The 57,671-nt window shown below is 71.6% G+C and carries 49 protein-coding genes; 24 read left to right on the forward strand and 25 right to left on the reverse strand.

From position 1 onward, the window contains the following. Positions 1–118 precede the first annotated feature (118 nt). Genes RH864_RS00005 through RH864_RS00015 form a run of 3 tightly spaced genes read right to left on the reverse strand, consistent with a single transcriptional unit; the run spans position 119 to position 2,303 of the window. Positions 119–1,054, reverse strand: coding sequence for an ABC transporter permease (locus RH864_RS00005; RefSeq protein WP_310515457.1), 936 nt, complete (start codon positions 1,052–1,054; stop codon positions 119–121). Continuing rightward, positions 1,051–1,902 carry a molybdate ABC transporter substrate-binding protein gene (gene modA / locus RH864_RS00010; protein WP_310515458.1) on the reverse strand — a complete coding sequence of 284 codons (852 nt, stop codon included), beginning with the start codon at positions 1,900–1,902 and terminating at the stop codon, positions 1,051–1,053. Before modA ends, RH864_RS00005 begins: the two co-directional genes overlap by 4 nt. Then, positions 1,899–2,303 (reverse strand): TOBE domain-containing protein, encoded by a 405-nt coding sequence (locus tag RH864_RS00015; protein WP_310515459.1) that lies wholly within the window; start codon positions 2,301–2,303, stop codon positions 1,899–1,901. The genes modA and RH864_RS00015 overlap by 4 nt, the downstream gene beginning before the upstream one ends. 314 nt (positions 2,304–2,617) lie before the next feature. Here RH864_RS00015 and RH864_RS00020 point away from each other — a divergent pair, with 314 nt between their 5' ends. Next, positions 2,618–3,946, forward strand: a complete 1,329-nt coding sequence (locus RH864_RS00020) for a ThiF family adenylyltransferase (RefSeq protein ID WP_310515460.1) — start codon at positions 2,618–2,620, stop codon at positions 3,944–3,946. Between the two features lie 87 nt (positions 3,947–4,033). On the opposite strand, the gene RH864_RS00025 is transcribed toward RH864_RS00020, so the two are convergent. After that, entirely contained in the window at positions 4,034–4,549 is a 516-nt protein-coding gene (locus RH864_RS00025) for a MogA/MoaB family molybdenum cofactor biosynthesis protein (protein ID WP_310515461.1), read from the reverse strand. A 29-nt stretch (positions 4,550–4,578) separates the two neighbouring features. Here RH864_RS00025 and RH864_RS00030 point away from each other — a divergent pair, with 29 nt between their 5' ends. Next, the gene (locus RH864_RS00030; RefSeq protein ID WP_310515462.1) at positions 4,579–4,971 is read left to right on the forward strand and encodes an META domain-containing protein; all 393 of its coding nucleotides are present in this window, start codon (positions 4,579–4,581) and stop codon (positions 4,969–4,971) included. Positions 4,972–5,004: 33 nt separating this feature from the next. Here the strand turns inward: RH864_RS00030 and RH864_RS00035 are convergent, their stop codons facing one another. After that, positions 5,005–5,469: an SRPBCC domain-containing protein gene (locus RH864_RS00035; protein WP_310515463.1), complete on the reverse strand. Its 465-nt coding sequence runs from the start codon at positions 5,467–5,469 to the stop codon at positions 5,005–5,007. A 102-nt stretch (positions 5,470–5,571) separates the two neighbouring features. Here RH864_RS00035 and RH864_RS00040 point away from each other — a divergent pair, with 102 nt between their 5' ends. After that, on the forward strand, positions 5,572–6,525 hold the full coding sequence (locus tag RH864_RS00040; protein WP_310515464.1) for a helix-turn-helix domain-containing protein: 954 nt from the start codon (positions 5,572–5,574) through the stop codon (positions 6,523–6,525). Continuing rightward, positions 6,522–7,364 (forward strand): aminoglycoside phosphotransferase family protein, encoded by an 843-nt coding sequence (locus RH864_RS00045; protein ID WP_310515465.1) that lies wholly within the window; start codon positions 6,522–6,524, stop codon positions 7,362–7,364. Before RH864_RS00040 ends, RH864_RS00045 begins: the two co-directional genes overlap by 4 nt. Positions 7,365–7,490: 126 nt before the next feature. On the opposite strand, the gene RH864_RS00050 is transcribed toward RH864_RS00045, so the two are convergent. Beyond that, on the reverse strand, positions 7,491–8,381 hold the full coding sequence (locus RH864_RS00050) for a phosphatase PAP2 family protein (RefSeq protein WP_310515466.1): 891 nt from the start codon (positions 8,379–8,381) through the stop codon (positions 7,491–7,493). A gap of 241 nt (positions 8,382–8,622) precedes the next feature. Between RH864_RS00050 and RH864_RS00055 the strand changes: the two genes are divergently transcribed. The 3 genes from RH864_RS00055 (at position 8,623) to RH864_RS00065 (ending at position 11,581) form a co-directional block, all read left to right on the forward strand. Further along, the gene (locus RH864_RS00055; protein WP_310515467.1) at positions 8,623–9,687 is read left to right on the forward strand and encodes a fatty acid desaturase family protein; all 1,065 of its coding nucleotides are present in this window, start codon (positions 8,623–8,625) and stop codon (positions 9,685–9,687) included. Between the two features lie 146 nt (positions 9,688–9,833). Beyond that, positions 9,834–10,037, forward strand: coding sequence for a cold-shock protein (locus tag RH864_RS00060; RefSeq protein WP_310515468.1), 204 nt, complete (start codon positions 9,834–9,836; stop codon positions 10,035–10,037). A gap of 587 nt (positions 10,038–10,624) precedes the next feature. Next, positions 10,625–11,581 (forward strand): hypothetical protein, encoded by a 957-nt coding sequence (locus RH864_RS00065; protein WP_310515469.1) that lies wholly within the window; start codon positions 10,625–10,627, stop codon positions 11,579–11,581. Positions 11,582–11,735: 154 nt separating this feature from the next. On the opposite strand, the gene RH864_RS00070 is transcribed toward RH864_RS00065, so the two are convergent. The 3 genes from RH864_RS00070 to RH864_RS00080 all read right to left on the reverse strand — a co-directional run bounded on the left by RH864_RS00070 (position 11,736) and on the right by RH864_RS00080 (position 17,355). Then, on the reverse strand, positions 11,736–13,016 hold the full coding sequence (locus RH864_RS00070; RefSeq protein WP_310515997.1) for a multidrug effflux MFS transporter: 1,281 nt from the start codon (positions 13,014–13,016) through the stop codon (positions 11,736–11,738). 268 nt (positions 13,017–13,284) lie between these two features. Further along, positions 13,285–16,083, reverse strand: a complete 2,799-nt coding sequence (locus RH864_RS00075; protein ID WP_310515470.1) for an RHS repeat domain-containing protein — start codon at positions 16,081–16,083, stop codon at positions 13,285–13,287. Between the two features lie 93 nt (positions 16,084–16,176). Continuing rightward, positions 16,177–17,355, reverse strand: a complete 1,179-nt coding sequence (locus RH864_RS00080; protein WP_310515471.1) for an ROK family transcriptional regulator — start codon at positions 17,353–17,355, stop codon at positions 16,177–16,179. A 150-nt stretch (positions 17,356–17,505) separates the two neighbouring features. Here RH864_RS00080 and xylA point away from each other — a divergent pair, with 150 nt between their 5' ends. Further along, positions 17,506–18,696 carry a xylose isomerase gene (gene xylA, locus RH864_RS00085; protein WP_310515472.1) on the forward strand — a complete coding sequence of 397 codons (1,191 nt, stop codon included), beginning with the start codon at positions 17,506–17,508 and terminating at the stop codon, positions 18,694–18,696. 496 nt (positions 18,697–19,192) lie between these two features. After that, positions 19,193–20,605 carry a xylulokinase gene (gene xylB / locus RH864_RS00090; RefSeq protein WP_310515473.1) on the forward strand — a complete coding sequence of 471 codons (1,413 nt, stop codon included), beginning with the start codon at positions 19,193–19,195 and terminating at the stop codon, positions 20,603–20,605. A gap of 94 nt (positions 20,606–20,699) precedes the next feature. Here xylB and RH864_RS00095 read toward each other — a convergent pair whose 3' ends face one another. Both RH864_RS00095 and RH864_RS00100 read right to left on the reverse strand, forming a co-directional pair. Continuing rightward, entirely contained in the window at positions 20,700–21,812 is a 1,113-nt protein-coding gene (locus RH864_RS00095) for a glycerate kinase (protein ID WP_310515474.1), read from the reverse strand. A gap of 188 nt (positions 21,813–22,000) precedes the next feature. Then, positions 22,001–24,301: an RHS repeat domain-containing protein gene (locus RH864_RS00100; protein ID WP_310515475.1), complete on the reverse strand. Its 2,301-nt coding sequence runs from the start codon at positions 24,299–24,301 to the stop codon at positions 22,001–22,003. Positions 24,302–24,537: 236 nt separating this feature from the next. On the opposite strand from RH864_RS00100, the gene RH864_RS00105 reads away from it, so the two are divergent. Then, entirely contained in the window at positions 24,538–25,212 is a 675-nt protein-coding gene (locus tag RH864_RS00105) for a LacI family DNA-binding transcriptional regulator (RefSeq protein ID WP_310515476.1), read from the forward strand. A 38-nt stretch (positions 25,213–25,250) separates the two neighbouring features. On the opposite strand, the gene RH864_RS00110 is transcribed toward RH864_RS00105, so the two are convergent. Then, a complete protein-coding gene (locus RH864_RS00110; protein ID WP_310515477.1) occupies positions 25,251–26,078 on the reverse strand; it encodes a hypothetical protein in 828 nt (275 codons plus the stop codon). After that, complete coding sequence (locus tag RH864_RS00115) at positions 26,075–28,798, reverse strand: ATP-binding protein (RefSeq protein ID WP_310515478.1); 2,724 nt, start codon at positions 28,796–28,798, stop codon at positions 26,075–26,077. The genes RH864_RS00110 and RH864_RS00115 overlap by 4 nt, the downstream gene beginning before the upstream one ends. A gap of 66 nt (positions 28,799–28,864) precedes the next feature. On the opposite strand from RH864_RS00115, the gene RH864_RS00120 reads away from it, so the two are divergent. Both RH864_RS00120 and RH864_RS00125 read left to right on the forward strand, forming a co-directional pair. Further along, positions 28,865–30,880 carry an NAD(P)/FAD-dependent oxidoreductase gene (locus RH864_RS00120; protein WP_310515479.1) on the forward strand — a complete coding sequence of 672 codons (2,016 nt, stop codon included), beginning with the start codon at positions 28,865–28,867 and terminating at the stop codon, positions 30,878–30,880. Positions 30,881–30,967: 87 nt separating this feature from the next. Continuing rightward, entirely contained in the window at positions 30,968–32,317 is a 1,350-nt protein-coding gene (locus RH864_RS00125; protein ID WP_310515480.1) for a GNAT family N-acetyltransferase, read from the forward strand. A 412-nt stretch (positions 32,318–32,729) separates the two neighbouring features. Here RH864_RS00125 and RH864_RS00130 read toward each other — a convergent pair whose 3' ends face one another. Continuing rightward, positions 32,730–33,659, reverse strand: a complete 930-nt coding sequence (locus RH864_RS00130) for a DsbA family protein (protein WP_310515481.1) — start codon at positions 33,657–33,659, stop codon at positions 32,730–32,732. A 238-nt stretch (positions 33,660–33,897) separates the two neighbouring features. Here RH864_RS00130 and RH864_RS00135 point away from each other — a divergent pair, with 238 nt between their 5' ends. Both RH864_RS00135 and RH864_RS00140 read left to right on the forward strand, forming a co-directional pair. After that, entirely contained in the window at positions 33,898–34,998 is a 1,101-nt protein-coding gene (locus RH864_RS00135; RefSeq protein WP_310515482.1) for an ABC transporter ATP-binding protein, read from the forward strand. Positions 34,999–35,285: 287 nt separating this feature from the next. Continuing rightward, positions 35,286–36,599, forward strand: coding sequence for a DUF4032 domain-containing protein (locus RH864_RS00140; RefSeq protein ID WP_310515483.1), 1,314 nt, complete (start codon positions 35,286–35,288; stop codon positions 36,597–36,599). A 122-nt stretch (positions 36,600–36,721) separates the two neighbouring features. Here RH864_RS00140 and RH864_RS00145 read toward each other — a convergent pair whose 3' ends face one another. The 5 genes from RH864_RS00145 to RH864_RS00165 form a co-directional block, all read right to left on the reverse strand. Then, positions 36,722–37,201, reverse strand: a complete 480-nt coding sequence (locus RH864_RS00145) for a pyridoxamine 5'-phosphate oxidase family protein (protein WP_310515484.1) — start codon at positions 37,199–37,201, stop codon at positions 36,722–36,724. 116 nt (positions 37,202–37,317) lie between these two features. Then, positions 37,318–38,352 (reverse strand): 23S rRNA (guanosine(2251)-2'-O)-methyltransferase RlmB, encoded by a 1,035-nt coding sequence (gene rlmB / locus RH864_RS00150; protein WP_310515485.1) that lies wholly within the window; start codon positions 38,350–38,352, stop codon positions 37,318–37,320. After that, on the reverse strand, positions 38,349–39,761 hold the full coding sequence (cysS, locus tag RH864_RS00155; RefSeq protein ID WP_310515486.1) for a cysteine--tRNA ligase: 1,413 nt from the start codon (positions 39,759–39,761) through the stop codon (positions 38,349–38,351). Before cysS ends, rlmB begins: the two co-directional genes overlap by 4 nt. A 59-nt stretch (positions 39,762–39,820) precedes the next feature. Further along, complete coding sequence (gene ispD, locus RH864_RS00160) at positions 39,821–41,041, reverse strand: 2-C-methyl-D-erythritol 4-phosphate cytidylyltransferase (RefSeq protein ID WP_310515487.1); 1,221 nt, start codon at positions 41,039–41,041, stop codon at positions 39,821–39,823. Between the two features lie 151 nt (positions 41,042–41,192). Then, positions 41,193–41,675 carry a CarD family transcriptional regulator gene (locus RH864_RS00165; protein WP_127794095.1) on the reverse strand — a complete coding sequence of 161 codons (483 nt, stop codon included), beginning with the start codon at positions 41,673–41,675 and terminating at the stop codon, positions 41,193–41,195. 151 nt (positions 41,676–41,826) lie between these two features. Here RH864_RS00165 and RH864_RS00170 point away from each other — a divergent pair, with 151 nt between their 5' ends. Next, the gene (locus RH864_RS00170; protein WP_310515488.1) at positions 41,827–42,285 is read left to right on the forward strand and encodes a DNA modification methylase; all 459 of its coding nucleotides are present in this window, start codon (positions 41,827–41,829) and stop codon (positions 42,283–42,285) included. 89 nt (positions 42,286–42,374) lie between these two features. On the opposite strand, the gene RH864_RS00175 is transcribed toward RH864_RS00170, so the two are convergent. Both RH864_RS00175 and RH864_RS00180 read right to left on the reverse strand, forming a co-directional pair. Then, positions 42,375–43,061 (reverse strand): response regulator transcription factor, encoded by a 687-nt coding sequence (locus RH864_RS00175; protein ID WP_310515489.1) that lies wholly within the window; start codon positions 43,059–43,061, stop codon positions 42,375–42,377. Beyond that, the gene (locus tag RH864_RS00180; RefSeq protein ID WP_310515490.1) at positions 43,058–44,290 is read right to left on the reverse strand and encodes a sensor histidine kinase; all 1,233 of its coding nucleotides are present in this window, start codon (positions 44,288–44,290) and stop codon (positions 43,058–43,060) included. The genes RH864_RS00175 and RH864_RS00180 overlap by 4 nt, the downstream gene beginning before the upstream one ends. Before the next feature lie 184 nt (positions 44,291–44,474). Here RH864_RS00180 and phoU point away from each other — a divergent pair, with 184 nt between their 5' ends. Beyond that, positions 44,475–45,131 carry a phosphate signaling complex protein PhoU gene (phoU, locus tag RH864_RS00185; protein ID WP_310515491.1) on the forward strand — a complete coding sequence of 219 codons (657 nt, stop codon included), beginning with the start codon at positions 44,475–44,477 and terminating at the stop codon, positions 45,129–45,131. Positions 45,132–45,255: 124 nt separating this feature from the next. Here phoU and RH864_RS00190 read toward each other — a convergent pair whose 3' ends face one another. Further along, positions 45,256–46,002 carry a phosphoglyceromutase gene (locus RH864_RS00190; protein WP_310515492.1) on the reverse strand — a complete coding sequence of 249 codons (747 nt, stop codon included), beginning with the start codon at positions 46,000–46,002 and terminating at the stop codon, positions 45,256–45,258. Positions 46,003–46,034: 32 nt separating this feature from the next. Here RH864_RS00190 and RH864_RS00195 point away from each other — a divergent pair, with 32 nt between their 5' ends. After that, positions 46,035–46,856 (forward strand): class I SAM-dependent methyltransferase, encoded by an 822-nt coding sequence (locus RH864_RS00195; protein ID WP_310515493.1) that lies wholly within the window; start codon positions 46,035–46,037, stop codon positions 46,854–46,856. A 155-nt stretch (positions 46,857–47,011) separates the two neighbouring features. Here the strand turns inward: RH864_RS00195 and ygfZ are convergent, their stop codons facing one another. The 3 genes from ygfZ to RH864_RS00210 form a co-directional block, all read right to left on the reverse strand. Further along, entirely contained in the window at positions 47,012–48,166 is a 1,155-nt protein-coding gene (gene ygfZ / locus RH864_RS00200; RefSeq protein WP_310515494.1) for a CAF17-like 4Fe-4S cluster assembly/insertion protein YgfZ, read from the reverse strand. After that, positions 48,166–48,774 carry a nitrobindin family protein gene (locus RH864_RS00205; RefSeq protein WP_310515495.1) on the reverse strand — a complete coding sequence of 203 codons (609 nt, stop codon included), beginning with the start codon at positions 48,772–48,774 and terminating at the stop codon, positions 48,166–48,168. Before RH864_RS00205 ends, ygfZ begins: the two co-directional genes overlap by 1 nt. Positions 48,775–48,982: 208 nt before the next feature. Then, positions 48,983–49,288, reverse strand: a complete 306-nt coding sequence (locus RH864_RS00210; RefSeq protein WP_310515496.1) for a hypothetical protein — start codon at positions 49,286–49,288, stop codon at positions 48,983–48,985. A gap of 127 nt (positions 49,289–49,415) precedes the next feature. Here RH864_RS00210 and RH864_RS00215 point away from each other — a divergent pair, with 127 nt between their 5' ends. The 7 genes from RH864_RS00215 (at position 49,416) to pstB (ending at position 57,519) form a co-directional block, all read left to right on the forward strand. Further along, entirely contained in the window at positions 49,416–50,102 is a 687-nt protein-coding gene (locus RH864_RS00215) for a response regulator transcription factor (RefSeq protein WP_310515497.1), read from the forward strand. A gap of 46 nt (positions 50,103–50,148) precedes the next feature. Then, complete coding sequence (locus tag RH864_RS00220; protein WP_310515498.1) at positions 50,149–52,326, forward strand: RNA degradosome polyphosphate kinase; 2,178 nt, start codon at positions 50,149–50,151, stop codon at positions 52,324–52,326. After that, positions 52,323–53,270: an NUDIX hydrolase gene (locus tag RH864_RS00225; RefSeq protein WP_310515499.1), complete on the forward strand. Its 948-nt coding sequence runs from the start codon at positions 52,323–52,325 to the stop codon at positions 53,268–53,270. The genes RH864_RS00220 and RH864_RS00225 overlap by 4 nt, the downstream gene beginning before the upstream one ends. A gap of 210 nt (positions 53,271–53,480) precedes the next feature. Continuing rightward, on the forward strand, positions 53,481–54,575 hold the full coding sequence (locus tag RH864_RS00230; RefSeq protein ID WP_310515500.1) for a phosphate ABC transporter substrate-binding protein PstS: 1,095 nt from the start codon (positions 53,481–53,483) through the stop codon (positions 54,573–54,575). 101 nt (positions 54,576–54,676) lie between these two features. Further along, complete coding sequence (pstC, locus tag RH864_RS00235) at positions 54,677–55,615, forward strand: phosphate ABC transporter permease subunit PstC (RefSeq protein WP_310515501.1); 939 nt, start codon at positions 54,677–54,679, stop codon at positions 55,613–55,615. After that, a complete protein-coding gene (gene pstA, locus RH864_RS00240; protein ID WP_310515502.1) occupies positions 55,615–56,715 on the forward strand; it encodes a phosphate ABC transporter permease PstA in 1,101 nt (366 codons plus the stop codon). Before pstC ends, pstA begins: the two co-directional genes overlap by 1 nt. Before the next feature lie 24 nt (positions 56,716–56,739). Next, positions 56,740–57,519: a phosphate ABC transporter ATP-binding protein PstB gene (gene pstB, locus RH864_RS00245; protein WP_310515503.1), complete on the forward strand. Its 780-nt coding sequence runs from the start codon at positions 56,740–56,742 to the stop codon at positions 57,517–57,519. Positions 57,520–57,671: the final 152 nt, after the last annotated feature.

The raw sequence follows: 57,671 nt of genomic DNA on the forward strand, positions 1-57,671 counted from the left end.
GCCAGCCCGCCAGCCCCCGCACCGCCCGCCAGCCCGCCAGCCCCCGCACCGCCCGTCGGCCCGCCCTGTCCCGATGCCTGCCCTTGGTCGCGCACCGGCCCGCCCTCCTCCGCCCCGTTCACCGGCTCGCCCCCGGCCGCCAGCCGCGCAACAGCACGAGGATCGCCAGCGCCGCCGCGAGCAGCATGAGCGACAGTGCGACGGCTTCGCCCTGCGACACCCCTGAGCCGTTGAACGCGGTGTAGATCGCGAGCGGCATGGTGCGGGTCGTTCCGGCCGCGTTGCCCGCGAACAGTGCCGTCGCCCCGAACTCGCCCATCGCTCGTGCGAAGCAGAGCACGGTGCCGGCGATCAGGCCGGGCACCGCGAGCGGCAGCGTGATGCGGAAGAACACGGTGACCGGCCCGGCTCCGAGCGTCGCCGCGACGCGCTCCTCGGCGGTGCCGGACGCGCGAAGCGCGCCCTCCACCGCGAGCACGAGGAACGGCAGCGCCACGAAGCACTGCGCGAGCACGACGGCCGCGGTCGTGAACGGCAGGCGGATGCCCCAGGCGTCGAGCGTGCCGCCGAAGAGGCCCGTCCGGCCGAAGAGGGACAGCAGTGCGATGCCGCCGACCATGGGCGGCAGCACGAGCGGCACGGTCACCAGGGCGCGGAGCACGCTCGCGAGCCGGGCGGAGGCGCGGGCCAGCACGAGCGCGAGCGGGACGCCGAGCACGAGACAGATCGCGGTCGCCGCGGATGCGGTGAGCAGTGAGAGCCGGAGCGCGGCGAGCGCCTCGGGTGAGGTGAGATCGGCGGGCAGGGTCGCCCAGTCGACACGAGCGATGAGGCCGACGAGCGGCAGCACGAGGAGGGCGAGGGCGATGAGCGCCGGGATCCAGAGCGGCTTCGGGATCGATGCCGCGGGCCGGGTGCTCTCGGTCCGTGGCGTGGAGCGATCACCGGGTCTCGATACGCGGGCTCCTTCGTCGCGCGCTACTCGACCAGCGGGGGGCGCGCCCGGCCCGCCGGCCGCGGCCGGGCCGTCGTCGGGCGCGGGCTCACCAGTCATGGCGCGGAGAAGCCGAACTCGGCGAGCACCGCCTGACCTTCGGCGCCGAGCACGTACCGCACGAACGCGTCGGCCACCTCGGGGTCGGCTGCGGTGCCGACCGGGGCGATCGGGTAGCGGTTGACGACCGCGGGCACGGCCGACGTGTCGATCTCCTGGACCGCGCCACCGGCGCGCACGACGTCGCTCCGGTAGACGACGCCCGCGTCGGCCTCGCCGAGCTCGAGCTTGGTGAGCACTGCGGTGACGTTCTGCTCCTCGCTCACCGGGGTGACCTGCAGCCCGGCCGCGGTCAGCAGCTCGCCGGCCGCGCGGCCGCACGGCGCGTCGGGCACGCACGCGATGAACCGGATCTCCGGTCGCGCGATCCCCGCGAGGTCGACGACCCCCGCGGGATCGCCCGCGGGAACCGCGAGCACGGCGGCGTTCTGCGCGAACACCTGCGGCGCCGCGGCGAGCATCCCCTCGCCGTCGACGCTCGTCATGGAGACCTCGTCCGCCGTCGCGAACACGTCGGCCGGCGCACCCTCGATGATCTGCGTGGCGAGCACGGTCGACGAGTCGGCGACGATGGGGGCGACGTCGATCGCCGGATACACGGACTCGAACTGGGTCGCGAGCGCTTCGAACGCGTCGGTGAGCGACGCCGCGGCATAGACGGTCAATGTCGTCGTGGGCACGGCAGACTCCTCGGGCCCGGCATCGCCGTCGCCGTCCGCGCCGCCGCCGGCGGTGCATCCCGCGAGCGCGAGCGCCGCGATGGCGCCCAGGCCGGCCACCCGGCCGAGCCGGCGGCGGCGCGCGGGAGGTGCTCCGGCCGAGGCGGTGGAAGGGGCGGGCTGGTTCATCTGCGTCCTCCGGGGGTCTCCACGATCACGGTGGTGGCTTTCACGACGGCGACCGCGAGCGAGCCGACCTCGAGCGCGAGGTCGTCGAGGGCCTCGGCCGACATGAGGGAGACCACGCGGTGCGGGCCGGCCTGGATGTCGACCTGCGCCATGACGCCGTCGCGCTGCACGCGCGTGACGAGCCCGACGAACCGGTTGCGCGCGCTGCGCGCCACGTCCGACAGATCATCGGCGGCCTCCGCGAGCTCGACCGCGCGCCGTGCGGCGTCCGCCCCCTCGACGACGAGGCGTCCGTGCTCGTCGCGGGTCGCGGCGAGCGCGCCGGCGTCGATCCACCTGCGCACGGTGTCGTCGCTCACGCCGAGCAGGCGCGCGACCTCCGAGACCCGATGTTGCGGCACGATTCGCATCATATCGCCGCATCTGCGGATTGCGGAGCATCCGCCCCTCTCCGTCCGCCGCCCGGGATGCGCACTCGACGGGCCGCCCAGCACCCGCGCCACCCCGCCCCGCCCCGCCCCGCCCCGCCGCCTCCCCTCGCGCTCCGATTGCTAGCTCAGGAAGTCTTGGGCGACGCGCCCCGTCAACATCTCCGACACGCCGTCACGCCGGCTGCGCTTCCTGAGCAAGGAATCGGGGCGGACGAGACCGGCGAGCGCAATGCGGACGCGAACGGCGAACGGATGCCACGCACACGCGGGGTTACCGTTGAGACATGGGTCTTCCGCCGCTCGTCGAGCCCGTCGCCGCCCTGCCCGAGGGCGAGCGCGGCCGCACCGATCGGCAGCGGCGCCTGCCGGAGATCGGCGACCTGGGGCAGCGCCGCCTCGCCGCGGCGAGAGTCGTCGTGCTCGGGGCGGGTGGCCTCGGCGCTCCAGCGCTCACCTATCTCGCCGCGGCGGGCGTCGGCACGATCGGCATCGTCGACGACGACGTGGTCGAGCTGTCCAACCTGCACCGTCAGCCCGTGCACGGCGCCGCCGACCTCGGACGGCCCAAGGTCGATAGCGCGGCCGAGGCGGTGCACGCGCTCGCGCCCGACGCCGTCGTGCAGCGCCATGCCGTCCGCCTCGACCGAGGCAACGCCGCCGAGATCCTCGGGGGTTACGACCTCGTCGTCGACGGCACCGACACGTTCGAGACGCGGTATCTCGTCGACGACGTGTGCGCCGAGCTCGGACTGCCGTTGGTGTGGGCGACGGTGCTGCGGTTCGACGCGCAGCTCTCGGTGTTCTGGGCGGCGCCGCCTGCCGGCGAGCCGGTGCGCCTCCGCACGCTGTTCCCTGCGCCGCCCGCGCCGGGCGAGGTGCCGTCGTGCGCGGAAGCCGGCGTGCTCGGCGCACTCTGCGGGCAGGTCGGCGCGATGATGGCGCAGGAGGCGGTCAAGCTCATCACGGGCATCGGCGAACCGCTGCTCGGGCGCGTGCTCGTGATCGACGCGCTCCGCGCGCGCCAGCGCGAGGTGCCGCTGCGCGCGGCTCAGACAACGGCGACGGATGCCTCGGCGGAGGCCGTGACACCGGCGCCGGGTCTCGATCCGCGTCCTCCTTCGTCGGGCGCTCCTCGACCGACGGTGAGGGCCGGCATCACCGACCGCGGTACGAACGACGCCGGCGTGTCCGGCCCGCCGTCCAGCGTTCGCACGGACCCCACCACGGTCGAGTGGATCGAGGCCGATGCGCTTCGCGAGCGCCTGCGTCGGCGCGCTGCCGGCGACGACCGGTTCGTGCTCGTCGACGTGCGGGAGCCCGATGAACACGAAGCGGGTGCGATCTCGGGCTCGGTGCTCCTCCCGCTGGGCGAGGTCCTCCGTGACCCGGAGGGCGTCCGCGCCAACCTGACCGCCGCCACCTCGGCACCCGAGGCCGCCAACGCCTCCGGCGCGTCCGCCGACGCCCCGATCATCGTCCACTGCCGTACCGACCAGCGGTCCCGACGGGCCGCCCTCGCGCTCGCCCGGATCGGCGAGCCCGTGACCGTCCTCCGCGGCGGCTATCTCGCCTGGACGGACCTCACCACCGCCCCGCCCCCGCCGGTCGAGTAGCGAGCGAGGAACGAGCACGCGTATCGAGACCCACCGCACACCCCTCGCCCGCGAACCACATCGGCGCCGAGGCATCCGCCCTCGCTATCACTTGGAACCGTGATCGCCGCCGTCGAGCTGGGCGATGGCGTGCCGGGCGAGGCCCAGCACGAGCTCGAGGCCGTCGGCGGCGCCGCCGGGTGATCCGGGGAGGTTCACGATGAGCGCGCCGCCGGTCCCGGGCTGGTCGGCGACGCCCGCGATGCCGCGCGACAGCACCGCGGTCGGCACGCGCATCGCGCCCGCTCGACGAAGCGCCTCCGCGATGCCGGGCACCTCACGCGCGAGCACCGGCCGGGTGCCCTCGGGCGTGCGATCACGCGGGCCGATGCCGGTGCCTCCGCTCGTGAGCACGAGCCGCGCCCCAGCATCGATCTCGGCGCGGAGCGCCGCCTCGACCGAGTCGGCCCCGTCGGGCACCACGCCCGCGTCGCCCGCGTCGTACCCCTCGGCGCGCAGCCGCTCGACGAGGACGGGTCCGACGGCGTCGGCGCGCGTGCCCCGGGCGCTGCGGTCGGAGACGATCACGACGGCGGCACGGAACCTCGCCTGAGGGGGCTGCATGGGCCCAGCGTAAACGCTACGCTGCGAGCATGTCTGGGCTACGGAAGAACCTCGCCGGTGTCGTCCTCGCGTTCGCGGTCGTGGCCCTCGCCGGCTGCGCGGGCAGCAATGACGCGTCCGGCGGCAGCACGATCGATCCGGTCGGCACGTGGGGCGACCCGTCCGGCGAGTATCTGTCGCTCGCCGACGACGGCTCGCTCAGCGGCAGCGACGGATGCAACCGCATCACCGGCACTTGGAAAGTCGAGGCCGACCAGGTCCAGTTCGGCTCGATGGCCTCGACGAAGATGGCCTGCGAGGGCGTCGACGACTGGCTCTCCGAGGCGGATGCCGCGAGCATCTCGGACTCGACGATGACCGTGCTCGGCGCCGGGGGTGCGCAGATCGGCTCGCTCGAGAAGTCCTCCGACGACCCCGAGTGACGACGCGTCCCCCACGCCTCGGCCCGGCCGCGGTCAGGCCGGGAACGGCAGCGCGCGGCCGGTCTCGACGAAGGACTTGAAGCTCGACAGCACGTGCGGCCAGGTCGCCGCGGTCTCCGCCTGCGCGGGGTGACCCGGGCTCCACTGGTCATTCGTGAACGTGAGCCGGGTGAGGCCGTCGCCCGCCGGTTCGATCCGCCACGTCATGCGGCTCGTCAGCTCCGCGTGGTTCTCACGATAGGTCGGTCCCGGATGCTCCGTGAGCTGGAGCAGGCCCGGAGCATCCGCCTGCAGCACCTCGCCGTAGACATGCACGGTCTCGTCCCCATCCTGACCCGGGCCGACGTACTCGTACTGCGCGCCCGGGGTCAGCTCACCGCGCAGCACGCTGCCGAACATGACGGCCCGGCTCCCCTCCTCGCCGGTGATCGCCTCCCAGATCTGCTCGGGCGAGCCGGCGATGATGATGGTCATCTCGAAATCGGTGTCATCGGTCATGGGTCAGACGGTACGGATGCCTCGCGGCCGGCGTCTTGCACGAACGCGACATCGACCGCGAGCCCCCCGCGGCCGATCCGGCGGCCGAGGATACTGGGAGCGATGGACGACTTCTGGCGCTCCCGGGCGGGCGTGCCGCGCAGCCGCGGCGTGCTCGCGGCCCAGGCCGGCGACCCGGCGCTCTCCGCGGCGGGCCCCGGCGCGGTGCCGTCACCTGACGCCCCCATCAGGATGGTCCGGCTGCCGCCCTCCCACGCGCTGGCCGAGCTCGTGCGGCACTTCTGGATCCCGCGCTGGCGCCTGCCCGCGGACCGCCCGGTGACCCAGCGCGTGCTGGAATACCCGTCCACGAACCTCGTTATCGAGGGTGCCGGCGTCGCCGTGCACGGGCCGTCGATCGGCCTCGGCTCACGCACGCTCGCCGGCGAGGGCCGGGCGTTCGGCGTCCTCCTGCAACCCGGTGTGGCTCGGATGCTGCTCGGCATCGACAGCCGCGCGCTCGTCGGGCACGCGGTTCCGCTCGAGGCATCCGGCCCGCTCGGTGCTTCCGTCGAGCGCGAGGCATCCGGCCCGCTCGAGGCATCCGACCTTCGCACCATGCGCGAGACCGTGAGCGAATTCGTCGCCGAGGGCGATGACGCGCGCGCCGTCGCCGCCTTCGAGGCGTGGTTCGCCGGCCTGGGCCTCCGACCGTCGGCCGATGCCCGGCTCGTGCGCGAGCTCGTCGCGCGCGCCGAGGAGGATCGTGCACTCGTGCGGGTCGAGCAGCTCGCCGAGGTCGCCGGCGTGAGCGTGCGTCAGCTCGAACGCATCGTGCGCGAGCAGCTCGGCCTCACCCCGAGATGGCTCATCCGCCGATATCGCCTGCAGGAAGCGGGCGTGCGGCTCACGGCACGCGACCGGCCGTCGCTCGCCGAGCTCGCGACCGAGCTGGGGTACGCCGACCAGGCGCACTTCACGCGTGAGTTCTCCGCCGTGATCGGCGTGCCGCCGGGCCGGTACGTGCGTGAGGCCGCCGAAGCCGCGACGAGTTCGGGCGGGGAGGTTCCGGCGTGAGCGACCTCGGCCCCGTCTCCCCCGGCCACGCCGCCGACGCCGCGTGGCTGCGGCGCTGGCGGCTGCACCCCGACGGGGACCCCACGACGACGGCGTCCAGCCGGCTCATCCCGGTGACCACGCGAAGCGGGGCGCCCGCGATGCTGAAGATCGCGCACAGCGACGAGGAGGAGCGAGGCGTCGGCCTGCTCGTCGCGCTCGACGGTCACGGCGCCGCACGCGTGCTGCGGCACGACCGCGATGCCGCGTTGATCGAACGGGCCACCGGCGACCGGGATCTCGTCTCGCTGGTGCGCGACGGCGAGGACGACCAGGCGACGCGGATCATCTGCGACGCCGCGGCCCGCATCCACGGCGCCTCACGAGACGTGTTCGCCGCGGCCGCCCCGCTCGTGGACCTGCCGACGTGGTTCCAGCTGCTGTTCGAGCAGGCCGACGAGCTCGGCCCCGTGCATCGCCGGGGTGCCGAGCTCGCACAGGCCCTGCTCGACGACCCGCGCGAGCCGGTCGCGCTGCACGGCGACCTGCACCACGGCAACGTGCTCGACTTCGGCGAGCGCGGCTGGCTCGCGATCGACCCGAAGGGGCTCGTCGGCGAGGCGGGCTTCGACTACGCGAACCTTCTGTGCAATCCGTCGCACGAGCGTGCGCTCCAGCCCGGACGGCTCGAGCGCCAGTTCGGCGTGGTCGTCGAGGCATCCGGCCTGGAGCGTGACCGGCTGGCGGACTGGCTCGTCGCCTGGTGCGCGCTGTCGTCGACCTGGTTCACGCTCGACGACGATCCCGCGCACGCCGAGTCGGCCGCCGCGATCGGCGAGCTCGCGCTGCGGCTGCGCTGAGCGCGTCCCGCTGGTCGAGTAGCGAGCGAGGAACGAGCACGCCTATCGAGACCCGGTGAATGCGTGCCGACGCTGGCGTGCGAGGTCTCGATACGCTCGCTGGCGCTCGCACCTCGACCAACGGAGTCAGCGCGGGTGCGCCGGCGGCGTGATGTGCGCCTGCGCCCGGGCGGCGTTGAGCTTCGCGAGCCGCGCGGTCCAGGCGATGCGCTCGCGCTCGAGCGGCCCGGCGAACAGCGCCCAGACGAGCAGCGCGACGCCCGCGCCGATGAGGAGCCCGCCGACGGTGTCGGTGAACCAGTGCGCGCCGAGATACGTGCGGCTGATCGCCATGAGCACGGTGTACGCGGCACCCGCGATCCAGACCGCTGCGCGCGGCACGATGACGCCCAGCGCGACCGCGATGGTCGCCGCGTTCGCGACGTGCCCCGACGGGAACGATCCGAAGTCCGACACGACGATGATGTCCTCCGGCCGCGCGCGCCCGAACAGGTGCTTCAGCAGTTGCACGACGCCCGCGCTCGCGGCCGACGCGACGATGAAGTAGAGCGCACCCCACGGGCGGCGGCAGATGAGCAGCACGATCGCGACGCCGATCGGCACGATGAACACGCCCATCACGCCCCCGCCGAGCGCGTTCATGCCGTACGCGAACAGGTCGCCCACGGGCCCGCGCAGGGTCAGGACCTCCTCGGCCCACTCCTCGTCCATCTCGATCAGCTCGCCGATGCGCAGCACGATGATCCAGCCGAGCAGCGCCGCGATGACCAGCGACGAGCCCCCCGCGATGAGCGGCACCCGGCGGCGCATGACGCGCGCACGGCGCTCGGCCTGCGCGGGCGGCGGCGTCACGTCGACGCGCGGCGCCTCGACGTCGTCGTGCGCACCCGACGTGCCCTCGGCGGTCGCGTCGGTCGCATCGGTCGCGTTCATCCGCGGTGCGACGGATGCCTCGGTCGAGGCACCCGTCCCGCGCGGAGCATCCGTCGTCTGGTCGTCCTCGTGAGCGGGCGTCATCCGCCCACCGTACCGATCGACCGCGGCGCGCCGGCGCCGCTTGACAGCGGCATCTCGCGGAAGTGCATTCCCAGCTCGCGGACATGCTGGCCCCCTAGGGTTGGGGTCATCTTCAGCGGGCGATCGCCCGTGTGACACCGGCTGGGAAGTCGTCGACAGGCCGGATCACATCATCCCCTTCTCCACCGCCGGAGGCACCGGCACCCTGAGCACCACCGTCCCCACCGATCGACTCGGCGCCGTGCGCGCCACGAAGCCGCGAAGCGGCGGCCCGAACCCGACGCAGAGCTACACCGCGCTGTCGCGGGTCGTGCGTGAATCGGGTCTGCTGCGCCGAGCGCGCGGGTTCTACATCGCCCTGTTCTCAGTGCTCGTGCTCGCGCTCGCCGGCACGATCGCGGGCATGGTCCTGCTCGGCGACAGCTGGTTCCAGCTGCTCATGGCCGGCGCGCTGGGCGTCATCTTCACCCAGTTCGCGTTCCTCGCGCATGAGGCGTCGCACCGCGCGGTCTTCACCTCGGGGCCCGCGAACGACCGGGCCGGTCGCCTGCTCGCGACGTTCGTCGGGGTCAGCTACGCGTGGTGGATGAACAAGCACACGCGGCACCACGCCAACCCGAACCGGCTCGGCAAAGACCCCGACATCGAGTTCGACACGATCTCGTTCACCGAAGAGTCGGCCGAGAAGCAGCGCGGCGTGCTCGCGTGGATCACGCGCCGGCAGGGTTACCTGTTCTTCCCGCTGCTGCTGCTCGAGGGCGTGAACCTGCACGTGACGAGCATCCGCACGCTGTTCGCGAAGCGCCGCATCGAGGGCCGTGCGCTCGAGCTCTCGGTGATCGCGGCGCGCTTCGCGGTGTACCTGACGCTCGTGTTCTGGATCATGCCGTTCGGCATGGCGTGCGCGTTCCTCGGCGTACAGTTGGCCGTGTTCGGCGTGTACATGGGTGCGTCGTTCGCACCGAACCACAAGGGCATGCCGATCGTGCCAGCCGACGCGAAGCTCGACTTCTTCAGCAAGCAGGTGCTGACCTCGCGCAACATCTCGGGCGGGATCTGGGCGAACGCGGTCATGGGCGGCCTGAACTACCAGATCGAGCACCACCTGTTCCCGAGCATGGCGCGGCCGTATCTCGGCCGGGCCCGCCAGATCGTGCGCGAGCACTGCCGCACGACCGGCACGCCGTACACCGAGACGACGCTCGTGCGGTCCTACGGCATCGTGATCGCCTACCTCAACCGGGTCGGCCTCGCCGCCCGCGACCCGTTCGACTGCCCCATGGTCGAACGCTTCCGCCGGGTCTGACCGGCCGGACCGGCCACGGCCGGGCCGGCCACGGCCGGGCCGGCCACTCAATGACCACCCTCGCGCGGCACCCGCGTGAGGAGGGCGCGCGCATCGTGCGCGTGACGGGCCCGCATCGCGCGGACCGAAGAACAGAAGGAACAGATATGACTACCGGAACCGTCAAGTGGTTCAACGCCGATAAGGGCTTCGGCTTCATCGCCCCCGACGACGGCAGCGGCGACGTGTTCGCGCACTTCAGCGCGATCACCACGGGAGGCTTCCGCAGCCTCGAGGAGAACCAGCGCGTCGAGTTCGACGTCGAGCAGGGCCAGAAGGGCCTGCAGGCGGCGAACATCCGCCTCGTCTGAGGCATCCGACCCCCGCGGGGCCGCCGTCATCGCGGTGGCCCCGCGCAGCACGAAGGCCGGCCCATCGGGCCGGCCTTCGCCGTCCCCGCCTCGTCGTCCGCGCCCCGCCGATCCCGCGCCCCGCCGATCCCGCCCGGCCGATCCCGCCCCGCCGATCCGGCGCCCCGCCGATCGCTTGCTCAGGAAATCTCCGGCCGCCGCCGGCGCGTCCGCGCGTGGCGCGCCGTGCGCCGGCCCGATCTTCCTGAGCAAGGATGGCGCAGCTCGCGCCGGCGGACACCACGGGCTGAACGGATGCCTCGCACGATTCCGCCTCGGCACCGGTCGGTGCAGTCATGTGTCCGATCCCGACACGCATCCGTTCCGCTCCGTCGGATTCCTTGCTCAGGAATTCCGTCACGGCGGCCGGCGTGTCGGCGCCCGACACGCCGGCGCACGCGCTCACGATCCTGAGCACGGCACGCACGGCACGCACGGCACGCACGGCACGCGGCGGGCCGCCTCCACAGCCCGAAACGGATGCCTCGGAGTGCACACATGCACCGAAGGCCGGCGGCTTCCGGGCTCGGCGCCCAGATACTCGTTCGATGAACGACGACGTGCGATTCGTGATGGGCGTGGTCGGCGAGGTGGCACACATCGACCAACTGCGCCGCTACGGGCTCCCCGACCTGGTCTGGCGCGATGCGGTCCGGGCCGGTCGGCTCCGCCGACTTCGGCGCGGCTGGTACGCGTCGCCCGCCGCCGATCGTGACCAATGCCATGCGGTGCGTGTGCACGCCCGAATCGGCTGCGTCTCCGCGTTGGCGAGGTTCGGCGTGTGGTCGGGCGAGACCGACTCGCTCCACCTCCAGGTCGCCCGCAACGCCGCGCGGCTTCGCCCGGATACCGCACCAGACCGCAGCGACGCGGCTCCGGTCTGGCATCCGAAGGTCCCAGAGCGGCGCCGACGCGAGCTGCGTCTGTCGACGCGCTTCTCCCCCGTGATCCACTGGCGGGATGACGCCGATCCGGCCAACTCGCTGGACTGGCTGGTCTCGGCTCGATCCGCACTCGCCGAGGGCATCCGATGTCTCGACCGCGAGCATGCGCAAGCGGCCGTCGACTCCGCGATCGCCGAACGGGCCCTCGGTCGTCGCGAGGTCGAGCGCATCGTCGCGGGCGCGCCTCGGAGCACCGGCGTCCGCGTCGACGAGTTCTGCAACCTCCTGGAATCCGGCGCGGAGTCGCTGTTCGTCAGGCGGTTGCTTCAGGCCGGATACACCGTGCACCCGCAGTTCGAGCTGTCAAGGCACGGCCGCTTCGACGGGCTGATCGAGGGGTGTGTGCTGTACGAGATCGACGGCTGGGCACATCACCGGTCGCGGGAGTCCTTCTACGGGGACCGGGATCGCACCCTGGTCGCGCAATCATTCGGCGTGCCTGTGGTCCGGGTGACCGCCCAGCACGTCCTCCGAGACTGGCCGACGGTCGCGAGTGCGGTCGCGCGCACCGTCGCGGACGCTCGAACCTCGCGCTCGCGAGCGGTTGACAGACACCTCTGATGTTCCTTGCTCAGGAAGTTCGGCCGCCGCGGCGGCGTGTCGCGACGCGACACGCCGCCGTGCGCGACCCATTTCCTGAGCAAGGAACGAGCGCGGAGGGAAGCTCCGGCGACGAGCGCGCCGCGTGCGGATGCCTCGCGGCCCGCGCCGGCAGTCAGTCGCCGAGGGGCGGCACCGAGCGTGGACGCACGAGCGCCCACAGGGCGGTGATCGCGACGATCGAGGCGAGCACCTGCACGAAGGCCATGGGTACGGCGCTGCCGACGCCCAGCAGGCCGATGAGCGGCGAGATGAGGCCGGCGAGGCCGAAGTTCAGGGCGCCGAGGAGCGACGCGGCGGTGCCGGCCTCGGCGCCGTGGTGCGCGAGCGCGAGCACCTGCACGGCCGGGAACGAGAACCCGCACGCGAGGATGTAGAACCAGAGCGGGATCGCGGTGCCCCAGAACCCGGCGCCGGCCGTGTCGAGCGCCATGATCGTCGCGGCCATCGCGAGGTGCGTGAGGGTGGTCCCGGCGAGGATCCACTGCGGCGGCACGGGTCCGCGCATAAGCCGCGAGCTCGTCTGCACGCCGATGATGACGCCGATCGAGTTCACCGCGAACAGGATGCCGTACTCCTGCGCGCTGAACCCGTACAGGTCCTGGAACAGGAACGACGACGTCGAGAGGTAGCCGAACAGGCCGGTGAACGTCATCCCGCCGACGAGCGCGGCCCCGAGGTACACGCGGTCGCGGAACAGCGCGCGGTACCGGTCGCGGATGGTCGAGTGGCCGGCGACGTGCCGTTTCGACTCGGGCAGCGTCTCGACGATCAGCAGCGCGACCGCCACCACGACGACGACGCCGTACACGGCGAGCACCCAGAACACGCCGCGCCAGTCCATGATGCCGAGCAGCTGCGAGCCGATGACGGGCGCGAGCACGGGCGCGAGGCCGTTGACGAGCGCGAGGCGCGAGAGCATGCGCACGAGCGGCTTGCCGCCGAACAGGTCGCGCACCATGGCCATCGCGACCACGCCGCCCGCGGCCGCCCCGAAGCCCTGCAGCAGGCGGAACACCAGCAGCCAGGTGATGTCGGGCGCGAACACCGCGCCGACGGAGGCCGCGATGTGCAGGATCGTCGAGAGGATGAGCGGCAGCTTGCGGCCGACCTTGTCGCTCCACGGCCCGACGATGAGCTGGCCGAGCCCGAAGCCCAGCATGGTGCCCGTGAGCGTCAGCTGCACCGCGGACGCCGAGACGCCGAGGTCGTCCTGCAGGGCGGGGAACGCCGGCAGGTACAGGTCGATCGTGAACGGCCCAAGCGCGGTGAGTGCGCCGAGCACGATCACATACACGAGCCGCTGGCGTCGGGTGAGCGCGTCGCCCGGGTGCGAGACGACGACCGGCGTGGAGCGGGTGTCGTCGGGACGGATGATGGGAATGGAGCTGGTGATAGACACAAGGGTTCCTGGCGTGCGCGGACGGACTGCGGATGCGGCGCACGCCCTCGGACGCCGATGGAACGAAAACCGGCGACGCCTGGACTCGGCGTCGCCGTGGACCGAGCGCGGCGGGACGGGCCGCAAGTCTCGAATCGATTCGACTGTCGGCTAGTCTAGCGGCTCGGCCCGGCGGGCTCGCAAGTGGGGCAGCGAAAGCGAGCGGATGCCTCGGGGTTGGTCCTTCGCATCGAGCACCGTAGCATCGCAGTCGCCACCAGCCTCACTCGTATTGGTCGACGTCGCTGTCGACCGCCGGGGGCGGCGTCTCCACTTCGCCGTCCGCGTTCACGTACGTGCCGTCCCGCCTCAAGACGCGTCTGCTGTTCTCGACGAGCTTCTTGTTATTCGCGATGATGGGTGCGTAGTACTGGCCGTAGTTCCACTTCTTACTCATGTTTGTGGATGCCTCAGCAACCTTGATCAGGTTCGGAACGTAGGTATGCACGGTTCGCGCGACGTGCACGGCGGCTGGCGTTGGCTGCCCGATGCCGGCGAACTTCGCGATGATGGCGCCAATGTCCTCTGGGAGTCCGAACAGGTCCCAGAGCTCGGCCCACAATCCCTTCTTGGAAATGACCGGGGCCGGGTCGAGGGTCTTCCCCTCGAGCAACTTTCCGGCCACGCCTACGACCCGCTGGTAACTCTCATGAATAATGGAGTACGCATCCCTGGGCCCAGAACCCGCGAGGAACGTCTTGATGGAGCTGCCAACCACTTCCGCCTCCGCCAGCTTCTTCGTGGGGTCCGTGAAGGCGGCATGTTTGATCCGTGCGCGGTCGGAGTTCCCGACGCCATCGAGCAGCGGCTGTGGGCGGCTCGCCACCTTGGCCGACCGGTGCGCGATCTCCGCCGCGGTACCGAGGGCGGCGGCCGCGAGACCGACACCGAACGCGGTCCAGCCGAGCGCCTCGGCGACCTCATCCGACATGAAGTGATGCTCGACGCGGTTGACGACCTCCATGGTCGTGAATCCGACGTCCACCACCGTGGCGAAGATCGCGAACCCGAGCGCCGCGGCTGAGGTTCCCGCCGAGGTGACGAGGCCGACGAACGACAGGACGATGCCGAGCGCGGCGAGCCCGACGTAGAGCCAGTCCTTCTGAGCGGCGTGGCCCGTGGGATCGACGTGCATGATCGGGTTCGCGTCGGCGTAGGCGGCCTTGTTGTGGAACGGCAGCACGTCCATGGTCGAGAATCGCATGAGCTCGGGGTGGTACATGCGGGCCCGCAGGTACTGGTTTCCGGATTCGTCGGTGTACTCGCCCGCGAACTGGAACGGGTTCCGTGCGAGACCGTCTGCGCCCGCTCCCTCCGGCGGTGTCTGCGCGGTCACCCCGCCGTAATCGGCGTAGTCGTACCGGGCGGTCAAGGCGCCGGCGCCATCGGTGAGCTCGGTCACGCTCCCGTGCCGGTCGGTGGTGAAGTACTCGATCCGCGCCGACGCGCTCGCCTCGGTGCTGTTCGAGATCCGTGCATGCCGGATGCCGCCGAGCAGGTACGCGGCCGTCCCCGTGTTCGCGTCGTCGCCCGGATCGACGTGCACGTCGTTGATGAGCTGCTCGCCGTCCCAGTAGTACGTCTCGGTCCTGCCGAAGCGCTCGTCGAGCCGCGTCCGGCGTGACCCGTCGGGCCAGTACGACGTCCGCGTGACCTCGCCATCGGGCGTGATCTCCGCGTGCAGCCGATTCTCCGCGTCGTACCGGTACTCGACGCCGTGGACGTCGTGGATGAGCCGCCCGTACTCGTCAAACGTCGAGTGCTCACGCAGGGAACGTTGCGCTCCCACCGCGTCGAAGCTGATCGACTCGGTCGAGCTCGGGCGGGTCCAGCTCCGTGGCAACGCGTCGGGCGGGGTCGTCGGAGCGCCATGTTCGTCGGTGCCCGGATACTGCAACCGCTGCTCCTGGAGCACCTGCGCCCCTCCCGGCCCCGACACACGCAGCGCTCGCCGGACGAGCTGATGCAGCGCGTTGTATTCCGACTCGACCCGCGTCGCGCCATCAGAGAGCACGGTCGAATACCCGGCGCTGAGCACCTCATCCACCGCTGCCGGCCACCCCGTCGGCGCGCCCGCGACCTCCCACGTGCGCTCGCTCAACAGCTCGCCCGTCGACTGGTCGTACGTCTGCAGCCGTCCGACCCTCGAGACCGCGTCGATGCCCGCCGTCCACGTGATGGCGGTGCGCGCGCCCGAGTCTCCGCCGATGACCGAGACGAGCCCGTCATGCCTGTAGGCGATGCCGGTCCGAGCTCCGAGCGGATCGGTCACGGCCGCGATCGAGCCGTCATCGACCTCGATCACCCATTCGCCGCCGACGCCGCTCGCGGGATCGGCGGCCGTCACGTTCGCGCCCGGCCGAACCCGCACGACACGCGGGTCGGTCCAGTCCAGCTCCGTCACGATGCCCTCGGGGCCGATGGTCCGATCGAGTCGATGGGCGACGCCTGCGGCCCATTCCCACACCGTCCAGGCATCGCCCGCGTCGCGCCGCGCGACGGGGTCGCCGGCGGCGTTGAAGTAGGTCACGACTCCGCCCAGCTCGTGCAGCACGAACGCGAACTCGACCTCCCCCGACCTCGGAGTCGCGATCTTGCCCGCCTCCTGCATGAACACGACATCGTCGGTGTCGTACCCGCGAAGCCCGCTCGGCTGCGACGGATCCACCTCGAACGGCCGGCCCGAGGACGGTGAGACCCGAACGCCCCCGCGGACGTCGATCGAGGCCAGCCCGAGCGACCAGCGCGGCCCGAAACCGTACCGGTCGTCGGCGGGTGCGCGCGAGTCCCAGCGCAGCTGGAGCCCGCCGGCCGGCACATCGAACGCGAGCGCCCCGTCGCGCTCGTCGATCGACGCCTCGAGCGCGTCCCCGATGCCGAATCCGCCGACGACCGGGGCCGCGCCCTGCTCCGCCGAGCGCTCGGCCGACCACGAGGGCGTGAGCATGGCCGTCGCCACGAGCGCACCGGCGAGCACGCCGATCGTGGCGGCGCGCAGTGCGCCGAGGGTCGAGAAGGTCATCCTTCTAATATATCCGGCGGATGGCTCTCGAAGTCGCCGCTCAGTGGTCGCGTCGCCGGTCGACGAGCGGATGCCTCGGGCTCGGCCCGTGCGTCAGCGTGCCGTCGCGGCGATCGGGTCCGCGAGCAGCGCGGCGAACGCCGCCTCGGCCGCCCCGATCAGGAGGCGGTCCTCGCCGAGCGCGGCGACGCGCACCTCGACGGCCTCCGCCGCGGCCGGCATGGCCTGCGCCGCGATCGCCTCGCGGAGTGCGCCGAGGCCGTGCTCGGCGATCGTCGCGAGGAATCCGCCGAGGACGATCACCGACGGGTTGAGCACATTGACGGCGTTCGCGAGCGCGGTGGCGAGGATGCGGCGCTGGCGCGCGAGCTCGGCCGCGACCGCCGGCCGGTCGGCGGCCTCCGCGAGCGCGGCCGCGAGCGTGGGCTCGTCGGCCGGCCCGAGGCCCACGATCTCGAGCAGTCGCGCGCGGCTGACCTCGTCCTCGAGCACGCCCCCGGGGACGCGGCGGTCTGCGCTCGCGTCGATGCCCGGTCGGTTCTGGCCGAACTCGCCGGCGTACCCGTCCGCGCCGCCGACCGGACGGCCGTGCACGATCAGGCCTCCGCCGATGCCGCTCGCGCCGCCGTTGAGGTACACGAGGTCGTCGACGCCACGGCCGGCGCCGAACAGGTGCTCGGCGGTCGCGCCCAGTCCGGCGTCGTTGCCGACGAGGGCGGGGAGCCCGACGGCGTCTTCGACCAGGGCCCTGAGCGGAGCATCCGCCCATCTCAAGTGCGGAGCCACCCGCACGAGCCCGTCTGACGCGCGCACCAGGCCGGGCACCGCGAGCCCCACCGCGAACACCCGAGCCGCCGCGAGCTCGCGCCGCCGCCAGCGCGCGAGCGTGGCGGCGACCAGCTGCGCGGTCGCCTCGGGCGTGACGAGCCCGTCGGTCTCGACGCGCTCGCGGACCGCGACGCGCTGATCGAGCCCGACCGCGGCGATCGTGACCGCGTCGACCTCGGGGTTCACGGCGATGGTGAGCACGTCGGGCCGCGCGGCGACCACCGGGGAGGGTCGGCCCACACGGTTCGTGGGATCGGGCGCACGCTCGTCGACGAGCCCGAGGCCCACGAGCTCGGTCACGAGCGCGGCGACGGTCGAGCGATTGAGGCCCGTGGCCGCGGTGAGCTTCGCGCGCGACTGCGGGCCCTCGCGGTGCACGAGGCCGAGGATGCGCGAGAGGTTCCGCCGGCGCACGCCGTCGAACGTGTCGGCCCGATCAGTCACGCCCCCACTCTAGGTGCGCACGACGGCCCGCGGATGCGATAGGTTGTGTGTCACAACAATTCCGAGGCTCGCCTCGCGCGGCGTTCGCTCACGACGTTCGCCCGCGACGCTCGCCCGCGACGTTCACCGATGAACAGGAGCACCAGCACCATGCCCACCCCCACCCGCGACGACCGGTTCTCCTTCGGCCTCTGGACCGTCGGCTACACCGGCGCCGACCCGTTCGGCGGCCCGACCCGGCCGCAGCTCGACGTCGTGCACGCGGTCGACAAGCTCGACGAGCTCGGCGCGTACGGCCTCACCTTCCACGACGACGACCTGTTCGCGTTCGGCTCGACCGACGCCGAGCGGCAACGGCAGATCGACCGCCTGAAGGGCGCCCTCGAAGCGACCGGCATCGTCGTGCCCATGGTCACGACGAACCTGTTCAGCGCGCCCGTGTTCAAAGACGGCGGCTTCACGTCGAACGATCGCGCGGTGCGCCGGTTCGCGCTGCGCAAGGTGCTGCGCAACCTCGATCTCGCGGCCGAGCTCGGCGCGACGACGTTCGTCATGTGGGGCGGCCGCGAGGGTGCCGAGTACGACAGCGCGAAAGACGTCCGTGCAGCGCTCGAGCGCTACCGCGAAGCGGTGAACCTGCTCGGCGACTACGTCACCGACCGCGGGTACGGAATCCGGTTCGCGATCGAGCCGAAGCCGAACGAGCCGCGCGGCGACATCCTGCTGCCCACGCTCGGCCACGCGCTCGCGTTCATCGAGAGTCTCGAGCGGCCCGAGCTCGTCGGCGTGAACCCCGAGGTCGGTCACGAGCAGATGGCCGGGCTGAACTATGCGGCCGGGATCGCGCAGGCGCTGTACCACGGCAAGCTCTTCCACATCGATCTGAACGGCCAGCGCGGCATCAAATACGACCAGGACCTGGTGTTCGGCCACGGCGACCTGCACAACGCGTTCGCGACCGTCGACCTGCTCGAGCACGGCGGGCCGGGCGGCGTGCCGGCCTATGACGGCCCGCGGCACTTCGACTACAAGCCCAGCCGCACCGAGGATGAGACCGGCGTCTGGGACTCGGTGTCCGCGAACATGCGCACCTACCTGCTGTTGAAGGAGCGGGCCGAAGCGTTCCGCGCCGACCCGGAGGTGCAGGAGGCGCTGGCCGCGGCGCGCGTACCCGAGCTGTCGGTGCCGACGCTCGCCGGCGGCGAGACCTACGACGAGTTGCTCGCCGACCGGTCCGCGTTCGAGGAGTTCGACCCCGAGCCGTATTTCGGCGGGCACGGCTTCGGGTTCGTGCGACTCCAGCAGCTCGCGACCGAGCACCTGCTCGGTGCGCGCGGGTGACGCGCACGCGGGTGACGCGCACGCGGGTGACGCGCACGCGGGTGACGCGCGCGCGGGTGACGCGCACGCGGGTGACGCGCACACGGCTCAGGCGTGGGGTCGGGGCGCACGGCTGAGGCGTGGGTCGGGGCGCGCACGGCTCGGCGCGGGGGTCGAGGCGCACGGCTGACGCGCACGGCGAGCACCCGCGCCCCGGACGCACAGCTGACGCGTGTGGTCAGCACGTGCCGCTCCGGCGGCGGGCACCCGCGGCACGCAGCTAGGCTCATGTGTACTCCCGATCCCAGCTCAGGAACACCGCGACGGCACGCCGCCGCCGAGCAGACGACACACCGCCCGACGTCGCGAGATTCCTGAGCAAGGAGCCCCGGGGCTGGGGCACCCAGGCTGAGACACCCGGGCGACGGGCCGCGGTCGACCGGCGGGGTCGACGGGCCGGACTCGACGGCCCGCGGGCGACGAACCACAGCGGATTCGAACGATTGAAGGAGCATTCGTGACACTCGTGGCCGGGGTCGACTCGTCGACGCAGTCCTGCAAGGTCGTCATCCGCGATGCGGAGACCGGCGCGCTCGTGCGCAGCGGTCGCGCGTCGCATCCTGAGGGCACCGAGGTGCACCCCGATGCGTGGTGGGCCGCACTGCAAGAGGCGATCGCCGCGGCGGGCGGCCTCGCCGACGTGGCCGCGGTGTCGGTCGCGGGCCAGCAGCACGGCATGGTCGCGCTCGACGCCGAGGGCCGCGTGGTGCGGCCGGCGCTGCTCTGGAACGACACGCGTTCGGCGGAGGCCGCGCGCGACCTGACGGCCGAGGTCGGCGCCGACGAGTATGCGCGCCGCACGGGCGTCGTGCCGGTCGCATCGTTCACGGCCACGAAGCTCCGCTGGCTCGCCGATGCGGAGCCGGCGCACGCCGCGCAGACCGCGGCGGTCGCACTCCCCCACGACTGGCTGGCGTGGCGGCTTCGCGGGTTCGGCCCGGCGGGCGATGCGGATGCTCCGCTGGGTCCGGTGCTCGAGGCGCTCGCGACCGACCGGTCGGATGCCTCGGGCACGGCGTATTGGGGCGCTGACGGCTACGACCGTGAGCTCCTCGTGCGTGCGCTCGGGCATGACGCCGTCCTGCCGCGTGTCCTCGGCCCCGCCGAGGCCGCGGGCCGTACGCCCGGCGGCGCCGTGGTGGCTGCGGGCGCCGGCGACAATGCGGGCGCGGCGCTCGGGCTCGACGCGCGCCCGGGCGATGTCGTGGTGTCGATCGGCACGAGCGGCACGGTGTTCGCGGTCACGGAGCATCCGGTGGCCGACCCGAGCGGCACGGTCGCGGGGTTCGCGGACGCGACGGGCGCGTGGCTTCCGCTGATCGCGACGCTCAATGCGGCCCGGGTGCTCGACGCGACCGCTGAGCTGCTCGGCGTCGACCATGACGAGCTGGGGCGTCTGGCGCTCGAGGCCGAGCCCGGGGCATCCGGTCTGGTGCTCGTGCCGTATTTCGAGGGTGAGCGTACGCCGAATCTGCCCGACGCGAGCGCGTCGCTCACGGGCATGACCCTCGCGAGCACCACGCGCCCGAATCTGGCGCGCGCCGCGATCGAGGGGCTGCTGTGCAGCCTGGCCGACGGGCTCGATGCCGTGCGCGGGCAGGGCGTGGAGGCTCAGCGTGTGCTGCTCATCGGCGGTGCGGCCCGCAATCCGGCGGTGCGCCGGATCGCGGCGCAGGTCTTCGACGTGCCGGCCGCGGTGCCCGCGGCGGGCGAGTACGTGGCCGACGGCGCAGCGCGTCAGGCGGCGTGGGCGCTCACGGGCGCGCGGCCGCAGTGGCCCGTCGAGCTCGACGCCGAGCTCTCGCCCGAGCCCGTGCCCACGATCCGCGACGCGTACCGCGCCGCCGCACACCACCGCCCGCCCGCCTAGCCCTCGTGCGACGGGTTGGCGTCGATTTCTGCGGGTGTAGGGCGTGGTGCACCCACAAGAATTGACGACATCCGAGCCAGCTCGCGTGTCGGCGCTACTCGACCAACGGGACGGCGATCCGTGCGAGCACCCGGCCGGCTTCCTCGAGCCAACGGGCGGGGTCGGCCATGGCTTCGGCGCCGCCGCCGGCGAGGTCGCTGAGCGAGACGGATGCCACGTACGCCGCCGTCTCGGCCGTGATCGCGCCCGCGGCGAGCGCGACGGGCACGCCGGCTTCCCGGGCGATGCGGGCGACTTCCGTGGGCGCCTTGCCCGCCTCGGATTGCCCGTCGAACCGCCCCTCGCCCGTGATGACGAGATCGGCCCCCGCCACGGCGTCGGCGAGGCCGACCGCGTCGGCGACGAGCTTCGCACCCGCACCCATCTCGGCACCCCACGCCAGCAGCCCGAACCCGGCACCGCCCGCCGCTCCGGCGCCGGCTGCGCCGGCCAGCGGACCGCCTTCGGGCATGAGTCGCGCGAGCCGGGCGAGGTTCGTCTCGATGATGTCGACGGTCTCGGCGTCGGCGCCTTTCTGCGGCCCGAACACCGCCGCGGCGCCGTACTCGCCGAGCAGGGGGTTCGTCACGTCGCCGACGATGAGCACGCCGAGTGGCGGGCGCGTGCGGAGGTCGTCGAGCTGCACGTCGAGGAGGTCGGCGAGCCCGCGGTTGCCGTGGGCGATGGGGCCGCCCGAGGCATCCAGGAATCGTGCGCCGAGCACACTGAGCGCGCCGATGCCGCCGTCGCTCGACGCGCTGCCGCCGAGGCCGAGCAGCAGCCGGGTGACGCCCGCGTCGAGTGCGGCCGCGATCGCCTCGCCGAACCCGGCGGTGTGCGCGTCGAGCGGCCGCAGCGGGTCGACGAGCGCGAGCCCGCTCGTCGCCGCGAGCTCGACGACGCCGGTGCCGTCGGGCAGCCGCACCCAGGAGGTCTCGACCTCCGGAGCCCCGTCGACGGGGCCGCTGACCGTGACGACGAGGCGCTCCGCGCCCGGCACCGACGCCTCGAACGCGTCGAGCGTGCCCTCGCCGCCGTCGGCCATGGGCCGCAGCACGGTCTCGTCAGCGGGCCGCTCCGACGCCCAGCCCCGCGCGAGCGCCGCGGCCGCGTCGGCGGCATCGATCGTGCCCTTGAACGAGTCGGGCGCGATGACGATGCGGCTCATGTGTCGGTTCCTCGGGGTCGGGGCGGTCGGGCCTGCTCACGATACTGGCACTGATCGCGCCGCTCGGTGGCCGTTCCATCTTCCCGAGCTTCCCGAGCGCTGAGGCGGCGTCGGTCGGAACTCCGAGCATGGAACAGGCGCCGCACACTGGCGGAACGTCGACGTCGCGTTGCGCCGGAGCCGTTGACCTAATAGTCCTCACCGATGAAACGCTTGGGCTCGAACCTCTTCCCCGGGGTGAGCGCATTCCTCAGACTCGTCACAGCCTCGCTGATATCCGACAGGTCAAGTTGCTCATACTGATCCTCCGTTCCCCCCTCCGTCACGCGGCGGTTGATGACCTTTTCCAGGCGCTTCTGAGCCTTCTCCAGGTGGAACAGGGCATCGGTCTGGTACTTGACCAGCTTGTCGTCGACCCGGACCGCTTCGGCGAGTCCCTTCCCGCCCAATTCGAAGAAGTCGAAATTCGAGTACCGATCGGTAACACGTTGCGCGTGTTCGAGATTCTGGGCCGCGCTGTCGAGGTGCATCACGAGCTTCGTATCCAGCATCTGACCCGACATTCCGCGAAACCTCGTGGAGCTGACGTCTTCCAAGTGCTCCTGGCGTCGCAATATTTCGGAGTGCGTTGCGTTGAAGCTCTCAAGGTCCGCATTCCTGTCAACGGTCGGAGGCTCGGTGGTCGTCTCGTTGAGCGGGCTGTCGCCGTCGATCGATTTCCTCTGGTTGAGGTCAGCGCCGGCGACGTCTTCCGGGCCCGCGGGTTCCGGCTCGGGCTTCGCGACCGGCTTGCCGCCGCGTTTGGCGAGCTTGGCGAAACCGCCGCCGAAGCCGAGGACGACACTGGCGGCGAAGAAGCTCCACGACGCGATCTCCATGGCGTAGGGATCCGACCACTGCACTTCGCCGAACCCGCGGGCGACCTCGAAGCCGGCGAGCGTCGCATCGCCACCGGCGACCAGCCCGGAGACGACCCCGAGTGCGCCGAGCGAGACGCCACCACTCCAGACGAACATGGCGGCACCGAACGCGGCGGCCACGAACCCGGCGATGAGCGGCCCGAGGTGGCTCCAGTCCAGCTGTGCGGCTCGCCCGCTCGGGTCGATGTTCGTGACCGGGTTGAGGTCACCGAACGCATAGAGGTTTGCGAGCGGAGCGTCGTCCATCGTCAGGAATCGGGCCTGCATGGGGTTGTACGTGCGTGGCCCGAGCGGCTGCGTGCCGTCACGGAAGGTGTACTCGCCGGCGTACTGGAACGGGTTGTAGTCGAGCTCGCCGATGCCCTCGGGAAGCGTGCCGGGTTCTTCACCGGATGCGGCCGCCACGCCATAGTCGCTGTACGCGTACGAGGTGGTGACGCGGCCGGTCGCGTCAGTGAGGTCGGTGACGTTCCCATGCCGGTCGGTTCCGTAGTACGAGGTGGTCGAACGCGCTCCGTCGGCACGGATCGTTCGGGCCTGCCGGTTCGCGCCGATCAGGTAGCTCGCCATGCCGGTGCTGGCCGCCGAGGCGTGGGCCTCGTTGATCAGCCGGTCTCCATCCCAGTAGTAGCGGGTCGTGCCGGTCGCGGTCGCAAGTTCCTTCCGTGACCCGTCGGTCCAGTAGGAGGTCTCGACGCGCACGCCCTCAGGTGTGGTCTGTGCGACGAGCCGTCCAGCCGCGTCGTACTCGTACCGATCGCCGGTCACCGACGCGGTCTGATTTCCCTCGGCATCGAACTCCTGCGTGCGCCGTTCGCCGTCGGTGACGATCGCGGTCAGCTCACCAACCTCGGAATACTCGAACTGACGCGTCGTGGCGATCGCATCGGGGGTGTCGGGGGCAACGGTGACGGTCTCAGCCGCGAGATCGCCGATCGCGGTCGGAACGTAGTCGGCTCGGGTGAGCACCCGGCCCTCAGCCGAGTCGCCCTCACGAACGCTCGAACGCACCGGATTGCCCGCCGCATCGAAATACGTCGACACCCCGCCGAGCTCGTGCAACACGAACGCGTACGGCGTCTCCGCCGCCGAACCGTCCGCCCGCGCCGGAACCAGCGCACCCGGCTCCGCCTCCGCGAACACCACATCGGTTCCGGGATACCCGGCAAGACCCGACGACGACGACGCACTCATCTGATACGCCCCACCCGACGCCGTGTGCACCCACACCCCGCCGGTCACCCGCACCTTCGCCAGGCCGAACGACCACCCGTCACCCAACCGCACCGCGTCGGTGCCGGCCGCCCGCGAGTCCCACCCCAGCTGCAGCCCCCCGGCCGTGACCGTGAACCCGAACGCCCCGTCGAGCTCCCCGATCGAGGCCTCGAGCGCATCACCCAGCGCGAACGAGCCCAGCTGCACCTCCCCCACATCGCCGGGCGGCTCCGCCGCCCACGCCGGCGAGACCAGTCCGCCCACCAGACCGGCGCACAGGACCGCGCCGACCGCGAACGACCACCTCCCCCGCCTCGGCTCAGGTTCGAATCGACAATGATCGGCACGCAGCATCGCTGTACTCCAAACGTGAAAGGTGTGCACGCTAATATACTCATGTTCCGTGCCTGCGCCACCCCTTCGTCACATTCGATCCGCACCATGCTCAGATGGCCGCGACCGCGACGACGATCACCACCGCCCGGCCGACCTTGACGGCGGTGCCGAGCATCCCTCACGATACGATGAGACCGCCCGGCCCAACCCAGCCGCCCCGCCCGCCCAGGCGAATGCCGACCCGAGGAGGATCCATGAGTGAGATCACGCGCGCGGCACCGCCGACGCTGCACGACGTGGCGCGCGAGGCCGGCGTCTCGCTCGCGACGGCCTCGCGCTCGTTGAACGGCGGCAAGCGTCGCGTCAACGAGACCTACCGGCAACGGGTGCTCGAGGCGGCCGCGCGGCTGCGGTACTCACCCAATCTCTCGGCGCAGGCCATCGCGCGCGGCACGACGACCATGGTCGCGCTGATCGTCGACGATCTCGCGGACCCGTACTACTCGGCGATCGCGTCGGGCGTCCTCGCCGAGGCCGACCGCGAGCGGCTCATCGTCACGGTCGCCGCGACCGAGCACGACGCGGAGCACGAGCTCGACCTCGTGCGGCGGCTCCGCGGGCAGCGGCCCCGCGTGATCATCCTCGCTGAGGCACCGCCGACGGCCGGGCGGCCCGGCGCATCGCCCGACGATACCACCGGCGCCCCGGCCGACGATGCCCTGGCCGCAGAGCTCACGGCCTACGTGGCGGCCGGCGGCCGCGTCATCCGCATCAACCGCCCCGCACCCGGCCGCCAGCCCGCGGGCCCGGCGCTCCACGAGATCGGATGCCACGCCCTCCGCCTCGCCTTCGACCGCCCGGAGCGCGACCGCATCGTCGAGGTCTCGGCCGACGCCGACCTCGACGACCCCACCCCCGCAGGCCGCTGATCCTCCCCGCACGACCCGGCGCGCACGATCCCGCCCACTCACCCCGCCGCGCGGCGCCGCTCCTCCATGAGCCCGACGAACAGCCCGTACACCCCGGCCGAGGCCACGATGCCGATGACGAAGGCCCAGGCCGCCGGCCGGTCCCACGCGACGTCGGCGCCACGGATCACGAGGCCGAACAGCATCGCGGCGAGGCTCACGAGCTGGGCCTGGAACAGCCACCGGAACGACGACCAGCGCCGGTCGCGGAGCATCCAGACGTTGACGAAGCCGGGCAGGGTCAGCACCGCACCGACCACGCGCGCGGTGAGCGGCGTCACGTCCCACCCCCAGGTGCCGATGAGTAGCGCGGGTGCGACGAAGAGCACGAGCCCGGTGATGGCGGCAACCGCGCCGACGAGTGCGAGCCCGATGCGCCACCCCGCCGGAATCTCGACGTCGTCGCGTTCCGGCGAGCGCGGGTCGTGCCGCACGTTCAGGACGAGCGCGAGCAGGGTGAGCGGCGGCGTCAGCGCGTAGAGCGTCGCCCAGGTCAGAAACGACGGATGCCCCGGGTGGAAGCGGTCCCAGTGCAGCGCCGTCGCGGCGCCGAGGAGCGTCGCGAAGACCACGACCGCCGGGAACCCCCAGGCGACGCGGTGCCAGATCCGCTGCCGCACGACCTGGATGAAGAACCAGATGCCGCCCGCATACGCCGAACCGAGCAGGGTCGCCGTGAGGGGCGGCAGAATGGTCCACGCGAAGTGCACCTCGGTCTCGCCGGGCAGCCCGAGCAGCAGCACCGCCGCGACGACGAGGAACGGCAGGATCACCGCGCCGAGGATGCGCGTGAACGGCAGCAGGCGGTCGTCGCGCGCGACGCTCATGCCGGCTCCCCCGCGCCCGACGCGCCGGCCTCCGAGACATCGCCGCCCGAGGCATCCGTCGCTGGGGCGCCCATCGCACGCACCGCCCCCGAGGCATCCGTCATCGCGATCGCGACCTCCTCGGCGACCCGGAGCCCGCGCCCGGCACGCCGGGCCGCAGCGAACTCGGTCGCGAGCGGGCCCGTGGCGAACGGCTCGATGAACGGGCCGGTGAAGCTGAACGACGGCGCGTTGTACAGTCCGGTGCGTTCGCGCAGCACCTCGGCGGCGCCGAGCAGCTCCCCTGCCCGACGCACGTCGCCCGCCGCGGCGGCGACCGCGACGAGCCCCTCGAGCCCGTAGGCGACGCCCTCGTCGTGTCCGAGCCCGTGCGACAGCGCGAGGCTCCGCGAGAACTGCTCGGCCGCCGCGCCGACCTGGCCCTGCAGCACCTGGGCCCATCCGCGATGGTGCATGGCGATCGCGGCGCCGAGCTCATCGCCCTGCGTCGTCGCGACCTGCAGGCTCGCGTCGAAGTCGGCCTGCGCCGCCGGCAGTCGCTGTTGGAACAGGGCGACCCGGCCCATCGTGACCAGGGCCATGGCCTCGCCCCACTGATCGCCGGCCTCGCGGAACCGGTCCAGCGCGGTGTCGAGCGCACCGGCCGCGCGCTCGGCGTCGGGGCGCTCGGCTCCGAGCAGCGCGAGCGCGAGCGAGATGAGCGCGAGCGCCTCGCCCGACCGGTCGCCGGCCCGGTGGAACCGCTCGGCGCTCTCCTCGAGCCCCGGCACGACCCAGTCGTTCGGGTTCTGCCAGAAGCCGATCGCGCGCGTGAAGTACAGCGCCGTCGCGCGCGTGAGATCGTCGAGCGCGTCGCCCGCGGCGTCGAGCAGCTCGGTCATCCAGGCGTGCACTGCGCCGAGGTGCCCGTCGACCCACCAGTACACGTAGAGCGTCCACGCGAAGTGCGCGGCGTGCTCCCACTGATTCGTGTCGAGCAGGTGTCGCATCGCCGCGCGCAGGTCGTCGGCCTCCTCCGAGAGGCGTGCGACCCACGCCAGCTGTCGCGGCCCTTCGAGCTCGGCCTCGGCCTGCTCCCCCAGCGCGATGTACCAGCGCGCGTGCGCGTCGCGGAGCGCCCGCGCATCGGCCCGCGCGTCGAGCTGCTCGCGCGCGTACTCGCGCACCGTCGCGAGCATCGTGAACACGGCGCGGTCACCGTGCTCCTGCTGGTGCACGAGGCTGCCGTCGACGAGTGCGGCGAGGTCGTCGAGCAGGTCGCCGTCCTCGATGCCGCCCGCGATCGCCTCGATCGCCTCGAGCGGGAACGCGCCGGCGAACACCCCGAGCCGGGTGAGCAGCTCGACCGCGGACGCACTGAGCAGCTGCGTGCTCCACTCGATCGTGCGGCGCATGGTGCGCTGCCGTTCGGGCAGATCGCGCGGGCCGCCCGCGAGCAGCGGCAGCCGCCGTCCGAGCCGCTCGAGCAGGGCGGCGGGGGTGAGCACGCGGGCGCGCGCGGCCGCGAGCTCGATCGCGAGCGGCACCCCGTCGAGCGCGATGCAGATGCGTGCCACGTCGTCGGCGTTGTCGGCGGTGAGCTCGAAGTCGGGCGTGGCAGCGCGCACGCGTTCGACGAACAGCGCGACGGCCGGGTTGCGTGCGGCGTCGTCGAGGGCCGCGGTCGCGTCGCGTGCCGCAGCCGCACGCTCGGGATCGGGCAGCGGCAACGGGCCGACCTCGACGCCGTGCTCGCCGGAGACCCGCAACAGGATGCGGCTCGTCACGAGCGCGCTGACGCTCGGCACGTCGGCGAGCAGCGCCCGGAGCGCGGGTGCCGCGTCGACGACCTGTTCGAAGTTGTCGAGGAGGAGCAGCAGACGGCGGCCGCGCAGCGCCGTGCGGAGCTTGTCGTCGAGCCCACCGCCGCCCACGTCGCGCACGCCGATCGCCTCGGCGATCGCGCGCGGTACGAGCGCCGGATCGGTCACCGGCGCGAGATCGATGAACGCGACGCCGTCGGTGAAGCGTTCGTGCAGCACGCGCGCGGCCTCGATCGCGAGCCGGCTCTTGCCGATGCCGCCCGGCCCGGTCACGGTCACGAGGCGCGCATCGCCGCCGAGCAGCCCGGCCACGGTCTCGAGCTCGTGGGTGCGACCGAGGAGCGGCGTGAGCACGGCGGGAAGCGCGGCCTCGGCACGGAGTCCCGCGACCGCATCGGGTTCGGGTTCGGGTTCGGGTTCGCGGACGCCGGGGCCCGCGAGCGCGAACCGCTCGGCGAGCAGCGTGGTCAGATCGCTGCGCACGAGCTCGGCGAGGTCCTCGGGGGCCGCGAACGACACGTACGACGCGCCGTCGTCGTCGCGGATGCGGTGCAGCAGCTCGGCCAGCCGCGGCTCGCGCGGCGCGTCCGTCTCCTTCACGTAGACCAGCTTCGGCAGCTCGCGGGGCGCGAGCCGGTACTCGTCCTCGAGCCCGGAGATCTCCTCGCCGGGTGCGACCCAGCCGTAGCGTTCCCCGTAGAGCCCGACGAAGATGTCGGACTGCGCGAGATACGCGCGGTACAGGTCGCGGGGCGGATGCGGCCTCGCGCCGAGCTCGAACATCACGGGCGCGAGCCCGAGCTGCTCGATCGCGGCGCGCACGGCGCGTCGCTCGGGCGCCAGCTCCTTCAGCGTCGAGCTGACGAACACGCGGAGGCGCTGGTCGGGCGTCCTGATCGCACCCGCGACCGGGTTCATGAGGGAAAGTCTGGTTCTCCCGCGTCCGGCTGTCCAGAGCGGACCGGCGAGGCGTAGCCTGGCGGGGTGCGCGAAGCGCACGCGGCCGTCGAATCGGAGGCGGGCATGCCTGGGCATCACGCCGGAGACGCGCGGAGCACTCCGGTCATCCTCGTGGCGGCCTCAGGTGACGCCGGTCGCGCCGCGATCGCCGCGCTGCGCGCGCGGTACGCGGCGGACTACGAGATCGTCACCGCGGGCGGGCGGGCGGATGCCTCGGGCGGGCGCGTACCCTCTGCTGACGCGGCGGCGGATGCCTCGGCGGCGCCCGGCCCGTCAGGCGAGGCCCGACCCGGCCCGCGCGGCGATCGCGCGGACGTCGCAACGGCGAGCGGCCCGGCCGGCGACGCGGTGCTCGACGCGGAAGGGCGCGTCGCTGGCGACGCGGCCGGCGACCTCGGCGTCGCGCTCGACGCGACAGGCGACCTTGGCGTCGCTCGCGACGCGACAGGCGACCTTGGCGTCGCTCGCGACGCGACAGGCGACCTAGGTGTCGCACTCGACGCGCTCGAGGCCGGCCACCGCACGATCGCGCTCGTGCTCGTCGACACGGGCTCGGCGGGCGAAGGCGGCAGCCTCGCGGGCATGCGCGAACGCTGGCCCGACGCGCGCCGAGCGCTGCTCGTCGGCTGGGGCGGCTGGGCCGACGCCGCGACCGCGGGCGCCGTGCTCGAGCTCGCCGCACAGGGGCGCATCGACGGGTACGTCGTCGCCCCCGACAGCCCGCATGACGAGTCGTTCCACGCCGAGATCACCGGTTACCTGCGGGAATGGGCGGCCGCCTCGGCCGTGCACCCGGCACGCTTCGTCGTGATCGGCGACGACGGCGACCCCCGGCTGCACGCCATCCGCTCCAGGCTGGCCCGGCAGGGCACGCCCGCGCGCGTGCTCCACGCCGAGCAGGCCGAGGCCTCCGCGCTTCGCGCGACGGCCGCGCATCCGGAGGCATCCGTGCTGGTCGGCACCCCGGCGGGCGACGTGCTCGCCGACCCGACCGACGCCGACCTCGCGCGCGCGGCCGGCCTCACGACCGAGGTGCCCGCGCACGAGGTCGAGCTCACCGTGATCGGGGCCGGGCCGGCCGGCCTCGCTGCCGCCGTCTACGCCGCGAGCGAGGGACTCGACACGCTCGTGCTCGAGTCCGCGGCCGTCGGCGGGCAGGCGGGGTCGAGCTCGCTGATCCGCAACTACCTGGGGTTCCCCCGGGGCGTCTCGGGCGCCGACCTCGCGCTCCGCGCGTACCGGCAGGCGTGGATGTTCGGCGCGACGGTCGCGCACGCGCGACGCGCGACCGACATGCGCGTGACCGAGCACGGGTTCGAGGTCGAGGTCGACGGCGCGGAGCGCGTGCGCACGCGCAGCGTCGTCGTCGCAACGGGCGTGAGCTACCGCCGGCTGCGGGTGCCCGCGCTGCGGGCGTTCGTCGGGGCATCCGTCTTCTACGGCGTATCAGCCGTCGAGGCGCGCGCCCAGCGGGGCCGCGACGTGCTCGTCGTCGGCGGCGGCAACTCGGCCGGGCAGGCCGCGCTGCACCTCGCGAGGTTCGCGCGCTCGGTGTCGCTCGTGGTGCGCGGGCCGTCGCTCGCCGAGAGCATGTCGCAGTACCTGATCGACGAGCTCGCCGACGCGGGCGTCGGCCTGCGCACGCAGGCCCGCGTCGTGGACGCGCGCCCCTCGGCCGCGGGCGACCGGCTGGGCGCCGTCGTGCTCGAGCGCACCGACACCGCCGATCACGACGAGGTCCCCGCCGACTCGCTGTTCATCACGATCGGGGCACGCCCGCACACCGACTGGCTTCCGCCCGATGTGCTGCGCGATCAGTGGGGCTCGGTGATCACGGGCGCCGACGTGCTCGCCGAGGGCGGCCGGCGGGCCTGGCCGCACGCGCGGCCTCCTGAGCCGCTCGAGACCTCGGCGGGCGGATGCTTCGCGGTCGGCGACGTGCGGCGCGGCTCCGTGAAGCGTGTGGCCGCCGCCGTCGGCGAAGGCTCGGTCGTGGTCTCGTCGGTGCACCGGCACCTCGGGGAGACCGAGCTCGGGTAGCGCCCCCGGGTGGCCTGCGCGAAGCGGTCCGAGTGGTACCGCTGATGCGGCGGGCACACGTTCAGGCGCGCTCGCTACGCTGGTGCGGTGCCGTTCGATCTCCAGAAGCTGCCCGTCGATCGCCGCTCCGCCTCCGCACTCGAGAAGCGCGGTCTGACCTATCGCTCCGTCGACCCCGCCGACCGGGCCGAGCTCGACGCGTGGGTGCACGCCGACCAGCGCGGGTTCCACCACGCCCGGCCCACGGCCGGCGAGCTCGAGCACGAACGCGCGGTCTTCTCGGAGCGCCGGCTGCTCGGCGTCTACGACGCCACCGCCGCCGAACCCGAGATCCCGGTCGCGACGATCTCGGGGTGGCCCACCGGGCTCAGCGTGCCCGGCGACCGCAGCGTCGACGCGTGGGCCGTGAGCTCGGTCACCGTCGCACCCACGCACCGGCGACGCGGCATCGCCCGTGCCCTGCTCGAGGCCGAGCTCCGCGACGCGATCGAGGCGGGTGCCGCGCTCGCCGTCCTGACCGTGACCGAGGCGACGATCTACGGACGGTACGGCTTCGCCCCCGCGGCGCGCAGCGCGACCATGACCGTCGACCGCCGCCGGGCGCACTGGACCGGGCCCGACGCGCCGGGCCGGGTGCACCTCGTTGAGCCCGCGTCGCTTCGCGACCTCGCGCCGCAGCTCGTGCGTCGCGCCGTCGCCCGCACTCCCGGTGAGATCGACCGCTGGCCGGGCCTGCTCGACCGGGTGCTCGGACTCGTCGAACCCGACGCCGAACGGTCACGGCAGATCCGCGCCATCCGGTACGACGACGAGCACGGCGAGCCGCAGGGCTTCGCGACCTACCGCATCACGCGCGAACCCGACCGGCCGGGCGTGCTCGCGGTCGACTTCGTCGCCGCCGCGACCGACGACGCCGATCGCGCGCTCTGGCGCACGCTGATCGAGGTCGACTTCATCGACGAGGTGCGCGGCCTGCTGCGCTCGGTCGACGAACCGCTGCCCTGGCTGCTCGAAGACCGCCGCGCGGTGACCGTGAGCGACGTGGTCGATCACCTGTGGGTCCGTGTGCTCGACCCGGTCGCCGCGCTCCGCGCCCGCCGATACGGTGCCCCCGGCTCGCTCACGCTCGAGATCGACGACCCCCTCGGCCACGCCGGCGGAACCTACGAGCTCGAGGTCGCCGGCGACGGCCGCGCCGAGGTCAGCCGCGTCGACGAGGCGCCCGCCGACGCGAAGGCCGGCGCATCCCGCCGCCGACGCCGTGCCGGCGCGCTCCGGCTCGGCGTGCACGAGCTCGGCGCGATCTACCTCGGCGACGCACGCCCCTCGACGCTCGCGCGTGCGGGCCGCATCACCGAGACCGCGCGCGGCGCGGCCGCACTCGCCGACCGAATCTTCGCCACGTCGCGGGCCCCACAGCTCAGCATCTGGTTCTGACGCCGTCGCGGCACGCCCGAGGCATCCGCACCCGAGCCATCCGCCCGCCGAGCGATCCGCCCCACCTTCCCCGTCCTCGTTTCCCAGCTCAGGAACCCGCACGACACACGCCGCACCCCGGCCGTCGACACGCCGCGGTGGCGCCTCTCGTTCCTGAGCAAGGAGACGAAACGAGCCCACGCCGCGCCCGAGGCATCCGCCGGCGCCCGATCAGACCCGCCCTCCCACTGCCATCTCCGTGTTCAGGAAGATCGCGCACCCGGTCGGCGTGTCGCGCCGCGGCGCGCCGCACCCGCGCCGGTCTTTCCTGAGCAAGGAACCCGCCCGGCTCAGAAACACGCGGGCGCAGAACACGCGGGCGCAGAAAGGGAGGGGCACCCGAACGGGTGCCCCTCCCTTGTGTGCCGAACGCCTACGGGGCGGGAGTCGGCGTGGGCGTCGGCGTCGAGTCGTTCGACTCGAGCGAGCTCTCGCTCGCGGCCTGCGTCACGAACGCCTGGAACTCGCTGGCGTCGGTGAGCGACCCCGAGTACGACTTGCCGTTCACGAGCACGGTCGGCGTACCGCGCACGCTCTCGATCTCGGAGTTCGGGATGGGCCCGGCGAGCGCACGCGACGTGGCGTCCTGGACCCACGACTTGAAGCGCGTCTCGTCGATGCACGCATCGATCGCGCTGCCCGAGCTCACGCCGACCTCAGCCGCCAGCGCCTTCAGCTCCTGGTTCGAGAGCCCGGTCGAGCCCTCCGCGGGCTGGTTCTCGAAGAGCGCCGCGTTGTAGTCGAAGAACGACTCGGGCGACTGGTCGGCGACGCACGCGGCCGCATTCGCCGCGCGAAGCGAGTACTGCGTACCGGCCGACTTGTTCGACAGGATCGCGATGGGGTGCACCTCGACCGTCGCGGCCCCCGACTCGACGAGCGTCCGCAGCGTCTCGCCGTTGGTCGACTCGAAGTCGCCGCAGAACGGGCAGAGGTAGTCGACGTAGGTGACGATGTTCGCGACGTTACCGCTGTCGTCCTGCTCGGTCGGCACGGGGTCTTCGCCGGGCTGGAGCGCAGGGGTCTCGACCGCGGTGATGGCGCCGTCGGCGCCGGTGAGCACGATGCCGTCGCTGGCCATGTTGGCCGGGCCCGGGCCCGCGGGCTTCACGCTGTTGAAGATGAGCGCACCGATCAGCCCGGCGACCGCGACGACCGCGACGATGACCCCACCCTGAATCAGGACCTTCTTCCGGCGGTCCTTCTTCTTCTGCTGTTCGCGGAGGACCTTGGCCTTCTCCCTGGCCGCCTCTCTGCGGTCGTTACGGCTGGGGCGTGGCTGGTTGGATCCGCCGTTGCTCATCGATGGTCACTCCGGGGCTGTGCTCTTGGGGACTGCTGCTGTGTGGGGGGCGCGCGGGACAACGCGCGCGAACGCCCTAACGATAGGCGCGAACGCCCTAACGATAGTAGGTACGGTGTCTGGGAAACACCCAGGTGCTCCCCGCATGGCATACTGAGTGGGCGTCAACGGCGACGCGACTCATCCATTCACTACGGATCGTCCGGCACGTACCTGCCGGTGAAGGAGAAGCACAACCATGGCATCAGTCACGTTCGACAAGGCCACCCGCCTGTACCCCGGCGGCACCCGACCGGCCGTCGACCAGCTCGACCTCGAGATCGCCGACGGCGAGTTCCTCGTTCTCGTCGGCCCCTCCGGCTGTGGAAAGTCCACGTCGCTCCGCATGCTCGCGGGCCTCGAAGAGGTCAACGACGGCAACATCTTCATCGGCGACCGCAACGTCACCGACGTGCCGCCGAAGGACCGCGACATCGCCATGGTCTTCCAGAACTACGCGCTGTACCCGCACATGACGGTCGCCGAGAACATGGGCTTCGCGCTCAAGATCGCCGGCGTCAACAAGGACGAGCGCGCCGCGCGCGTGCTCGAGGCGGCGAAGCTCCTCGACCTCGAGCCCTACCTCAGCCGCAAGCCGAAGGCCCTCTCGGGTGGTCAGCGTCAGCGTGTGGCCATGGGTCGCGCCATCGTCCGGCAGCCGCAGGTGTTCCTCATGGACGAGCCGCTGTCGAACCTCGACGCGAAGCTCCGCGTGCAGACGCGTACGCAGATCGCATCGCTGCAGCGCCGCCTCGGCGTCACGACGGTCTACGTCACCCACGACCAGACCGAGGCGCTCACCATGGGCGACCGCATCGCGGTGCTGAAGGACGGCCTGCTGCAGCAGGTCGGCACGCCGCGTGACCTGTACGAGAAGCCGCAGAACGTGTTCGTCGCGGGCTTCATCGGCTCGCCGGCCATGAACCTGTTCCACGCCGACATCGCCGACGGCGGCATCAAGTTCGGCAACTCGGTCGTGCCGGTCGAGCGCGACGTGCTCGACCACGCGACGGGTTCGGCCGTCACGGTCGGCGTCCGCCCTGAAGACATCAACGTGTCGACGACGGCGAGCGAGGGCCTCGCGGTCACGGTCGACCTCGTCGAGGAGCTCGGCGCCGACGGCTACCTCTACGGCCACTCCGAGATCGAGGGCAAGCGCACCGACATCGTCGCGCGCGTCGACGGCCGCACGCACCCGTTCGCGGGCGACACCGTCTACCTGACCCCGACGCCGAACCACGTGCACGTGTTCGACGCCGAGTCGGGCGACCGCCTCGGTCACCGCGTCGTCACCGGCTGAGCGGGCGACCCCACGATCGGATGCCGGTCGGGCTTCGGCCCGGCCGGCATCGGTCTTTCCAGGGCGAGCGGATGCCTCGCCAGAACCGCTTCTCACCCGCGGCCCATTCCTCGCTCAGGAACGCGAACACGACGCGCGGAACCCTGAGCACCGACACGCCGAAGCGGCGACGCTCCTTCCTGAGCAAGGAAATCGGGCAGGACGCACGATGGGGCCGAGGTATCCGCCCGCCCGCGCAAGCCAGCCGGCCGGCCGGCCGAACCATGAATCCGGATACGCTGAACACGATGAGCGGCTCACTCTCGATCACGTCGGCCATGGCCGACCCCGCCCTGCTCGACCTGCCGTGGGACCTCCCACTCGAGGCCTGGCCGAGCGACACGATCGCGGCGCTGCCGAAGGGCATCTCCCGCCACCTGGTGCGCTTCGCGCACCTCGGCGGGCACGTCGTCGCGATCAAGGAGACGACGGCCGAGATGGCGCGCGGCGAGTACGAGATGCTGCGCCGGCTGCAGCGGCTCGAGATCCCGTGCGTCGAGCCGGTCGCGGTGATCACGAACCGCACCGACGCCGACGGGGACGAGCTGAAGCCCGTGCTCGTGACCCGGCATCTGCGCTTCTCGCTCCCCTACCGCGCGCTGTTCTCGCAGACGCTCCGCCCCGACACCGCGACACGCCTCGTCGACGCGCTCGCCGTGCTGCTCGTGCGCCTGCACATCGTCGGATTCTTCTGGGGTGACGTGTCGCTCTCGAACACCCTGTTCCGTCGCGACGCGGGCGCGTTCGCCGCGTATCTCGTCGACGCCGAAACCGGCAAGCTCTATCAGGGCGGGCTCTCGAACGGGCAGCGCGAGAACGACCTCGAGATCGCGCGCGTGAACATCGCCGGCGAGCTGCTCGACCTCGAGGCCGGCGGGCGCGTGGCCGATGAGCTCGACCCGGTGCGGATCTCGAACGGCATCGTCGACGCGTACCGCAAGCTGTGGGCGGAGCTCACCGAGACCGAGACGTTCCCCGGCGCCGAGCGCTGGCGCATCAATGAGCGCGTCCAGCGGCTCAACGACCTCGGGTTCGACATCGAGGAGCTCGCGATCAAGACGGATGCCTCGGGCACGACCGTGCGGATCCAGCCCAAGGTCGTGGACGCGGGACACCACCAACGGCGGCTCCTGCGGCTCACCGGTCTGGACGCCGGAGAGAACCAGGCCCGGCGTCTGCTCAACGACCTCGACTCGTACCGTGCCGCGTACGGCAAGGGCGATCTCGACGAGGAGATGGTCGCGCACGAATGGCTCATGCGCGTGTTCGAGCCCGTCGTGCGCGCCATCCCCATGGAGCTCCGGGGCAAGCTCGAGCCCGCCGAGGTGTTCCACCAGCTGCTCGAGCACCGCTGGTTCATGGCGCAGAAGGAGGGCCGGGACATTCCGCTCGCCGAAGCCGTGACGAGCTACGTCAACGAGGTGCTGAGGCACCGGCGCGACGAGGCCACGATGATCGACCCGCCGACCGGCGCGATCATGACCGCCATGCCGGTGATCGACACGGCAGCCATCCCCGTCGTCGATCCCGACGACGAGGGCGACTGGCGCGCCAAGGTCTGATCGTCGGTCGAGGAGCCACACTCATCGCCGGTCGAGGAGCGAAGCGTATCGAGACCCGGTGACCATATCTCGATACGCTTCGCGATCTCGATACGCTTCGCTACTCGATCAACGAGGGCGGGTCAGAACTCGACGACGCGGTTCTCGCCGATGTCGGGCTGCTCCTTGGTGAAGAACGCCTTCGTCGCCTTGGCGGCGGCCACGAGCCCGGTCTCGGTCTTCGCCCAGTACTCGGCGCTCTCGGGCAGCACCTCGAGCACGACGATCTCGGGATCCTCTCGTCCGCCCGGGAACCACGCTTCGGCGGACGGCCCCCAGAGCTCATCGATCGCGGCGGCGTTGTCCTCGATGAGACGAGCGTTCCCGGCGAGCGAGAGATACCCGGCCTTCGACGAGAGCGAGACGTTCACCCGCGGGTTCGCGCGGATCTCCTCGACCTTGGGGCTCGGGTCCTCGATCAGGAACCGGATGGTCCCGTCGAAGCGCTTCTGCAGCACCGCGAGCGGACGGGCGTGCAGACCGTCGGCTCCTTCAGTGGTCAGCATGGCCACGTCGGCGGAGGTGACGAGGTCGGCGATTCGGTCCAGTGCGTCTTTGTCCATGTCCTCGACGCTACGGATGTCTCGCCGCGAAGCCGACCCCTTGACACCCCCGTTGGTCGAGGAGTGAACGCCAGCGAGCGTCTCGAGACTTAGGCGTCCGATCTCGATACGCTGCGCTACTCGATCGGCGAAGCCTCCGCGCGGAGCTTCGCGATCTCGTACAGGGCGACCGAGGCCGCGATGCCGGCGTTCAGCGACTCGGTCGCCGAGCTGATCGGGATCGAGACGACGGCGTCGCACGTCTCGGTCACGAGGCGCGACAGACCCTTGCCCTCGGAGCCGACGACGATCACGATGGGCCGGTCGGCGAAGGACAGCCCGGGCAGGGCCGTGTCGCCGCCGCCGTCGAGGCCGAGCACGAACACACCGCGTTCCTTCAGCGCCTTCAGCGTCTGGGTGAGGTTCGACGCCATCGCGACGGGCACGCGCGCGGCGGCCCCCGCCGAGGTCTTCCACGCGCCCGCGTTGACGCCCACGGAGCGGCGCTGCGGCACGATGACGCCCTGACCGCCGAACGCGGCGGTCGAACGGATGATCGCGCCCAGGTTGCGCGGGTCGGTGACGCCGTCGAGCGCGATCAGGAGCGGGGTCCGGTCGTCGGCGAGGATCTCGTCGAGCAGTTCGATGGGGTGGGCGTACTCGTACGGCGGGACCTTCAACGCGAGACCCTGGTGCACCCCGCCCTCGCCCGCGAGCCGGTCGAGCTCGGGTCGCATGACCTCGAGGATCGGGATGCCGCGGTTGGTGGCGATCTTCATCGCCTCACGGACGCGGTCGTCCATCTCGACCCTGGTCGCGACGTACAGCGTCGTCGCGGGGATGCGGGTGCGCAGCGCCTCGACGACCGAGTTGCGCCCGGTCACGATCTCGGACTCGTCACCGGAACGCGAACGGGTCGCGGCACCGGATGCTCCGCGCGGAGCGCCCGAGCCACCGCGCGACGCACCGGGACGGCCCTTGCCGCCCGACGCCCTGTACCGCTCCTCGGCGGCCTTGCGCTTGCCGGCCGGGTGCCAGGCCCGGTCCTCGGCCTTCGGTGTCGGCCCCTTGCCCTCGAGCGACTTCCGCCCGTGGCCCCCGGTGCCGACCTGCTTGCCCTTGCTGCCCTTGCGCACCGCGCCGGGGCGGCCCTTGCCGCTGCTGCCCTTCATGAGGTGAGGCTCCAATGCGTTCCTGAAGACGAGTCTTCGATCGTGATGCCCGCGTCGGCGAGCTCGGCGCGGATCCGGTCCGCGGCCTGGTAGTCCTTCGCGGCGCGAGCCGCGTGGCGGTCTTCGATGCGACGTTCGACGAGCACGCCGAGCGCGGATGCCGCGGGGCCGGCGTCGGCCGTGGCCCAGTGCCGGTCGCGCGGGTCGATGCCGAGCACGCCGACCATCGCGACGACCTGTCCGTGCGCGGTCGCCGCCGCGTGCAGCTCTTCGTCGTCGAGCGCCTGATTGCCCGCGCGGACGGTGTCGTGCAGCACGGCGAGCGCCTGCGGCACGCTCAGGTCGTCGTCCATCGCGTCGGCGAACGCCTCGGGCACATCCGGGCTGCCGACCCCCGCGAAGCGCGTGCCGGCGAGGCGCCGCTCGACGCGCACGAGGAACGTGCGGAGGCGATCGATGACGGCCTCCGCCTCGGTGACCGACGCGGGGCTGTAGTCGAGCGTCGACCGGTAGTGCGCGGCACCGAGCAGGTAGCGGATCGCCAACGGCGACCCGAGCTCGAGCAGCTCGCCCGCGTACACCGAGTTGCCGAGCGACTTCGACATCTTCTGACCGCCGACGTTCACGAGCCCGTTGTGCACCCAGTACCGGGCGAACCCGTCGCCCGCCGCGGTCGTCTGCGCGAGCTCGTTCTCGTGATGCGGGAAGCGCAGGTCGAGCCCGCCGCCGTGGATATCGAACTCGGGGCCGAGGTAGCGCGCCGACATCGCCGAGCACTCGATGTGCCAGCCCGGACGGCCGTCGCCCCAGGGCGAGGCCCACGACGCCGACCCGGGCTCATCGGGCTTCGCACCCTTCCACAGGGCGAAGTCGCGCGGGTCGCGCTTGCCGCGGGGATCCGCGTCGGGTGCGGCCTCCATGTGGTCGCGGGACTGCCGCGTGAGCTCGCCGTAGGCCGGCCAGCTGCCCGTGTCGAAGTAGACGTCGCCCGAGGCATCCGTCGCCGCGTAGGCGTGCCCGCGTTCGATGAGCCGCGCGATGAGCGCCTGCATCTGGGAGATGCTCGCGGTGGCCCGCGGCTCGTAGGTGGGCGGCAGGATGCCGAGCGCCTGGTAGCCGGCCGTGAACTCGAGCTCGACGCGGTACGCGAGCGCCCACCACTCCTCGCCCGTGACCGCGGCGAGGATCTTGTCGTCGATGTCGGTGACGTTCCGGATGAACGTGACGTCGAACCCTCGGAAGCTCAGCCAGCGGCGGAGCACGTCGTAGACGAGCGCGCTGCGGAGGTGGCCGATGTGCGGGCTCGACTGCACGGTCGGCCCGCAGACGTACATGCCGACATGCCCCTCGCGGAGGGGCACGAAGTCACGCAGCGCCTGAGCCTTGGTGTCGTACAGTCGGAGCGTCACCCGTCAAGCCTACCGGCGTGGAAGGTGCGTCCCCGTTGGTCGAGGAGCGCCCGACGCGCTCAGCCGGCCACGACCACCGCCGTCGCGATCGCCGCGATGCCCTCGCCGCGACCCGTGAACCCGAGCGCGTCGGTCGTGGTCGCCGAGACGCTCACGGGCGCGCCGAGCGCGCCGCTCAGCACCGCCTCGGCCTCGGCGCGGCGCGGCGCCAGCTTCGGCCGGTTGCCGATGACCTGCACACTCACATTCCCGATCCGGTATCCGGCCTGCTCGACGAGCTCGCGCGCGCGGCCGAGCAGCACGGGTCCGTGTGCGCCCGCGAGTGCCGGATCGTCGGTGCCGAAGACCGCGCCGAGGTCTCCGAGCCCTGCGGCGGCGAGCACCGCGTCGACGATCGCGTGGCTCGCCGCGTCGCCGTCGCTGTGACCCGCGAGACCGCGCTCACCCGGCCACTCGAGGCCCGCGACCCACAGTGCCGCGCCCGGGTCGTCGCTGAACGCGTGCACGTCGACCCCCGTGCCCACCCGGGAGACGGATGGCGGTGCGCCGGTGCTCGCCCCGGCGGCTGCGCGAGGCGACTCGCGGGCCAGCCGCTCGTGCGCGAGCTGCTCGGCGCGGTGCAGGTCGGCGGGCACCGTGACCTTGAACGCGCGCGCATCGCCGGGAACCACGTCGACGGGAAGGCCGATGGAGGCCACGAGCGCGGCGTCGTCGGTGAACTCGGAGCCGGCACTGGCGTACGCCCGGTCGAGCGCTTCGCGCGGGAATCCCTGCGGCGTCTGCACGGCCGCGAGCGTGGAGCGGTCGACCGTGTCGATCACGCGGTGCGACGAGTCGACGCGCTTGATCGTGTCGACCACGTCGAGCGCGGGGATCACGCCGTGCCCGCGCGACCGGACCGCCTGCACGACCTCGTCGAAGACGAGCGACGGGGTCAGCGGCCGGGCCGCGTCGTGCACGAGCACGGTGTCGACGAGGCGGGGCAGCAGGGCGAGGCCCCGCGCCACCGAGTCTTGGCGGCTCACGCCGCCCTCGACGACGTCGAGCGGGGCGCCCGCGGCGTCGGCGGCCGGTGCGATCGCGGCGCGGGCCGACTCGACGCGCCCCTCGGGGACGACGAGCACGAGGTGCGGCGTCTCGTGCATGCCGAGTGCGGCATCCACCGCGAACTCGAGCATGGTGCGACCCGCGAGCGGCACGAACGCCTTCGGCTCGGAGTGGGCCAGGCGCGTGCCGCTGCCGGCGGCGACCACGATGACGGCGATGGTCGATGCACTCACACTGCGAGCCTATGCCCGATCGCTCGCAGGGTCTCGATACGCTCGCTGGCGCTCGCTACTCGACCTGCGAAAGGGCCGCCGCCCTCACGCCTCGACCAACGAGGGCTCGCTGGTCGAGTAGCGCCCGACGAAGGAGGACGCGTGCCGAGACCTAGGAGGCCAGGACCTCGTCGAGCACGACCGAGGCCTGCTCTTCGTCGGTCTTCTCAGCAAGCGCGAGCTCGGAGATCAGGATCTGGCGCGCCTTCGCGAGCATGCGCTTCTCGCCCGCGGAGAGCCCGCGGTCCTGGTCGCGACGCCACAGGTCGCGCACGACCTCCGACACCTTGATGACATCGCCCGAGGCGAGCTTCTCGAGGTTCGCCTTGTAGCGGCGGGACCAGTTGGTGGGCTCTTCGGTGAACGGTGCGCGCAGCACCTCGAAGACGCGGTCGAGACCCTCCTTGCCGATCACGTCGCGAACGCCGACGAGGTCGACGTTCTCGGCCGGGACCTCGATGACGAGGTCGCCCTGGGTGACGTTCAGCTTGAGGTACAGCTTCTCCTCACCCTTGATGACGCGTTTCTTGACTTCGACGATCGTTGCGGCGCCGTGGTGGGGGTAAACGACGGTCTCGCCAACCTCAAAAAGCATGAATCGGTGTCCTTTCGGCAACTTTCAGGATATCACACCAGGTTCCTGCTAAGGTTCGGCCTCCGGATCCGGCCACCGCCGTAGGCTATGCTCGACACGATCCCGCGCGCCATGGCTCTTCCGAGCGCGCGCACTCGCACTTGGAGGTTCTGTGAAGGCGCGTCTCGCGGCATCTGCCGCCCTGGCCCTCGGTATCGTCGTCGGCGCGAGCGGCTGCTCGATGATCACGTACCAGGCGACCACCGAGGTCTACGACCCGAGTGACGGCCTCGCGGCGAACGTGGGCGAGCTCGACCTTCGCAACATCCTCGTCGTCATGGAAGACGGCGGCGACGACGGCAACCTCGTCTTCACCGTGGCCAACTCGGGCGACGACGCCGAGCTCACGGCCGAGCCCGCGAGCGGCGACCCGGTCACGCTCGAGGTCGGTGCGAACGAGCAGGTCGTGCTCGGCGGCTCAGGCGAGGAGCCGCTCCTGCTGGTCGGCATCGACGCGACGCCGGGCGGCATGCTCGACATCTACTTCCACGCCGACGGCGCCGAGGGCGTCGAGATCAGCGTGCCCGTGCTCGACGGCCGCCTGCCCGAGTACCGCGACCTCGTTCCCTGAGTCATCGCCGGTCGAGTAGCGAGCGCCAGCGAGCGTATCGAGACCCGGCGAGTGATCTCGCTACGCTCCGCGACTCGACCGCCTGACGGTTACGCCTCGAAGCGGTACCCGAGCCCGCGCACGGTGACCAGCTGCACCGGGTCGGACGGCGTGCGCTCGATCTTCGAGCGGATGCGCTTGATGTGCACGTCGAGCGTCTTGGTGTCGCCGAAGTAGTCAGAGCCCCACACGCGATCGATGAGCTGGCCACGCGTGAGCACTCGGCCCGGATTGCGCATCAGCAGCTCGAGCAGCTCGAATTCCTTCAGCGGCATCTGCACCGCCGCGCCGTCGACCTCGACCGCGTGCCGGTCGACGTCCATGCGCACGCGCCCGCCCTCGAGCACGGCCTCGTCGTAGTCGAGCGCCTCCACCCGACGACGCAGCACGGCCCGGATGCGGGCGAGCAGCTCACGCGTCGAGTACGGCTTCGTGACGTAGTCGTCGGCGCCCAGCTCGAGCCCGACCACGATGTCCACCTCGGAGTCCTTCGCGGTGAGCATGATGATCGGCACGCTCGAACGCGTCCGGATCTCCCGGCACACCTCGGTGCCGGGGATGCCGGGCAGCATGAGGTCGAGCAGCACGAGGTCGGCGCCATCGCGGTCGAACGCCGCGACGGCCTCGCGGCCGTCGGCCGCGACCTCGACCTCGTAGCCCTCACGCTCGAGCAGGAAGGCGAGCGGTTCGCTCAGCGCGGTCTCGTCTTCGACGAGCAGGATGCGGGTGGTGCTCACTCGGATGCTCCTCCGGTCGGAACGGCCGTTGCGGCCTGGGGGTCGGTTGGGGGGACGGATGTCTCGCCTGCGGCGCCGGCCTCGTTCGCCTGCTCGATCGCCTCGCCCTGCTCGGCGATCGGAAGCCTGATCGTGAACGTCGCGCCGTGCCCGAGTCGAGACCACACGCGGACGTCGCCGCCGAGGTTCTGCACGGTGTGCTTGACGATGCTGAGCCCGAGCCCGCTGCCCCCGGTGTTGCGGGAGCGGGCCTGGTCGACACGGTAGAACCGCTCGAAGACGCGGTCGAGGTCCTCCTCGGCGAGGCCGATGCCCTGATCGGTCACGGCGATCTCGACGATGCCGCCCTCCGCGCGGACGCCGACGCCCACCCGTCCGCCGTCGTTCGAGTACGCGATCGCATTGGCGATCAGGTTGTCGACGGCGACGGTCAGCAGCGCCCGGTCGCCCCAGACCTTCGCGCGGCTCTTCGCCTTGATCGCGACCTCGATGTGCTTGGCACCGGCGACCACGCGATTGTGCTCGACCGCAGCCCGGCAGACCTCGTCCACATCGACGAGCTCATCGGGACGCAGCGCGTCGTGCGCCTGGAGCCGGGACAGCTCGATCACCTCTTTGGTGATGTGACCGAGCCTGGCCGACTCGACGCTCAGCCGGTTCGCGAAGCGCCGCACCTGCTCCGGCTCATCGGCGGCGAGGTCGATTGCCTCCGAGAGGAGGCTGACGGACGCGATCGGCGTCTTGAGCTCGTGGCTGATGTTCGCGACGAAGTCGCGGCGCACCTCGTCGAGCCGGTACGCCTCGGTGCGGTCGTCGGCGAGCATGAGGACGAACCTCGTGCCGAGCCGGGCGACCCGCACGTGCAGCCGTAGCTGCGCCGCACCCGAGAAGCCTCGCGCGAGCACGATCTCCGCGTCGACGCGTTCGCCCGTGCGTCGCACGTTCCCGGCGAGCTGGATGAGCTCGTCGTGCACGAGACTCTGCCCGCGGACCAGTCCCATGGCGAGCGCACCGGGCGAGGCGCGCAGCACGTTGTTCGAGGGATCGAGCACGACCCCGGCCGACTCGAGCACGTCGAGCACCTGATCGACGCCGTCCGGGACGGTGGGTGCGACGACGCGTGCTGCCGCGCTCCCGCGGCGTTCGGCCATGTGCAGCACGACCATGAACGCGGCGCCGAGAAAGACGCCGAAGGCCAGCGCGGCGAGCACCAGCCAGGTGGACTCCATGGGGTCAACGATAACGATGCATGAAGCCTGTCCGAGCCACGAGGTCGCCGTACGGCGGTACGTTAGGAAGTGTTCAGGTTCGCGGCACCTGTTGTTCACCCGCCGCCGAGAGGATTGGCGGGCCGGACCGAACCGGCGTGCCCGCGCGCAGCGTGCGGGCCTACGAGATCAAGGGATTCGTTTCATGCGTGAGGTGTTCCAGCAGGAACTGCGAGAGGTCCAAGACGGCCTCGTCGAGATCGCCGGCCTGGTCGCCGACTCCATCGAGAAGGCGACACGGGCGTTCAACGAGTCCGACGTGAGCCTCGCGGAAGAGGTCATCGCCGAGGACCCGCGCATCGACCAGGCGACGGTCGCGCTCGACGAGCTCGCGATCACGATCCTCGCCCGCCAGCAGCCGGTCGCGCGCGACCTGCGCATCGTAGTGAGCGCGCTGCGCATCAGCGCGTCGCTCGAGCGCATGGGCGACATGTCGACGCACATCGCACAGCTGTCGCGGTACCGCTTCCCCGACAAGGTCGTGCCGAAGTCGCTGCGCAGCACGTTCGCCGAGATGGGCCGCCTCGACGTCGAGATCGCCCGCAAGCTCGCGCGACTGCTCGACAACGAGGACGTGAACCTCGCGGAGGAGATCCGCAACGACGACGACAAGATCGACGCGCTGCACCTCAGCGTGTTCGACAAGGTGCTCGGCGAGACCTGGAAGGGCGAGGCCGTCGACACCGTCGACGCGACGCTCGCGAGCCGCTACCACGAGCGCTTCGCCGACCACGCGGTCTCGATCGCGAAGAAGGTCCAGTACCTCGCCACCGGCGACTGGGTGCCCGAGCCCGTCAGCTGACGCACCTCGCGTGCCCGCTGGTCGAGTAGCGGAGCGTATCGAGACCCGGTGACCGGTCCTCGGGATCGGGTCACCGGGTCTCGATACGCTCGCTGGCGCGTAGCTCACTCGACCAGCGCGGGGGTTACTTCTTGCCCTGCGCGGCGACCGCGGCGGCACCGGCGGCTGCGGCCTCGGGGTCGAGGTACTCGCCGGGCTTGGTCGGCATGAAGTCGTCGTCGAGCTCGTAGACGAGCGGGATGCCGGTCGGGATGTTGAGCTCGGCGATGTCGTCGTCGCTGATGCCCTCGAGGTGCTTGACGAGCGCGCGCAGCGAGTTGCCGTGCGCGGTCACGAGGACGGTCTTCCCGGCCGCGAGGTCGGGGATGATGTCGCTCTCCCAGTACGGGAGCATGCGCGCGATGACGTCCTTCAGGCACTCGGTGCGGGGCAGCTCGCCGTCGGCGAGATCGGCGTAGCGCGGGTCGCCGGCCTGCGAGAACTCGGAGTCGTCCTCGAGCGGCGGCGGCGGCACGTCGAACGAGCGCCGCCAGAGCTGGAACTGCTCGGGCCCGTACTTCTCGAGCGTCTCGGCCTTGTCGAGCCCCTGCAGAGCACCGTAGTGGCGCTCGTTGAGGCGCCACGACCGGCGCACGTCGATCCAGAGCCGGTCGGCCTCCTCGAGGGCGATGTCGGCGGTCTGGATGGCCCGGGTCAGCACCGACGTGTGCAGCACGTCGGGCAGGACCTGCTTCTCGACGAGCAGCTCGCCCGCGCGCTTGGCCTCACCGCGGCCGAGCTCGGAGAGCCGCACGTCGACCCAACCGGTGAACAGGTTCTTCTGGTTCCATTCGCTGTTGCCATGGCGGAGCAGGACGAGGGTATGAGGCATGCGTCCAGCCTATGGCCTGCCAGACTTGGGCCATGCCCGTCGGTTCCCTCACGCGCGGCACGACGAACACGAACCGCCTGCGCCGCGTCGACCGGTGGATCGCCGCGCACCCCGTGCTGCGGCGCGCCGACGACCCGCTGGTCGTGGACCTCGGCTACGGCGCGAGCGGGGTGACCGCGTTCGAGCTCGCCTCGCGGCTCGGGCGCACTCGGCCCGAGGTCGAGGTCCTCGGCCTCGAGATCGATCCCGGCCGCGTCCGCACGGCCCGCGAGCAGCTTGCCGCGGTGCGCGCGGGCACGACGCCCTTCGCGCGGGACCTGAAGGTGTCGTTCGGGGTCGGCGGCTTCGAGGTGCCCGTCGCGGCCGGCCGCCGCCCCGCGATGATCCGGGCGTTCAACGTGCTGCGGCAGTACGACGAGGCATCCGTCACCGAGGCGTGGTCGCGCCTGCGCGACCGGCTCGCACCCGGCGGGCTCGTCGTCGAGGGCACCTGCGACGAGCTCGGGCGCATCTCGAGCTGGGTGGGGCTCGAGGCATCCGGGCCGGTGACCTTCTCGATCAGCCTGCGCCTGCGCGACCTCGACGCGCCGTCGATCGTGGCCGAACGCCTGCCGAAGGCGCTCATCCACAGGAACGTCCCGGGCGAGCGCGTCCACACGTTCCTCACCGAGCTCGACCGCGCGTGGCGCGTGCACGCGCCGCTCTCGGTCTACGGCCCAGGTCAGCGTTTCATCCGCGTCGCTGAGACGCTCAAGGCCGACGGATGGCCCGTGCAGGGCGGCGTCCGCCGCTGGCGTCTCGGCGAGCTCACGCTCGACTGGTCCGCCGTCGCCCCGCGACCGTCGGTCGAGTAGCGCCCGACGAAGGAGGACGTCTCCGCTGGTCGAGTAGCGCCCGACGAAGGAGGACGCGTATCGAGACCACCACACTCGAGACCGAGTCGCCAGGTCTCGATACGCGTCGCCACTGCGTGTCGGCGCTACTCGACCAGCGAGCTTCCCGACGCGGACTATGGGCGGTGCACGCCGAGCCGCGGGAGGCGCGGGACGTCGACCGCAGAGGCGGCGTCGGCCGGGACGATCTCGACCTGTGCCGCCGCGACGTCGATGCCGTGGCTCTCGACGATGAGCGGCAGGTCGGCGGGGACCGCTCGCTTCACCACGGCGAGCGCGATCGGCCCGAGCTCGTGGTGCATCGCGCTCGCGGTGATGCGGCCCACCTGCCGACGCTCGGGCGCCTCGCCCTCAACCGGCTCGGGGCGCACCTTCTCACCGATCACGACCTCGCCGGGCGCCGGCAGCACGGTGTCGCTGCCGTCGAGGTGCAGCAGCACGAGCCGTCGCGGCGGCCGGCCGAGGTTCAGCACCTTGGCGACGGTCTCCTGGCCCTTGTAGCACCCCTTCCCGAGGTCGACGGCGCTGCGCAGCCAGTCGAGCTCGTGCGGGATGGCCTTCTCGTCGACCTCGGTCGCCTGACGCGGGCGCCAGGCCGCGATGCGCAGCGCCTCGGCCGCGAGCGCGCCCGCAGCCTCGACGCGCCCGGCGGAGACCGAGGCGGCCGCGTCGTCGAGTGCCGCGCGCGCGACGATCCGCTCGACCCAGCGCCAGTCGGCGGCCGGATGCCCCGCCTCACGCGCGTACTGGTGGCCGGCAGCCGTGCTCCAGGGGTCGACCCAGTCGAGTGCGACGCCGTTCGGCGCCGCGGCGGGCGCGGCGAGGTCGAGGGGTTCAGTGCCCATGGCGCCGAGCACGGCCCAGTCCGCGCTCACGTCGGCGACCTCGACGCGGAGCATGAACCGCATGCGGTCGAGGAACGCGGCGAGCGGCGAGGCATCCGGCCCTTCGACGACGAGCCACGTGGTCGTGCCGTCGTCGACGACGTGTGCGACGTGCTCGATGTGGCCATTGGCGTCGAGGAGGAGCGCCTCCGCGCTCTCGCCCGGCGCGAGCCGCGCGAGCGCCTGGCTCGCCATCGAGTGCAGCCAGGTGAGCCGGTCGGGACCCGTCACGGTCACGACGCCGCGGTTCGACGCATCGACGACGGCGCGGCCGGACTCGAGCCGGCGCTGTTCGACGTTGGGGTTCCCGTAGTGCGCGGGCACGCCCGCGTCGGCGCCCTCACCGGGCACGGCACCCGGCAGGGAGAGGAACGGCGACGGGCTCATCAGTCGGCCTTCGCCAGTCGTGCCGATGCGTGCGTGCGCAGGTCCTGCCCGAGCGCGGCGATGTCCCAGGCCCAGAGCAGATGCCCCTCGACGAGCCCGTACAGCCGGGTCGCGGCGGCGTAGTCCTTCGCGCCGCTCGTGCGCATGACGGCGTCCGTCGCGAGGTCGATGCGCGGACCCTTGACCTGACCGAGATAGAGCTCGCTCACGCCGCCCGGGTGCACGATCTGCACCTCGAGGTCGAAGCCGCCGTCGGCGTTCCTGAGCTGCTCCACGTCGTCGGCGCTGGAGTACGTGGGGTCGCCCACCGGGGGGAGCATCGCCGGCCCGGGGTCGCCCTCGCCGAGCGGCCTGGCCAGACGCCAGTAGCCGGTCTCGGTCGTCAGCGGCCGCGGGTCACCACCGGGCTCGGCGGGGAACAGCCAGGTGTACGAGGTGTAGTTCAGGTGCGGGAGTCCGTCATGGCTGAACGAGACGCGCTGGCCGAACTCCTGCGTGACCGACTCCTCGCCGATCTTGTAGTCGATGACGCCCGAGCCCTCCCAGACCCCGAGGAGCCAGGACAGCGGCACGAGCTCGGCCGGAAGGCCGACGGGCAGCTCGATCATCGCCACGCCCTCATCAACGCCTAGCGCTGCCCCTTGAACAGCTTGTAGACGACGACGCCGCTGATCCAGGCGATCGCGAGGCTCGCGAGCCCGAGCAGGCCGATGAAGAACAGTTCGAGTGCGAGCAGCTCTGACATGTGTGCGAGTCTACCCCGGCGCGGGCACGCGGCCGCGCGCCCTGTCCGGCGCCGGCCGGCGCCGCGAGGCGCTAGGACAGCGGGGCGAGCAGGAGTGCCGCGACTCCGACGATGACGGCGGCGCCACCGACCGAGGCGCCCGCGCGCGTCACGAAGCCGTCGGGGCGGCGGGTCGCGAGCTGGGCGACGAGCGTCGCGAGCACCGCGACGGCGAAGACGACGCCGAGTGCTCCGAACCGGCCGAGGGCCGAGTCATCCGTGACCCACGCGTCACCGGCGAGCGCCCCGGCGACGACCGCGATCGAGCCGGCGAGCGCGATCACCCAGGCCGCGCCGACCGCGACGCCGGACATCGTGGACGAGCTCGTCTCCATCACTCCCCTGTTCCGTGCACGGCCGGCCGCGCGTGAAGCGTGCCGTTCACCGTCCCGTAGTATTGACCGCACCTTACTACTGGAGCCCGGTGGACCACTGGATGCCAGTGACTGCCGAGGAGGTACTGCCGTGGCGCAGTTGTTGATCCTGTCACCGGCGGCCGACGAAGACGTCCTTCCCGCTCTCTCGCTCCTGACGCATCGGACGCGCGTGATCCCCGCGTCGCCCGATCAGCTCGTCCGCGCGCCCGAGTCGGACCTGGTGTTCCTCGACGCGCGCACGAACCTCGCGGGCGCGAAGGCGCTCGCGCAGATCCTCCGCACGACCGGGCTGTCCGCCCCGCTCGTGCTCATCGTGACCGAGGGCGGCCTCACCGCGGTGACGCCCGACTGGGGCGTGGACGACGTCGTGCTCGAGCAGGCCGGCCCGGCCGAGGTCGATGCGCGCATCCGGCTCGCGATCGGGCGGGCGAACTCCGCCCAGCCGTCGGAACGGATCCAGACCTCGGGCGTCGTGATCGACGAGGCGAGCTACTCGGCGAAGGTGCACGGCCGCCCGCTCGACCTCACCTACAAGGAGTTCGAGCTGCTGCGGTTCCTCGCGGCGCATCCGTCCCGCGTGTTCACGCGCGAGCAGCTGCTCAGCGAGGTGTGGGGCTACGACTACTTCGGCGGCACCCGCACCGTCGACGTGCACGTGCGGCGGCTCCGGGCGAAGCTCGGCGACCTCGACAGCCTCATCGGCACCGTGCGCAACGTCGGATACCGGTTCAACGTGCACGATGAGGACGAGCAGCCGCAGGTCACCTCCCGTTGACCTGCCGGACACGCCCGCGCTCCCGGCCCGGTGGCATGATGAGGGAATGACCGACACCCTCGACGACGATCGCACGTCCAGCGACTTCGACGACGACTTCGAGCCGTTCGATGTCGAGGGCGCGCCCGAGCTGCCGGCCGAGCGCTACCTCGACCGGGAGCTCAGCTGGCTCGCGTTCAACCAGCGCGTGCTCGAGCTCGCGGAGGACCCGCGGCTGCCCGTGCTCGAGCGGGCGAACTTCCTCGCGATCTTCGCCTCGAACCTCGACGAGTTCTTCATGGTGCGGGTGGCGGGCCTGAAGCGCCGCATCGTCACCGGACTCGCCGTGCCGACCAACGTCGGCCGCGCGCCGGTCGACGTGCTCGAGGACATCTCGAAGGCCGCGCACGAGCTGCAGGAGCGGCACGCCGCCGCCTACCAGGAGCTCGTGAAGCCGGCCCTCGCGGAATCGGGCATCCACGTCGTGGGCTGGTCCGACCTCGGCGAGACCGAGCAGCAGCACCTGCGCGAGTACTTCGCCCAGCAGATCTTCCCGGTGCTGATGCCGCTCGCGGTCGACCCGGCGCATCCGTTCCCCTACATCTCGGGGTTGTCGCTGAACCTGTCGGTGCGGGTCCGCAACAGCCGCACTGGCCGCCAGGAGTTCGCGCGCGTCAAGGTGCCGCAGATGCTGCCGCGATTCGTGCAGGTCAGCGCGACCGAGAAGGTCGACAACGTCCGCTACATCGCACTCGAAGACCTCATCGCGAACCACCTCGGCGACCTGTTCCCCGGCATGGAGATCCTCGACCACCACGTGTTCCGTGTCACCCGCAACGAAGACGTGGAGATCGAGGAGGACGAGACCGAGAACCTCATCAAGGCGCTCGAGAAGGAGCTGCTGCGGCGCCGGTTCGGTCCGCCGATCCGGCTCGAGGTCACCGACGACATGGACGAGGTCACGCTCGGCCTGCTCGTGCGCGAACTCGACATCTCCGAACGCGAGGTATACCGGCTGCCCTCGCCGCTCGACCTCGGCGGACTGTTCGACCTCGCACGCATCGACCGGCCCGACCTGCACTTCCCGACCGCCGTGCCCACCACGAACGCGCAGCTCCAGCCGTCCGAGCCGAACCGACAGGCCGACATCTTCGACGCCGTGTCCCGCAAAGACGTGCTGCTGCACCACCCGTACGAGTCGTTCGCGACGAGCGTGCAGGCCTTCCTCGAGCAGGCCGCCGCCGATCCCAACGTGCTCGCCATCAAGCAGACCCTGTACCGCACGTCGGGTGACAGCCCGATCGTCGAGGCGCTGATCGACGCGGCCGAGTCCGGCAAGCAGGTGCTCGCGCTCGTCGAGATCAAGGCCCGCTTCGACGAGGCCGCCAACATCACCTGGGCGCGCAAGCTCGAGAAGGCGGGCGTGCACGTGGTCTACGGCCTCGTCGGGCTCAAGACGCACTGCAAGCTCGCGCTCGTCATCCGGCAGGAGCAGGGCCGCCTGCGCCACTACAGCCACATCGGCACCGGCAACTACAACCCGAAGACCAGCCGCATCTACGAGGACCTCGGCCTGCTCACGGCCGACGACCAGGTCGGAAAGGATCTCACCCGGCTCTTCAACGAGCTGTCGGGGTACGCCATCGAGAAGAAGTTCAAGCGGCTGCTCGTCGCTCCCCTGCACCTGCGCAAAGGGCTGCTGAAGCTCATCACGGCAGAGACCCGCAACGCCGAAGAAGGCAAGCCCGCGTCGATCCGCATCAAGGTGAACTCGATGGTCGACGAGGCCATCATCGACGCCCTGTACCGGGCGTCGAACGCGGGCGTCCAGGTCGACGTCTGGGTGCGCGGCATCTGCAGCCTCCGGCCGGGCATCCCCGGGCTCAGCGAGCACATCAGGGTGCGCTCGATCCTCGGCCGTTACCTCGAGCACTCGCGCATCTTCTCGTTCGCGAACGACGGCGACCCCCAGGTGTACATCGGCTCGGCCGACATGATGCACCGCAACCTCGACCGTCGCGTCGAAGCGCTCGTGCGACTCACCGACCCCGACCATCTGGCCGAGATCGACGCGCTGTTCGACCAGGCGATCGACGAGCACACGAGCTCGTGGCACCTCGGCGGCGACGGCACGTGGGAACGTCACTCGGCCGACGAGGCCGGCCGCCCGCTCGTCGACCTGCAGGACCGGCTCATGCAGCAGACCGCGCAGCGGTCCCGGCCGCGGCCCGGGAAACGCCGATGACGCGCGCGGTCGAGACGGCGGTCTATGCGGCCGGCGCCGTGTGCTGGCGCGTCATCGACGGCAAGGTGCACATCCTCGTCGTCCACCGCACCGTCTACGGAGATGTCACGATCCCCAAGGGCAAGGTCGACCCCGGCGAGTCGCTGCCGCAGACCGCCGTGCGCGAGATCGCGGAGGAGACCGGGCTGCAGATCGCGCTCGGCGTCCCGCTCGGCGAGTCGCGCTACGCGATGCCGAGCGGGCGGGAGAAGGTCGTCCACTACTGGGCCGCCGAGGTGACCGAACGCGCCGTGCAACGTTCGACGTTCCGGCCGAACGCCGAGATCGCCGCGCTCGAGTGGCTCACCATCAAGCAGGCGCGCGGCTACCTCAGCTACGAGCCGGATGTCGCGATCCTCGACGCGTTCGCCCGCCTCCTCGAACACGGGGTGACGACCACCTTCGCCCTGCTCGTCGTCCGGCACGGCAAGGCCGTCGACAAGGCCGGCTGGCAGGGCGACGACGCCGCGCGGCCGCTCACCGCTCGCGGGGTCTCGCAGGCCGTCGCCCTGTCGCACGTGCTCGGCGCGTGGGCGCCCAAGCGCATCGTGTCGAGCCCCGCCGTCCGCTGCGTCACCACGGTCGCGCCGCTGTCCGCCGCGATCGGCGTGCCGATCAAGCGCGACGAAGGCATCAGCCAGCAGGCCTGGCACGACGGCGACAGCGAGGTCCGCCGGGTCGTCGGCAAGCGCGTGCGGGTCGGCAAGACGGCGGTGCTGTGCAGCCACAACCCCGTGCTGCCCGCGATCATCCGCGAGATCGGCCTCGCGACCGGGACGCCGTTCGGCGCGTACGTCGACGACGCGGCCTCGCTCGAGACCGGGGCATACAGCGTCGTGCACCTCTCGGCGACGAACCCCAGCTCGGGCATCGTGGCGATCGAGACGCATCCGTCGCTCGCCTGACCGTCCCCGGGCGATCGCCTGACCTCGCCTGGGGGACCCCGAACGAGGGCCATGCGCATGCCCGCCGAGTCCCACTGGCAAGCATCCGTTCACCGGCTGTTCACCAACGCGGGGGAAGCTCGTAAGGCGAGCTGCATAGCGTCGCAGGCGGGCCGAGCACCGGCCCACACCCCCTGCAATCGGACCCCTGAAGGGACACTTCACGTGAACGTGAACGTCAAGCGTTTCGGCGCCCCCGCCGTCATCGCCACCGCCGCTGTGCTCGCGCTCAGCTCCTGCGCCTCCAACGAGGGCAACGCCTCCTCGCCCGAGGAGTCGACCTCGTCGCTCGCCGGCAACCTCGTCGGCGCCGGCGCGTCCTCGCAGGACGCCGCACAGCAGGCCTGGATCGCGGGCTTCCAGACCGCGAACCCCGAGGTCACCATCGACTACGACCCGTCGGGCTCCGGCGCGGGTCGCGAGACGTTCCAGGAGGGCGCGAGCGCGTTCGCCGGTTCGGACCGTGCGTTCAACGACGAGGAGATCGCCGAGGGCGGCTTCGCCGCCTGCGCGCCTGACACCGACCTCGTCGAGCTGCCGCTCTACATCTCGCCGATCGCCGTCATCTTCAACCTCGAGGGCATCGACTCGCTCAACCTCGACGCGGCGACGCTCGCTGGCATCTTCAACGGCTCGATCACGACCTGGAACGACCCGGCGATCGCCGGCCAGAACGAGGGCGTCGAGCTTCCCGCCACGGCGATCACGCCCGTGCACCGCTCGGACGACTCGGGCACCACCGAGAACTTCACCGAGTACCTCAACGCCGTCGCACCCGACGTGTGGACCTGGGAGGCCGACGGCGTGTGGCCGCTCGAGTCCGGTGAGGCCGCGCAGGGCACCTCGGGTCTCGTCGACGCCGTGACCAACGGCACCGGCACCATCGGCTACGCCGACGCTTCGCGCGCCGGTGACCTCGGCACCGTCGCGGTGCAGGTCGGCAGCGAGTACGTCGAGTACTCGCCCGAGGCCGCCGCCGCGATCGTCGACGCGTCGCCGCTCGCCGAGGGCCGCGCCTCGACCGACCTCGCCATCGAGCTCGACCGCACCACCGACGCCGCAGGCGTCTACCCGATCGTCCTGATCAGCTACCTCGTCGGCTGCGCCGAGTACGCCGAGCCCGACAACGTCGAGCTCGTCAAGTCGTACTTCTCGTACATCGCGAGCGAGGAGGGCCAGGAGGCCGGTGCCGAGGCCGCCGGTTCCGCGCCCATCTCCGAGACCCTGCGCGAGCAGGTCGTCGCGGCGATCGACGCCATCAAGTAAACACTCCGGGTTGTGCCCGGCCCCGACATCTGCGTTCATGGATTCGGGGCCGGGTACAGCTCGCCTCTCTCTTCCCCCGACAGAACCGAGGACCCGGCCCGATGAGCACCGCCCCCGCACCGATCAAGGCGAAGATGCGCCTCGGTGACCTCGTCTTCTCCCGATCGGCGCTCTTCGCCGGGTCGATGATCCTCATCACCCTGGCCGCCGTCGCGATCTTCCTGATCGTGCAGTCCATCCCGGCGCTGTTCGCGACGAACGAAGACGCATCAATCCTGCCGACGAACTTCTGGGAGTACGTCGGCCCGCTCGTGTTCGGCACCATCTGGGCAGCCGCGCTCGCGCTGCTCATGGCGGTGCCGGTCTCGATCGGCATCGCCCTCTTCATCTCGCACTACGCTCCGCGGCGCCTCGCCTCCGTGCTCGGCTACATCGTCGACCTCCTCGCCGCGGTGCCCTCGGTCGTGTTCGGCCTCTGGGGCATCGGCGTCCTGGCGCCCGCGATCGTCCCCGTGTACGAGTGGCTGAACAGCAACCTCGGCTGGATACCGCTGTTCGGCGGCACCGTCTCGGCCACCGGCCGCACCATCCTCACCGCGGCCGTCGTGCTCGCCGTGATGGTGCTGCCCATCATGACCGCCATCTGCCGCGAGGTCTTCCTGCAGACGCCCGTGCTGCACGAGGAGGCGGCGCTCGCGCTCGGCGCGACCCGGTGGGAGATGATCCGCATGTCGGTCCTGCCGTTCGGCCGACCCGGCATCATCTCGGCCTCGGTGCTCGGCCTCGGCCGCGCACTCGGCGAGACCATGGCCGTCGCCATGGTGCTCTCGGCCTCCCAGGTCATCACCTGGGAGCTGCTGACGTCGGTCAACCCGACCACCATCGCGGCGAACATCGCCCTGAGCTTCCCCGAGGCCTACGGCCTCAACGTCAATGTGCTCATCGCCACCGGCCTCATCCTCTTCATCGTCACCTTCGCGGTCAACGCGGTCGCACGCTGGATCGTGTCGCGTCGCAAGGAATTCTCGGGAGCCAACTGATGACCGTCACGTCCACGCCCCCTGAGACGACGCCGCGCGCGAGCGCGCCCATCGCCAACTCGCTCACCGCCGGCCGCCTGCCGACCGGCGCCCCGTGGATGCTCCTCGGTGCCGCCCTCGTCGTGTCGGGTGTGCTGTTCGGCGTCCTCGCGCTCGGTTCGGGCGAGTACAACTGGATCGGCGCGATCGTCGTCGGTGCCGTGCTCTACATCCCCGCGATCTGGTTGTTCTCGTCGATCGTCGAGGGCCGACGACGTGCGACCGACCGGCTCGTGACCGCGCTCGTCACGGGCGCGTTCCTGCTCGCGATGATCCCGCTGATCTCGCTGATCTACACCGTGCTGAGCCTCGGCCTCGCCCGGTTCGACGCCGAGTTCTTCACGTCGTCGATGCGCAATGTGACCGGCGAGGGCGGCGGCGCGCTGCACGCCATCGTCGGCACGCTCATCATGACCGGCACCGCGGCGGTCATCTCGATCCCGATCGGCCTCATGACCTCGATCTACCTGGTCGAGTACGGCCGCGGCAAGATCGCGCGCGGCATCACGTTCCTCGTCGACGTCATGACCGGCATCCCCTCGATCGTGGCCGGCCTGTTCGCCTACGCGCTGTTCGCGATCTTCTTCGGACCGGGTGTGCGTCTCGGCATCGCGGGCGCCGTCGCGCTCGCGGTGCTCATGATCCCCGTCGTCGTCCGCTCGAGCGAGGAGATGCTCCGGCTCGTGCCGAACGAGCTGCGCGAGGCATCCCTCGCCCTGGGCGTGCCGAAGTGGCTGACGATCGTGAAGGTCGTGCTGCCGACGTCGATCGCCGGCATCACGACCGGCATCATGCTCGCGATCGCCCGCGTCATCGGCGAGACCGCGCCACTGCTCATCGCGGCCGGCTTCACGCAGAGCATGAACTACAACGAGTTCGACGGCCGCATGCAGTCGCTGCCGGTCTTCGTCTATACGCAGTACGCCAACCAGGGCAACCCGCCCGAGGCGTACCTCGACCGGGCCTGGGCCGCCGCGCTCACCCTCATCCTGATCGTCATGGCGCTGAACCTGCTCGCCCGGCTCATCGCCCGCCTCTTCGCGCCGAAGTTCGGCCGCTGATCCCCCTCAGATAGGAAACCGTTCGTGTCCAAGCGCATCGAGGTCCGCGACCTCAACGTCTACTACTCGAAGTTCCTCGCGGTCGAGGGCGTGTCGCTCGAGATCGAGCCGCGCAGCGTGACCGCCTTCATCGGCCCGTCGGGCTGCGGCAAGTCGACCTTCCTCCGCACCCTGAACCGCATGCACGAGGTCATCCCCGGCGCGCGCGTCGAGGGCGAGGTGCTCATCGACGGCAACAACCTGTACGACACCGACGTGGACCCCGTGCTCGTGCGCCGGCAGGTCGGCATGGTGTTCCAGCGGCCGAACCCGTTCCCGACGATGTCGATCAAGGAGAACGTGCTCGCGGGCGTGAAGCTCAACAACCGCCGCATGTCGAAGTCCGACGGCGACGCCCTGGTCGAGAAGTCGCTGCGCGGCGCGAACCTCTGGAACGAGGTCAAGGACCGCCTCGACCGGCCGGGATCGGGCCTGTCGGGCGGTCAGCAGCAGCGCCTGTGCATCGCGCGTGCGATCGCGGTCTCCCCCGAGGTCATCCTCATGGACGAGCCGTGCTCGGCCCTCGACCCGATCTCGACCCTCGCGATCGAGGACCTCATCGAGGAGCTCAAGCAGGAGTACACGATCGTGATCGTGACCCACAACATGCAACAGGCGAGCCGCGTCTCGGACAAGACCGCCTTCTTCAACATCGCGGGCACCGGCAAGCCCGGCAAGCTCATCGAGTACGACCAGACCACGACGATCTTCTCCAACCCGACCGTGAAGGCGACGGAGGACTACGTCTCGGGTCGCTTCGGGTGATCCTCAGCTGATTCGCGGCACGGATGCCTCGGCCCCGCGGTCCTCGGACCGCGGGGCCGTTCGCGTCCCCCGCGGCCCGCTCCGCCACACACCCGCGCTCGGCGCCCAAGCCGCTTTCTTGCTCAGGAGGATCGAGCCGACACTCCGCGGGC

This window comes from Agromyces aerolatus, from assembly GCF_031432255.1.
Taxonomy (GTDB): domain Bacteria; phylum Actinomycetota; class Actinomycetes; order Actinomycetales; family Microbacteriaceae; genus Agromyces.

Coding starts and splice junctions, on each gene's coding strand:
- RH864_RS00020 (WP_310515460.1), top strand. CDS start 2,618: ATGGGTCTTCCGCCGCTCGTCGAGCCCGTCGCCGCCCTGCCCGAGGGC.
- RH864_RS00165 (WP_127794095.1), bottom strand. CDS start 41,675: ATGCTTTTTGAGGTTGGCGAGACCGTCGTTTACCCCCACCACGGCGCC.
- rlmB (WP_310515485.1), bottom strand. CDS start 38,352: ATGAAGGGCAGCAGCGGCAAGGGCCGCCCCGGCGCGGTGCGCAAGGGC.
- RH864_RS00065 (WP_310515469.1), top strand. CDS start 10,625: ATGAACGACGACGTGCGATTCGTGATGGGCGTGGTCGGCGAGGTGGCA.
- modA (WP_310515458.1), bottom strand. CDS start 1,902: ATGAACCAGCCCGCCCCTTCCACCGCCTCGGCCGGAGCACCTCCCGCG.
- RH864_RS00180 (WP_310515490.1), bottom strand. CDS start 44,290: ATGGAGTCCACCTGGCTGGTGCTCGCCGCGCTGGCCTTCGGCGTCTTT.
- RH864_RS00025 (WP_310515461.1), bottom strand. CDS start 4,549: ATGCAGCCCCCTCAGGCGAGGTTCCGTGCCGCCGTCGTGATCGTCTCC.
- RH864_RS00110 (WP_310515477.1), bottom strand. CDS start 26,078: ATGAGCGTCGCGCGCGACGACCGCCTGCTGCCGTTCACGCGCATCCTC.
- RH864_RS00220 (WP_310515498.1), top strand. CDS start 50,149: ATGACCGACACCCTCGACGACGATCGCACGTCCAGCGACTTCGACGAC.
- RH864_RS00115 (WP_310515478.1), bottom strand. CDS start 28,798: ATGAACCCGGTCGCGGGTGCGATCAGGACGCCCGACCAGCGCCTCCGC.
- RH864_RS00100 (WP_310515475.1), bottom strand. CDS start 24,301: ATGCTGCGTGCCGATCATTGTCGATTCGAACCTGAGCCGAGGCGGGGG.
- RH864_RS00205 (WP_310515495.1), bottom strand. CDS start 48,774: ATGATCGAGCTGCCCGTCGGCCTTCCGGCCGAGCTCGTGCCGCTGTCC.
- ygfZ (WP_310515494.1), bottom strand. CDS start 48,166: ATGAGCCCGTCGCCGTTCCTCTCCCTGCCGGGTGCCGTGCCCGGTGAG.
- RH864_RS00190 (WP_310515492.1), bottom strand. CDS start 46,002: ATGCCTCATACCCTCGTCCTGCTCCGCCATGGCAACAGCGAATGGAAC.
- RH864_RS00130 (WP_310515481.1), bottom strand. CDS start 33,659: ATGAGCAACGGCGGATCCAACCAGCCACGCCCCAGCCGTAACGACCGC.
- RH864_RS00105 (WP_310515476.1), top strand. CDS start 24,538: ATGAGTGAGATCACGCGCGCGGCACCGCCGACGCTGCACGACGTGGCG.
- RH864_RS00095 (WP_310515474.1), bottom strand. CDS start 21,812: ATGAGCCGCATCGTCATCGCGCCCGACTCGTTCAAGGGCACGATCGAT.
- pstA (WP_310515502.1), top strand. CDS start 55,615: ATGACCGTCACGTCCACGCCCCCTGAGACGACGCCGCGCGCGAGCGCG.
- RH864_RS00060 (WP_310515468.1), top strand. CDS start 9,834: ATGACTACCGGAACCGTCAAGTGGTTCAACGCCGATAAGGGCTTCGGC.
- RH864_RS00035 (WP_310515463.1), bottom strand. CDS start 5,469: ATGACCGATGACACCGATTTCGAGATGACCATCATCATCGCCGGCTCG.
- xylA (WP_310515472.1), top strand. CDS start 17,506: ATGCCCACCCCCACCCGCGACGACCGGTTCTCCTTCGGCCTCTGGACC.
- phoU (WP_310515491.1), top strand. CDS start 44,475: ATGCGTGAGGTGTTCCAGCAGGAACTGCGAGAGGTCCAAGACGGCCTC.
- RH864_RS00145 (WP_310515484.1), bottom strand. CDS start 37,201: ATGGACAAAGACGCACTGGACCGAATCGCCGACCTCGTCACCTCCGCC.
- RH864_RS00135 (WP_310515482.1), top strand. CDS start 33,898: ATGGCATCAGTCACGTTCGACAAGGCCACCCGCCTGTACCCCGGCGGC.
- RH864_RS00040 (WP_310515464.1), top strand. CDS start 5,572: ATGGACGACTTCTGGCGCTCCCGGGCGGGCGTGCCGCGCAGCCGCGGC.
- RH864_RS00005 (WP_310515457.1), bottom strand. CDS start 1,054: ATGACTGGTGAGCCCGCGCCCGACGACGGCCCGGCCGCGGCCGGCGGG.
- RH864_RS00195 (WP_310515493.1), top strand. CDS start 46,035: ATGCCCGTCGGTTCCCTCACGCGCGGCACGACGAACACGAACCGCCTG.
- RH864_RS00030 (WP_310515462.1), top strand. CDS start 4,579: ATGTCTGGGCTACGGAAGAACCTCGCCGGTGTCGTCCTCGCGTTCGCG.
- RH864_RS00050 (WP_310515466.1), bottom strand. CDS start 8,381: ATGACGCCCGCTCACGAGGACGACCAGACGACGGATGCTCCGCGCGGG.
- pstC (WP_310515501.1), top strand. CDS start 54,677: ATGAGCACCGCCCCCGCACCGATCAAGGCGAAGATGCGCCTCGGTGAC.
- RH864_RS00225 (WP_310515499.1), top strand. CDS start 52,323: ATGACGCGCGCGGTCGAGACGGCGGTCTATGCGGCCGGCGCCGTGTGC.
- RH864_RS00075 (WP_310515470.1), bottom strand. CDS start 16,083: ATGACCTTCTCGACCCTCGGCGCACTGCGCGCCGCCACGATCGGCGTG.
- RH864_RS00140 (WP_310515483.1), top strand. CDS start 35,286: ATGAGCGGCTCACTCTCGATCACGTCGGCCATGGCCGACCCCGCCCTG.